This window comes from Roseibium aestuarii (assembly GCF_008477545.1).
Classification (GTDB): domain Bacteria; phylum Pseudomonadota; class Alphaproteobacteria; order Rhizobiales; family Stappiaceae; genus Roseibium; species Roseibium aestuarii.
This window is the reverse complement of sequence record NZ_VORA01000001.1, coordinates 1,087,022-1,142,886: the sequence shown is the minus strand read 5'-3', so window position 1 is coordinate 1,142,886 and position 55,865 is coordinate 1,087,022. Positions and strand designations below refer to the sequence as shown.

The following is a 55,865-nucleotide window of genomic DNA, read 5'->3' as shown; positions in this document are numbered from 1 at the left end:
TGAGGCGTGTAGAAATCCCCCTGGAACTGGCCGAAATCGCTCTCGATGCCCCAGACGGCGAGAACCACATGCCGGTCGACACTATAGCGCTTTTCCACGCTGCGCAGGGTGCGGTCGTGCTCCTTGAGCAGGCGCTTTCCATCCTCGATCCGCTCCGGATCCACCAGAAAGGCCATGTAATCCCAGATCGGGGTCTCATATTCGGGCTGACTGCCGGAAAAGCGGATCACCTTTTCATCGAAGGTCGCCCCGTCGAGCATGCGTCCGGCCACATCGGCGCTGACACCGGCCTCGATCGCCTGTTTCTTCAGGCCGCTGACGCAGGCCCCGATGGAGGCGGCCTCAACCGGCGCGGCTGCCAGCAGCAGGCCGCCCGCAAGGGTCGCGCGTTTCGAAAGGGGTCCGGGGATCCAGGTAAACATGTCTGTCTGCCGCTCCAGCGTGATTCGGGCCCATCGTGGCGCGAGATGATGGGGGAATCATGACATGGGTGCGCCGCACCCGGCAAACGGCGGGCGTGCCGGAAGCTGGTCGGGCTGCTGGTGCCGTCGCGCAGGAGCAGCCCAAAGCGGCACATGCTCCCTACAGCTGTGATGCCCCGACCTCTCCCGAGCACCCAGAACCAGAGGCATGAACCCGAGAAGACTGGGTTCTCGGCACAGGGCCGAGAATGACGGGGCGAAGGCGCACGTCGCCGAACACAACCGCCGAGCAGGGTCACGGCATAGAGTCCATGGTCGAGCCTTGGAATGACCGAGCCCCCCAAACGGCAAGAGGCGGGTTGCCCCGCCTCCGAACTTCATTGCCGTGATCAAGTCATCCGTCAATCAGCTTGCGCCGCAGCCAGCCGGAGAACTGGTCCATGAGGATCACCACGGCGATGGTCAGCAGGATGATGTAGAGGGTGTTTTCCCAATCCTGACGGGTGCGGATCGTCTCCAGCAGCTTCAGACCGATGCCCCCGGCCCCGAGCGCGCCGATGACCGTGGCGGAACGGGTGTTCGATTCCAGGAAATAGAGCACCTGGGAAATGAAGAGCGGCAGGATCTGCGGGAAGACGCCGAAGCGGTATTTCTGCACGGGCGAGGCGCCGGTGGCCTGAATGCCTTCCACCTGCTTGCGATCGGCGTTCTCGATGGCCTCGGAGAAGAGCTTGCCGAAGGCGCCGGTGTCGGTGAAGACGATGGCGAAGATCCCCGAGAGCGGGCCGAGGCCGAAGGCGCGGATGAAGATCAGCGACCAGATCAGCGTGTCGATACCGCGCAGGAAATCGAAGCCACGTCGCAGGCCGAAGCGGGCAAGGCCGGAAGCATTGATGTTGCGGGCGGCGGCAAAGGCGAGCGGCAGGGCCAGAATGCCGGCCAGCAGGGTGCCCACCACCGCCATGATCACGGTCTGAAGCAGGGCGTAGGCGACCTCGCCGTGCTGCCAGTCCTCGTTGTTCCAGAATTCCGAGGCGATCAGGGACAGGTTTGACCGGGCCGGATCGATCCGCTCACCGGAGGCGGCAAGGGACACGATCTCGGAGATGGACTTGCCGGCCAGCGGCGAGGAGAAATCGAAGAAGAAGTTCTCCCAGCCGATAAAGTAGCGGTGGATCTCGATCTTGCTCTTGGTGATCCAGATGCGCGCAAAGGCAGAGGGCCGCATGTCGACCTGGATCTCGGAGGCCCGGATCCAGTCCGGCACCGGCTCGCCGGCCGGCACGTTGCGAAGGGTCGGCACTTCCCCCTTGGCATAGTGGATCACCCAGGGCAGATCCCGGCCCGGTTCGAAATAGGAGACCGTGTCGGCGGTCACGTCCACCCATCCGGCAGCCCCCAGCTCGATGCGATCGGGGCCAGGGCCCTGCTGGACCCAGTCGGGCAGCGGGTCATATTGAGCGAAGCGGGCGCCTTCCAGATTGGCGGTGAAGCGGTCATCGGTCAGGCGGCGCACCACGTGGATCTTGTGGGCGAAGCTGTCGAGGAAGAAGAGCTGCACCATGTCGCCCCGGAAACCGCGCATCACGCCCGGCAGGTCGAAGGTGATGAAGCAGGTGGCCAGATAGGCCAGCAGCGCGACGAAGGCCCCGAGCGGAATGAGGCGCGCGGAGAGCGGGCGGTCGATCACCCCGGGATGGCGGGCGGAAAGGGCATCGATCCGGGACGCGGTCAGGCTGGTCATGATCGGTTCCTGGCTTAGAGGACGCCGGTCCGGCCGATCAGGGCGCGGCGGGCAAAGGCGGACAGATAATCGATGAGGGTGATGGCCGTGACGAGCAGCACGATGATCGCCGTGATGTCGGCGCCATAGTTCCAGTCGACCACCTTCTTGAGCTCGGCCCCGAGCCCCCCTGCCCCGACGAAGCCGAGGATGGCGGAGGCGCGGACGTTGATCTCGAGACGCAGCAGTCCGTAGGAAAGGTAATTGGGCAGAACCTGCGGCAGGACGGCGAAGCGCATCCGCTGCAGCCAGCTGGCGCCCACGGAGGCGAGGCCCTCCACCGGCTTCATGTCCGCGTTTTCGTTGGTCTCGGAGAAGAGCTTGCCCAGCGCACCGATGGTGTGGAAGGCCACCGCGATCACGGCGGCAACCGGCGTCGGGCCCAGCGCCAGGACAAGAACCAGAGCGAGCACCAGTTCCGGGAAGGCGCGGCAGACATCCAGCGCGCGGCGCATGATGAAGACCACCGGCCGATTGTCCATCAGGTTGCGGCTGGCGAGGAAGCTGAAGGAGCCGCCGATCACGAAGCCGATGATCGTGGACAGGATCGCGATGTTGATGGTTTCCAGCAGGTAGGGGAAATAGGTGGCCAGCAGGCCGAACCAGCCCCAGCCGGCGGCCCAGGTGTCCTCGATCAGATCGCGGGGATAATCCAGGAAGCTCGACAGGCCGCCCCAGAAACTGCCGGAGTTGGCCTCTTCGGCCACCGTCAGACCGCCCACGATGGCGAGGACGGCGCAGAGGATCAGCAGAAGCGTGTAAAGGGTCCGACGGCCGGACAGCCGGTCATAGGCCGCCCCGATCTCGGCCAGATGAGGGTGAGCGGAGAGGTCGGTCTGGGCGCGCACGGCGGATCTTTCAGCTGGGCACCGGGCGGACGATCCGCCAGAGGCCGGTCAGGACAGACGAAAAGGGGCGCGAGCCGCGCCCCTTTCCAGAGAGAGAAGATCAGTTCTTCTTGGCTTCGATCGTCGCGCGGCGGGCGTCGAAGATCGGCTCGTAGAAGGACGGCTGGACTTCGACGTAGCGGTTGATCTCGCCGGCAGCGACCTTGTACATGCACTCCGGATCGTCCTGGTTGAAGGACAGGAGCGACGCCTTGAGCTTGTCCTTCACGCCCTGCGGCAGGGAGGAACGCACCACGGTCGGGCCGTTCGGGATCAGCGGGGACTTCCAGATCTCGCGGACCTGGGACATGTCGAGCATGCCCTTGTCGACCATCTTGCGCAGGTTGCCCGAGGAATAGCCCTCTTCCCATTCGCCCACGCCCGAAGCCCAGGTCACGCCGGCATCGACGTCGTGGTTCAGGACGGCCAGAACGTTCTGCTCATGGCCACCGGAGAAGACAGTCTTGGCGAAATAGGCGTCCGGATCGATGCCCTGCTTCTTGAAGGACACGTAGGGGATCAGGTAGCCGGAGGTGGAGTTCGGGTCGGCGTAGCCCAGGACCTTGCCCTTCATCTCATCGAGGTTGTCGATGTTGCTGTCTGCCAGGGTGATCAGAACGGAGTGATAGCCGGTGGAGCCGTCGGTCTGTTCGGTGGTTGCCAGCGGCTCGACCAGGTTTTCGTCTTCCAGGTAGAGAGCGGCATAGCCGGAAGCGCCGAGTTCGGCATAGTCCAGGTTGCCGCCCTTCAGACCTTCGATCGTGCCGGCATAGTCAGCAGCCGGGAAGAGCTTGACCGGAACGCCAAGCAGGGCTTCGTAGCGCTTGACCAGGCACTCGTTGGAGCGCAGACGGTCGGCTTCGTTTTCGCCGCCGAGGATGCCGATGCGGAATTCGGTGATGGTTTCTTCGGCCGAGGCATGGGTGGCGTTCAGGGCGATCATGCTGACGGCAGCGAGGGCCGCGAACTTGGCAAGGGTCTTCATCGGTCTACTCCGATTTCAGGATAGGGATGACGGTTCTGGCGTTACGATCCTCAGACCGCAGACGATGCCACCGGCGTCATCGCACCGGCGGAATACAGGGGACGGGGCGCCGGCCGCTCGATGGCGGTGGAGGTGGCTGCCTCGTTGAAACTTTCATCGGCGCCGTAGATCTCGCGTGCCACGTCGGTGGTCAGCGCCTCCGGGGCACCATCGAAGACGATGCGGCCGTCGCGCATGCCGATCACCCGGTCGCAATAGGCGCGGGCGGTGTCGAGGGTGTGCAGGTTGCACAGGACGGTCTTGCCGTCGCGCTCGTGGATCTCGCGCAGCGCATCCATGACGATCTGGGCATTCATCGGATCCAGCGAGGCGATCGGCTCGTCGGCCAGCACCAGCTTGGGGTCCTGCATGAGCGCCCGGGCAATGGCCACGCGCTGCTGCTGGCCACCGGAGAGCGCCTCGGCGCGCTTGGTGGCCTCGGATGCAATGCCGAGCCGGTCGAGGGCGAGCAGCGCCATGGCACGCTCTTCCCGGGAAAAGACCTTGAGCAGGGACGGCACGGTGGAATGCATGTTCAGGCGGCCGAGCATGACGTTGGTCAGCACGTCGAGGCGCAGCACCAGATTGAACTGCTGGAAGACCATGGCGCAGTCGCGCTGCCAGCGGCGCATGCGGTCGCCCTTGAGCGCCAGGACGTCCTGCCCCTCGATGACGATGCGTCCGGAGGTCGCCGGCGTCAGGCGGTTGATCATGCGCAGCAGGGTGGACTTGCCCGCACCGGAGCGACCGATGACACCGACCATCTGGGGCCGGTCGAGAGAGAAGCTCACCTGATCCACGGCACGCCGTTCGCCAAATGCCTTGGTCACGTTTTCAAAGTGGATCACCGGACAGCCCCGTCTGTTCGCGTTGTCTGTGCAGCGACAAGAGCCACGCGAACATTACAGAGGCATGACAGAAACCGGTGCGGTTCTTGAAGTTTTCATGACATGCCGCATAAGAAGAGATGACGCGCGGCGCGATCTTAGCCCTATAACTTTCCCGGCAAATCTTTAAACCGTGATTTTACATCTCCCTCCTCGTGACAAGACCTGACAGACGCCGGCCGGGAATTGCCGTTTCGCCCGCAGCCCTGCGGGGTCCGCAATCCGGCGGGGGGCATGCAGTGGATCGTGGATGAGCGGGGACAGGCCGCCCCGTCGCGGGCAGATGCGGCGACAGGGCGTCAAGCATCTCCTGACCAACGCCAGACCTTGCGTCCTGCGCCTTTTTTTTGCACTGACGTTAAGTCAACGGAAACCGCACCCCTGTTTTCCTGCCGTCAGTACTGATGCTTATTCCTGTCTCGATTGGGGGATCACGATGAAGACCTTGCTGCGTGTCACCATGGCCGCGCTGTTCCTGGGAATGACCGGAGCAGCCCTCGCCGCCCCGGGTGGCCAGTTCTATGACCCAAACACCCGCCAGTGGATCCAGTATGGTCCGACCTACGGCAACCCGAGCGGCAAGTCCCCGGTGCGCCGGGAAACGGTCCGTTACAGCGGGCCGCACGCACCGGGCACGATCATCGTCAACACCAAGGAGCGGCGTCTCTACCACGTGCTGCCCGGCGGCAAGGCGATGAAATATGGCATTGGCGTTGGCCGGGAGGGCTTCCAGTGGGCCGGCACCCACCGCATCACCCGCAAGGCGGAATGGCCGGGCTGGACCCCTCCGCCGCAGATGCGGGCCCGCGAGAAGGCCAAGGGCCGGATCCTGCCCGCCCACATGAAGGGCGGCCCGAACAATCCGCTGGGCGCGCGGGCCATGTATATCGGCTCGACCATCTATCGCATTCACGGCACCAACCAGCCCTGGACCATCGGCGACGCGGTCTCGTCAGGTTGCATTCGCCTGGCCAATGACGACGTGATCCACCTCTACAATTCCGTGCAGGTGGGCTCGAAGGTCATCGTGCAGCGCTGAGGCGGATCGAGCTACCGGTTCGTTCTTGCCGGTGAGCTGCGCCCAAAGACCCTCGGCTCACCGGCCCCGGATCTTCGGCTTGCAGCCTTCGTCGGGGAGGACCAAAGGCGATGGATTGTCTGAAGGCCTGACCGTCGTCATTCCCGGCCTTGTGCCGGGACTCCAGTCCGTTGGAGGACGGCCCGGCAGACTGATGCTCGGGACAGGCCCGAGCATGACCGTCGAGGGGGCATCGCGCATCCAGCCCGCGCCTATTGGGCACTACCGCGCGGCCATCATTTCGCTGAGGCGTTCCCTCTCTGTCGTCATCCCGGCCAAGCGGAGGGCGAGCCTGGATCGGTGAGCCAAGAGACCATCGAACAGGTGAAAGGCCGGCCTTTGACGCTGCGCTCCCCTGCTGACCTCTGATCTGCCTTGAGGTAGACTGAGAGACATGAGGGACAGCCACATGCCTTTTCATCGCGTTTTGCCCGGCACGCCATCCAGACCCTTCCGCCGCACCGCCCTTCGGTCAGCGGTGAGCCTCGCCCTTTCGCTGGCGGCGGCGATGGCGGCTCCCTCATTGAGCCTTGCTGCATCAGGTGCTGCCAAGGGGCCGGTCGTTCCGCAGGACGGCCCGGTGCGAAGCGGATACGCGCTGTCGAAGCTCCATTGTGCCCGGTGCCACATCATCCATCCGGACGACCGCTTTACCGGCCACGCCTCGACCCCGTCCTTCATGATCATGATCGATGCGCTGGAGGACTGGCCCGAGCGCTTCGACACGTTCATGGGGCGCAATCCGCATCCGGCCCACCTGCGCCTTGACGGCAGCGATGCCCGACCGGACAACCTGCCGGCGACCATCGTCGAGGTCATCCTGACGCAGCAGGAGATCGAGGACATTCTCGCCTATGTGGATTATCTGGCCAAGGAGCAGGGACGGCCGCGCCCGGACTGACCGGCCTTGCCGCCCCCCTTCCCCTCGGATGCGCGCCCGCAACAAGATGTGGACTGCGTCAATCTGGCAGGTCTCATCGCAGCGCCTTGTGGGATATGCCACGCACCCGACTGAGACAGCAGCAAGGTGTGGAGTTCCGCAATGAACGGGGTCGATTGGTTCCCTCTGGTCTTTTTCCCCCTGAAATTCATCGTGCTGGGAGTAGGCATGTTCTACTCCATCAAGTGGCACTATGATCAGGACAAGAAGAAGGAAGCCGAAGAGCAGGCGCAGCGGGAGCTGCAGCAGGCCTCGGCGGCCGAACACGCTCTGGCCGAGGCGAAGACCTCCTGAGCTTCAGGCCACTTTTCCGAGACGCGAGGCCTTGAGCCTCAGCGCTCGCGCTTCAGGCCCTTTTCCTCCAGTTCGCGCAGATAGACACCCCAGTGGGCGTCCGGATTGCGGCCGAGCTCGAGGAAATAGGCCCAGCTGAAGATGCCGGAATTGTGCATGTCGTCGAAGTGGATGCGCACGGCGTAGTTGCCCACCGGCTCGATCTTCATGATGCCCACGTCGCGCTTGCCGGGCACGGTCTTCTTCTGGGAAGGGGAATGGCCCTGCACTTCGGCAGAGGGCGAGCAGACCCGCAGGTATTCCGCCGACAGCTCATGGGTCTCGCCGGTGTCGAACCCGATGGTCAGGGTCTTGCGGTCGCTCGACACACGCAGTTCGGTCGGCCAGGCCTTCTGTTCGTCGCTCACCGCGGCATCCTTCCTGATGGCGGCAGGGTGCTGCCGCCCACGTCTTTGATCGGGAGCCGAACGATAGTGGCTCAAGATCAAAGATCAAGGTGGCAGGGGCTGCTCGTCAGGTGCCCATCAACAGGCAACCCTCACAGGCCAGCCCGCAGGGCACCCGGCAGGGCAGCCGGCAGGGCGTCGCCTGGATCTCAGGCGGCCGCCTCCCCTTCCCGCTCCTCGCGGCGGGACTTGACCGCATCATAGCCGTCGAGCGCCTTCTGCCGCGCGGTTGCATGGTCGACGATCGGCTTCGGATAGTCCTTGCCCAGCACCACGCCGGCCTTTTTCAGCACGGACTCCGGCGCGTCGAACGGGGCGTTGAGATACTGATCCGGCACCTTGCTCAGTTCCGGCACCCAGCGGCGCACATAGACCCCGTCGGGATCGAACTTCTGGCCCTGGGTGATGGGATTGAAGATGCGGAAATAGGGCGCAGCATCCGCTCCGCTGCCGGTCACCCACTGCCAGCTAGCGGAATTGTTGGCCAGATCCGCATCCACCAGCGTGTCGCGGAACCATTCCTCCCCGTGATGCCAGTGAATGCGCAGATGCTTGACCAGGAAACTGGCGACGATCATCCGCACCCGGTTGTGCATGTAGCCGGTGGCCCAGAGCTCGCGCATCCCCGCATCGACGATGGGATACCCGGTGCGGCCCCGCTGCCAGGCTGTCAGATTGGCCTCGCTGAAGGCCCAGGGGTAGGCGTTGAAATCCTCGCGCCAGTTGCTCTCCGGCAGTTTCGGGAAATGGTAGAGCAGGTGATAGGAGAATTCGCGCCAGGCCAGCTCGCTCAGGAACTTCTCCCCGTCCTTGCCATGATCGCCTTCGCGCACCGCATGCCAGATCTGGCGGGGCGAGATCTCGCCGAAGTGAAGATGGGGAGACAGGCGCGAGACGTTGGGCAGATCCGGCCGGTTGCGCTTGTCGCCGTAACCGGCCATCCCCTCCTCGAGAAAGGCGCTGAGGCGGGCATGGGCTCCGGCCTCGCCCGGGATCCAGATATCCTCCCAGCCCTCGGCCCAGTTGGGCGACACGGGCAGGAGACCCAGGTCCTCCAGGGTTTCGCCACCGTCGAAATCGGCAAGCCGGATCGTCTCGGGACGCGCAAGCGGCGCATCAAAGGTCAGGCCCTGAACGGCGCGCCAGAAGGGCGAATAGACCTTGAAGGAGCCTCCGGCCTTGGTCTCGATCTCGAAGGGCTCCACCAGAAGGTTGGCCTTGAAACTGCGGGCATCCAGGCCCTCGCTCTTCAGCTCGGCCTTGATGTCGCTGTCGCGCTCGATGGCACGGGGTTCATAGGCCCGGTTCCAGTAGACGCCGGTTGCGCCCACCCGTCGCGCCAGATCCGGGATCACGTGCCGGGCATCACCGCGCAGCAGAACGAGGCCCCCGAGATCCTTTTCAAGCGCCTTCAAGGCGTGATGAAGCCACCAGCGGCTTGCGCCGCCCATGGGATGGGTTTCGCCGGTCGCCGCAGGGTCTTCCAACACGAAGACGGGCAGGATCGCGCCCTTTTCGACGGCCGCAACAAGGGCCGGATTGTCGCTGAGGCGAAGGTCATTGCGGAACCAGACGAGGGTGGTCATGGGGCGTGGGGCCTCTTGTCATTCGGTCTTCTGCCTCCATCTACGGGGGACGGACGGGGAAAGATCACCCAGGCGGGGCCATCTGGGCCCGCAGCTCAGGCGTGGTCCGAGCTTTTCCCGGACGGCGAAACCGTTTGCCGTGCAAATGGCTTGAAGGCGTGGAACCCGCGCCTTTATACTCTTGAAAAAGCGGTGCGGGCGAGTAGGTTCCCAAGGGTCAGGAGACCTTTGAAGGGCCTGCCGGCCCGGACCCGGACGAGAATTCCGGCGAGAGCCCGGGATCAGGGCCCGAAAGCGCGGGGCAGTCTGCGCCACGGGACGAGGGAGAAAAACATGACGAACTCTTTGATCGGGAGTTCCCTCGAGACGGCGACCACCGCCGGCGCGTCTCCGCGTGCCGAGATGATCGATCCGTTCGGTCGCGCGGTCTCGTATCTGCGCGTCTCCGTCACGGACCGCTGCGACTTCCGCTGTGTCTATTGCATGGCCGAGAACATGACCTTCCTTCCGAAGCGCGAGATCCTCTCGCTGGAAGAGCTGGATCGCCTGTGTTCGGCCTTCATCGAGAAGGGCGTGCGCAAGCTGCGGCTGACCGGCGGCGAACCGCTGGTGCGCAAGGACATCATGACCCTGTTCCGCTCGCTCTCGCGTCATCTGGACAGCGGTGCGCTCGAGGAACTGACCGTCACCACCAATGGCTCCCAGCTTGCCAAGCTGGCGCAGGAGCTGGCCGATTGCGGCGTGCGCCGGATCAACGTCTCCCTCGACACACTGGATGCGGACCGGTTCCAGGCCGTCACCCGCTGGGGCAACCTGCAGAAGGTGATGGACGGCATCGCGGCAGCCAAGACTGCCGGCCTCTCGATCAAGATCAACATGGTGGCGCTGAAGGACTTCAACGAGCACGAGATCGTGCCGATGATGGAATGGGCGCACGGCGAGGGCCATGACCTGACCCTGATCGAGACCATGCCGCTCGGCGAGATCGACGGCGACCGGACCGATCAGTACCTGCCCCTGTCGCGGGTCCGAGCCTCGCTCATGGACCGGTTCACCCTGACCGACATTCCCTATAAGACCGGCGGCCCGGCCCGTTATGTCACGGTGGAGGAAACCGGCGGACGGCTCGGCTTCATCACGCCGCTGACCCACAATTTCTGTGAAAGCTGCAACCGGGTGCGCGTCACCTGCACGGGCCAGCTCTACATGTGCCTCGGTCAGGAAGACATGGCCGACCTGCGGGCGCCCTTGCGCGCCTCGGAAGGCAACGAGCTGCTTTCCGCCGCCATCGACGAAGCCATCGGCCGCAAGCCCAAGGGCCACGACTTCGTCATCGACCGGCAGACCCGGGCTCCCGCGGTCTCCCGCCACATGAGCGTGACCGGCGGCTGACATGGCGGACACTCCGTCCGGATCGTCCTCCGTCCCCCTCTGGCCGCGGCTTGCCGCCGTGGCCATCGCGCTTGCCTGTCTGGCGCTGATGGGGTGGATCGGGCGGGACGACGTGCCCTTCCTCAAGTCCTTGAGGGCGCAGGTGACGGGCGAAAGCCCCGCCCCTGCGGCCACCGGCAATCCGGAGCTGGATGCCTGTCTGGCCAAGCGCCTCGGCGATGTGGAGCAGATGAAGCTCGACGGCGTGATCGCCCCGGCGCAGGAAGAGCTGTTCCGCTCGCGGGCCGTGTCCTTCTGCGAGACCCAGTTCCCCCGCGACCGCTAACCATCTCGCCAGACACTTTCGCCAGACACTCTCGCCTTTTTTGCGCGGCCGCCCCTCTCGGGGGCGGTCTTGATCCCTTGTCTTGCCGGGAAGACCAGGATCAGGCCGGGTCCTGGCCGAACTGCATGCGGCGGCGCAGGCCGACGCGGGGCATGCGCTCCTCTTGCTCCTGCTCGTCCGGATCGGCGGATGGTTCGGCAAGGTTCCTGGAGGCTTGCACCGAGGCGGCGTCCGCAGGGAGCGTCCTGTCACCCTCCCCCCCAGATACGGATGCGGATGCCTCAGCGGTGTCGTCTTCGGCGGCAGCGGCCAGCGCATTTTCCCGTGACGCCTTGACCGCCGCAGAGCCGGAGAGACCGGGCACGCCGGGCACTTCCTCGGGTTCCGCATTCACGCCGGCGCGCAGGCGGGCCAGACGGGCGCTTTCTTCCTCCATGCGCCGCGCAATCTCGTCGGCCTTGTCCGCATAGCCCTTGCCCACGGCCCAGGCGGACTTGAACCCGTCGGCAAAGGTCTGGGCATTGCGGTAGTCGTCGTCATAGTCGTTCAGGCCGTCGAGCACGGCGAAGACCGGGTTGGACCGCCACATGCGGCTGAGGGCGGCATTCTTCAGGGCCTTGGGCACGCCACGCTTCAGGAAGGCGGTGATGTCGGACTGGCTCGTCAGGCTCTCCAGATCGATGGCCTCGGCCGCCACCCGGTTGGCGCGCGCTTCCTCGTCCTCGATCTCCTCCGTCAGGCCCTCGGGGTTCGTCGCGTCTGCAGGCCCATTCGTGCCGTGATCCGAATCCCTTGCGGCCATCGGCTGCGACGCTGATTCAGGGGGCTCACCGGAAATCTCATCCGCGGCATCCTCGATCTCGCGCGTGTCGTCCGACTGGCGCTTGCGCCGGGACCAGCGGGCGAGGAAGCCCTCATCGGCATTGCGCGTGCCGTCTCCCCGATTCATGATTTGCGGCCCTGGGGAGAGAAGATCGGATCCTTGCCGAACTTCTGCTCCTCTTCCCGTTTGAAGGTCACGCGCTTGCGCTTCTTGAACTGTTCGGGTTCGGGCATTTCCTGCATGTAGCCGGCCATCCACGCCCGGATGGCCTCGGGCATGGGCAGGCGCTCGATGAGCCCCTCGGCACAATCGAGGAAGCCCTGGGCCTCGAAGGGATCCACCGTCACACCCCGGAACCGGTAGGGCACGGTCTCGCCGATCAGGTCGTCGAGCATCACCCACACGGCCGGGTGACCGGTCAGGATATTGTGGTCATAGGCCTCACCCATACGCCGGTGCAGGGTGATGAACACGGGCCCGTAGCAGAAGCGGCGGACACCGTCATCGGCCTCGCCCGGCGCGGTGGTCGGCAGCTCCTGCCATCCGTCCATCGCCGGAGGGTCGAGGATCAGGTCGACAACCTGCCAGGAGTGGTCGACCCACTTGTTCTGGCTGGGCCTGCGTTCCAGAACGATTCCAACCGGATAGCTGACTTCGCGAAGCACGATGCGTCTCCTTTTTTCTGGCGCGATCTTACGGAATCGCATCCGCCGGTGGAAGACCCCCTTCCCCAACGACGTGCAGGGCTTGAAATGGCCCTTCCTTCCGCTAATGTTGACCCAACTTGGAATAATTACAAACTGACAGGAAACGTCCCCATCTTCCACACTCCCCTTGCGGCGGAAGATGCGACCGGAAAGATCACAGAGGCCAGCCCATATGCCAGTTCCTCACGATGCGCGCATCCTGCTTTGCTCGTGCTTCAAGTCCATGGAGCTTGGAGGGGCGGCCGCCGCGCTCTCCGGCCAGCTTGCCGCGCCCCTGTGCTCTCAGCTCTGCCGGGACGAGGTCGGCACTTATGAAGCCGCCCTTGGCGAAGGCATGCCGCTGATCGTTGCCTGCACCCAGGAAGCGCCGCTCTTCTCCGAGATCGCGGAAGACATGGAGCGCCCCGAGCTCGTCTCCTTCGTCAACATCCGCGAACGTGCCGGCTGGACCGCCGACCGGGGCGACATCGCTCCGAAGGTTCAGGCCCTGATCGCCGAAAGCCTGCAGGCCGCGCGGTCCACTCCGGCACGCGTGCAGGAAGTGGTTTCCGACGGCATGTGCCTGGTCTATGGCCGGGGTCAGGAAGCACTGGATGCGGCGTTGGCGCTGGAAGAGCATCTGTCCGTCACGCTGGTGCTCAGCGACTGGGCGGACGTGCTGCTGCCCTCCATCCTGCCGATCCCCGTCTTCTGCGGCCGGCTGCGCAGCCTCGGCGGCTCGCTTGGCAGCTTCGAGGTGGTGCTGGACCGCTATGCTCCGATGCTGCCTTCCTCCCGCCGCCAGCCGGACTTCGGCCTGACCCGGGACGGTGCGCGGGCGACCTGTTCTGTCGTGGTGGACCTCTCCGGCGACCCGGCCCCGCTGACCGGACCGGACCGGCGTGACGGCTATGTGCGCGCCGACCCGGGCGCGCCGGCCGCCGTTCTGGAGGCTGTCCGCAAGGCCTCCGACCTGACCGGCACCTTCGAAAAGCCGATTTACGTCAGCTATCAGGCCGATATCTGCGCCCATTCCCATGCGGGCAAGACCGGCTGCAGCAAGTGTCTCGACGCCTGTCCGGCGGGCGCCATCACCTCCACCGGCGAGAAGATCGCGGTGGATGCGGGCATCTGCGGCGGCTGCGGCAATTGCGCGGCGACCTGCCCGACCGGTGCGATCAGCTATCGCTATCCGTCCCGCGCCGATCATCTGACGCGCATCGACGCCCTGCTCGGCACCTATTCTGGCGCTGGCGGCAGCGCGCCCGTGCTCCTCGTGCATGATGCGGGCCACGGCCTGCCGATCCTCACCGCACTTGCGCGCCTCGGCGATGGCCTTCCGGCCCATGTGCTGCCGCTGGCCGAACATGCGGTCACCGGCTTTGGCCACGAGGCCATGCTGAGCGCGCTGGTGGGCGGTGCGCGGGCCATCGTCTTCCTGGCCGATCCGCGCAAGCAGGACGAATTCGCGACGCTGGAGGCCGAAATGACGCTGGCTGCGGCCCTCGCCGGTGGTCTGGGCTTCGACATGGCCAACCGGCTGCGTCTGGTGGCCAGCGACGATCCGGATGCGCTTGCCGCAAGCCTCGGAATGCCAGTGCCCTCCGCCCTGCTCTCCCGCCCGACGCCGCTTGCGCCGGTGGGCAGCAAGCGCGACATCGTGCGTCTGGCCCTGTCGCGCCTGCAGCAGGAAGCCCCGGCTCCGACAGAGACCATTGCCCTGCCGGCGGGGGCTCCCTATGGCCGCATCCACATCGAGGCTTCCGGTTGCACCCTGTGCCTGTCCTGCGTGTCGGCCTGCCCGGCCGGAGCGCTGAGCGACAATCCGGACCGGCCCGAGGTCAGCTTCACAGAGACCGCCTGCGTCCAGTGCGGGCTCTGCCAGTCGACCTGCCCGGAACGGGTGATCACCCTGGAGCCGCGCTATTCGCTCTCGCCTGCCGCCTTGCGCCAGACGGTGCTGCATTCCGAGGAGCCCGCGATCTGCGTCTCCTGCGGCACGGCCTTCGGCACCGCCTCGACGATCGCGCGCATCAAGGAAAAGCTGGCCGGTCGCCATTCCATGTTCCGCTCCGAGGCCCAGGCTTCGCTGATCGAGATGTGCGATGACTGCCGCATCCAGACCCAGGCGAACATGGGCAGCTTCTCGGGCCAACCGGTCTCCGGCGGCTTCGGGGATCCGGCCGCGACCGGTCATGCGCCGCGCCCGCGCATCCGCACCACCGACGACTACCTTCAGGCCGATCGTCAGGGCCTCAGCCTCGAGGATTTCCTGAAGGAACACTGAGGACGGCGGATCGGATCCCGGTCACTCGCCCCACCGGGTCACTCGCCCCTGTGAACCCCTTGAGGGCTCCTCAGGGGCGGGTGCGTTCCAGACGGCGCGCCTGCGCCACGCCGGCAAGGGCGAGAGCCACGCAGGCGCCCATGACGATCACCATGGGCCAGGCGGTATCGGCGAAGCGGTCGGTGGAGATGAGATGGGCCACCAGCGCCGAGGAGAAGGCGCCCAGCCCCATCTGCAGGCTTCCGGTCAGGCCGGAGGCCGCACCAGCCAGATCCGGGCGGACGCTGACCGCGCCGGAGATCGCGCTCGGCAGGCAGAGCCCATTGCCGATGCCCACGAAGAACATCGGCGCGAAGAGGAAGAGCGGCTGGTAGAGGTCGGCCGCGACAAAGCCGGTGAAGGCCACGATGCCGACAAGCGGCAGAGAGGCCCCGATCAACACCATGCGCGAGGGTCCGATGCGGCGAGCATAGCGCCCGGACAGGAAGTTTCCGGCGATGTAGCCGAAGGCCAGGGTCATGAAATAGAGCCCCATCACCTGCGGTGACATGGCAAGGCGCCCGGCGGCCAGGAAGGGCATGCCCCCCAGATAGGCGAAATAGGTCGACGAGGCGCACATGATCGTGACCCCATAGGCGACGAAGAGCGGCTCGCGCAGCAGGGAGACGAAGGAGCCCGCCAGCTGGCCGAGCTTCAGGCTTTCGCTGCGGGTAAAATGGGTCTCGTGCAGACGTAAGGCAGCCACCGCCAGCGTGGCAAGGCCAAGTACGAGCATCAGCCAGAAACTGCCCTGCCAGCCAACCAGATCCTGCAGAGTGCCGCCGATGAGCGGGGCGCACATGGGGCCGATGGCCATGCCCATCGTCACATAGCCCAGCATGCTGGCGGTGGTGTCCCGATCATAGAGGTCGCGCACGATGGCCCGCGACAGGACGAGGCCGGAACAGCCGCCCGCCGCCTGGATCATGCGCGCCGCAATCAGCCCCTCGATGGAGGTCACGAGAAGACAGGCGAGGCTTCCCGCGCAATAGAGCGCCATGCCGGCGAGCAGCACCGGACGCCGACCGTAGCGGTCGGACAGGGGACCAATGACGATCTGGGCGAGTGCCACGGCCACGAAATAGAGCGACATGGTGAGCTGCACCATGCCCGAGGTGGTGCCGAAGACCTCCGCCAGATGGCCCATAGAGGGCAGATACATGTTCATGGAGATCGGCGCGATGGCCGAGACGACGATGAGCATGAGAAGCGGCGGCGTCTTGCGCGCCCCGTCCTGACCTGCCGGATCTCCCCCGCCGGAGACCGGTGCCTTCACACCATCGAGGGAACGGGGAGCATGGGTCATGAGCAGAAATCCGGAGGCAAGGCCTGAGCAGGAGCGGGAATGGCTGCGGGAAACACGCGCGCAACCGGCAAGGAAGGGGCGGACCCTAGGCCCGGGGGCGCTCGTCCGCAAGGGAGGCATCGCCGGCAAGGGTGCCGCTGTCCGTCAGATCCACCGGACCGGGTGCCACCGCAGGGGCTGCGACCGCCGCAGCCTGCCGTCCCAGGCGTGCCACGCGGCGCTCGCGCAGGAACATGTAGACCCCTGTCGCAATGATGATGCCGGTGCCCAGGAGGGTCAGGCGATCGGGCACTTCGCCGAAGAGCAGGAAGCCCATGCCCATGGCCCAGAGCACGCTGGAATAGCGGAAGGGCGCGACGACGGAGATGTCACCGATGCGCACGGCCATGATCAGCAGAATGTAGCCCGCGACCAGAAGCCCGGCGCAGAGCGCCAGAAGGACCAGTTCGGAGAGGTCCGGGGTCTTCCATCCGCCCAGATCGGGGAAGACGTTGCTGACACTGATGACGCCGCCCAGCACCGCCACCGTAAAGATGGTCATGATGGAAATGCCGAAGGTGTGGACGTCGGGCGGAATGCGGCGGGTCACCAGATCGCGCGCGCCCATGAAGACCACGCTCGAGAGCGTCACCAGGGCCCAGCCGGAGAAGCCTTCCAGCCCTGGGCGGATGATCAGCATGACACCGGCGAGGCCGATGAGGATCGCCAGCCAGCGGCGCCACCCGACCGGCGCGCCGAGGAAGACGGCCGCCCCGGCGGTGACCACCAGAGGCAGGGCCTGAAGGATCGCGGCCGAATTGGCGACCGGCAGATGCAGCAGGGCGTAGAGGTAAAGGAAGGACGCGGTCGTCTCCAGGGCCGTGCGCAGCAGAACCGCGGGCTGGAAGAGCCGGTCCATGCGCCGGAAGACGCCGACCGCCTGACAGGCAACAAGCAGCAGCGCGAAGGCGAAGGCACCGCGCAGCGCCATGACCTGCCCCAGCGGCATGCCGATGCCGACCGCCTTCACCAGCGCATCATTGACCATGAAGACCGCATTGGCGGCCAGCATGGCGGCGATGGCGCGGCCATTGTCCCTTGCGTCCAAGGTCGTCACTCCGGAGATTGCGCGCGCAGGCGTGCGGCGCTCAGCTGGAACGGGCCAGGGGCAGGTTTGTCAGCAGGTTCTGCGGCTTCATGCGCAGGTGACGATCCGGCCCCATGGCCAGGCCGAGCCACACGGGCTTGCCGGCCAGATCGGATCTCTGGTCCCTTGCGTGCAGGAAGTCAAGGCGGAACAGGGACAGGATGCGCACGGCTTCCTCGTCGCTGGGCGTCTGGCCCTGATAGAGACCGTTGAGGAGGCGGGTCGCCTCCGCATCGAGACCGATGTGCCAGGACCAGCGCTCGTCGCGGATCTTCATCACCGGCTGGATGCGCACCTCCACCCCGGCGAAATGCAGCACCCAGGCCTCCAGAACCCGGGCAAAGGCATCCGGCCCCGGCTCGGTGAAGCGGAAGTCGAGCGCCGTGTCGAACCGGTCGGAACGCTCCCAGTAGATTGCGGCGTTCTCCTCGGTCAGCACGTCGAGGGAGACCTCCCGCATGGGCGTGCCGCTTTCGCGCAGCAGCGCACCCAGACCGCCAAGACCGCCGGTCTCGGACATGCGCTCGACGATTTCCGTGTCGGCGACGGTCACCCGACCGCCCTCCAGCGAAACGCTCTGCTCGCGGAAGAAGAGTTCGGCGGCCCGCAAACGCAGCGGCTCATGGGTCTTGCGCAGGATGTTGCGCAGGATCAGATGCACCATCTGGTCGATAAAGACCGGCGGAATGGCGATGGGCTGGCCCTGGAAGAGGCCGGCATAGGCGCCTTCCACCGTGCCGTGACGCAGCAGATGATCGCGGAAGCCCAGCACCACCCGGTAATTGTCGACGGCATCCGGATCAGCCATGGCGGCAAGTTCCGCCTCGGTGACCGGGCGCTCCGGGTCGGCCATCAGCGCCTCGAACAAGGCGATCTCGGCCGGGCAGCTTTCCTCGACCGGATGGATCTCGGGCCGGGTCAGGTAGGCGCGAACGAGATCCGGCGTCACCTTCAGCCATCCGGATCCGTCGCGCTCCACCAGGTGATAGCCCGCGGATTTCCAGAAGTCTCTCATTCCCCCTCCTCGACCACGTCCCAGATGCGGGCGTGGGCCTCCTTGTCGGCGGGAACGACCACCTGGATGCGTTCCCGAAGCTCACCGTTCTCGCCCACTTCGCGCGCCAGCGCCAGCAGCGTGTTGAGCGGCAGGTCTGCCGCCAGATCCTGTGCTGCGGTCATTTCCTCGCGCGCCGCCTCGCGGGCGACCATGTCATTGGGCGCGCCGCAGGCCCGGACGAAATGCTGGCCGAGAGCCTCCACGGCCGCCTCCAGCTCGTCGGTCCGCGCCTCGCCGACGCTGACCAGCGTGGAATATCCGAAGGAGACACATCCGAGGAAGCCGCTGACGAAGGCCTGTCGGGCCTTGCCCTTCAGCTCGCCGGGATCCCCGAAGGCGCCGCTGGCAAAGACCGTGGTGCCAGGCACCGCCCATTCATCGGGCTGGGCGACCGCGGCAAAGACGTGGGTGTCGGACGCGTCCAGCCGGATCACGCGCAGGGCCTTGGGCATGTCAGGCAACCTCATGAGGGCCAGTGGAAGGGGCGACTGCCGGCCAGGCCGCAGCAGCGTCTTCCCGCGTCAGGGCCACGTCGAGGGCGACCATACGCGTGCCCTCAGCCGTCTCGACGATCAGGTTGCCCCCGTCATCAAGTCCGAGCATGGTGCCTTCCACTACGCCATCTTCGGTCTCGAAGCGGACCGGCTTGCGATAGAGATCACAGCGGAACAGCCAGGCGTCCATCAGGGCGCGCAGCCCCTCCCCTTCCCAGCGGTTCAGCCAGGTCAGGAAATGGCGGGACAGGCTTTCCAGCAGAGGTGCGGTTTCCAGATCCACAGCCCCTTCGTCCCAGAGCGAGGTGATCTCCGGCCGCAGGCCCGGATCGGTGTCCTCGGCGGACCTGACGCTTTCCGGCTTCAGCGCGAGGGATTGACCCAGCACCAGCCACTCGGGCGCACCATCACCGTCAAGGGTCTCGCTCATGGCAAGCCGCACCTTGCCCACCCGTCCCCGGTTGGCAAAGAGGCCGAGCGGCCAGTCCCAGGTGATCGCCAGCTCCGGTGGCGCGATGGCGCCCAGGGCGTCAGCGGCGGCCACCATGGCCACGAAGATCATGTGGCGGGCCTGCTGCGGCCCAACTTCGGGAGCGAGCACCAGGGCGTAATCCAGCCGGTCGTCGCGCACGGACCAGAAGAGATCCCCGGCCTCGGTCGCGTCCATCCGCAGCGCCTCGAGCGCACTGGCGAAGGGGTCCTGCGGCGGGACAACGGGCCGGGAGGTCAGAAGCGGCGGAAGGGACAGGTCGGTCATGTGGATCTTGCTTGCGGAGGACTGGTCCAGGGGCGGGGGCGGGGGCGGGTGCGAGCGGGTCGTGTCTGCATCGGGGCATGCGGGACCAGACGCCCGTCCATGCCCTCACGAACAGAGTCAAGTGCCTGGCAGCCTGATTCAATCAGACTGCACAAGCCTTTGAGATTGCTCGATCAATGGGTCTCGCCCGGGCGCTCGCCCATGCCCGGATCCAGACGCACGGCAGACGGGTTATGGCTCTGATAGGTGGACACGGAGGAATAGTCGAGTTCCTGGGTGAGCACGACCCAGGCGCCGACACCGATCACGACCATAGCGGCAAGGCTGGAAAGGAATGCAGTCATTTCACTGTGTCTCCGGTGGTGTCTTGCGACGCTGCCGAACCGCCTGAGGTCGGGCGCGTCGCCTTTTCAAGGAATGTCACAAGCGCCAGCCGGTCGTCCGGTGAGCGCATGCGCTGGATGGGCATCTTCGTGCCCGGGGTCACGACATCCGGTCCATGTTCGAAGAGCTGCGAAATGCTCTCGCGGGACCAGACGATATCACTTTTCAGCAGGGCGTCCGAATAGGGATAGCCCGGAAGGGATCCGGCCTTGCGGCCGAAGACCCCGTAAAGGGTCGGTCCCGCGCGGTTGCCGTCATCCGGTGTGAGCGTATGACAGACCGAGCACTTGCGGGCGAATTGCAGCGCGCCCGGATCGTCCGCATCCGCCACCTGGAAGCGACGGGGATAGGTCACCTCCAGCGGCTCGAACGGCTTGCGCGGGGTGATCTGCCAGCGGTGGATGGTGTCGTCCAGGCCGACATAATAGAGCGCCGTTCCCTCCGGGTCGAAGCTCAGGCCCCAGACCGGACCATAAGGGGTCTCGAAGGTCTCGATCAGGGTCTGGGTCGCCCGGTCATGCACGTGGATGAGCCCGTCGCCCCCGCCGCTGGCGAGCCGACGCCCGTCCGGCGAGACGGCAAGGGCCAGAACCGGGCGGCTGTGGGGTGTCAGGCGACCGAGATCGAAGCCGCTCTCGCCGTCGATCAGCCCGACCGTTCCGTCCGCTCCGCCGAACAGGAGACTGCGCCCGTCGTCCAGACGCTTCAGGGTGTTGATCCCCCAGCCCAGGGAGAAGAGCTGTCGTTCCAGCGCAGCCGTCACCCGGTCGAAGCGCCGGATGGCTCCATCGGTGGACGCGGTCCATACCTTGTCGCCCTCGGGCGAGAAGGCCAGGGCATTGACGTTGTTGCGGTGACCTGAAAGCGTGGCCTCCAGACGGGGTTCGGGACCGGTCAGATCGTAGATCCGGGCCTCGTTCTCCCAGCTCGCGACGCCGATGTGGGCGCCGTCGTCGGAGACTTCGAGGGAGAGAACCTTCTCCCCCTTGCCCGGAAAGCGGTGGAGCGGCGTGCCCGAACCGAGATCCCAGATGATCAGGTCGCTGTCGTCGGACACGGTGGCGGCACGGTTGCCGGGGAGGAAGCGGGCATCATTCACCGCCGCCTCATGGCCGATCAGCACCTGCGGCTCGGCGAGAGACGCCCCCTCTGCCGGCGCGGTCCACACCCGGGCTGAATAATCGAAGGACGTTGAGATCATGCGCTGTCCGTCCGGGGACATCTGCACGGACTTCACCGGGCCGCCGTGGCCAGCAAGGACGTCGGGCCAGGAAACGGCCGTGTCGGGGTGCCTTGCCGTTTCGGCCCCTGCACCTGTTGCGAAGGCGACCGCGACCAGCGCAGCCGGGATCAGGCCAGCCGCCAGGGACCGGCGGAAGCGCCCCGTCGATCTCCGGCTGTCGGACAGACTGACCCTGTGCATCGGATCTGGCTCCGTGGCGTGTCGCGGGAACGACGGCGGTCCGGCGAACCGAACCGCCGCGGTCTCATTCGGCCGGCTGCGCGGCCGTGCTGCGGCGGCCCGCCTCGCGTTCCTGCACTTCGTCGACCCAGAGCGAATGGTGTTCCTTCGCCCAGTTCAGATCCACCTCGCCGGAGCCCATGGCATCGAAGGCGCCTTCCATGCCGATGGAGCCGATGTAGATGTGGGCCAGGATCACGCAGACCATGAAGATGGCCATGATCGTGTGCCAGAGCTGGTTGATCTGCTGTTCCTGCAACACGCTCAGGGACGTCGGCAGGTCGGTGCCGAAGAGCCAGTTCACGTGAGAGAACGTGTCGGAGAAGAAGTGGGTGGTGAAGGGGAAGAGCAGCGCCCAGCCGGAAAGCGAGAGCGAGAGGCCGCCCAGGATCACCGACCAGAAGATCAGCTTCTGACCCGCGTTGAACTTCTTCGCGGGCGGATGCAGCTTCTTGGAGAAGAGCCCGCCGGCCTGCAGCAGCCACTTGCCGTCGGTACGGTCCGGCAGGTTGTGGCGCACCCACATGACGAAGATCATCACCAGGCCTGCCATGAAGGCGAAAGCCAGATAATTGTGCAGATACTTGCCGACCTGTGTGAGGAAGCCGAAGGCCTCGTCCCCGATCACTGGGCGCAGGGCATAGCGGCCATAGAGCACGTTCAGCCCGGTCAGGCCCAGGATCACGAAGGAGATCGCGGTCATCCAGTGGCCGAAGCGCTCGATCCAGGCGAAGCGGGTGATGGTGGCGGCGGACCGGCCATGCTCGATGCGGATGCGTCCGCGCAGGGCATAGAACAGGCAAAGCACCACGATGGTGCCCAGGATCGCCCAGCTGGCATAGAGCGACAGAGGGCCATTGCGGAAGGAGCGCCAGGCCTCGCCCTCGGACTGGACCAGCGTGCCGGCCTTCTTGTCCGGGATGGACACGAAACCCTGGGTGCCGGAGCGCACCGCGCGCCAGTAGTCGGCATCAGACGTGTCGCCCAGGGTGTTGCCCGGAACCAGACCGTCAACCGGGGTTTCCGAGGTCACTTCGTCGCCGGTGCGCACCGCCTGCTGGGCGGAGGCCGCGCCGGTGAAGGCCAGCAGCGAGAGGACAAGGGTCACGAGCAGGAGTGGTGCCGCAAGCGCGGCCCCCAGCCGGTCGAATGCCCCTCTGAAATCCTTGCGGGTGTGGGTCGCCATCATTGGTTTCGTCTCCCGATCGCCCCGTCCCGTCCGGCGGGGCGCTAGTTGAAGCTCAGTTCTGCTGAAGGCTGCCGCGCTGGCGCAGCTGGCGGAGGGTGTCCTCGTTCAGCTGGTTGTCGTGCTGCCCGGCATATCCGCCCTTCTCGAGCTTGATCTGGCGGTGTTCCTCACTCTCGCGGCATGCGGAAAGCCCGGCCAGCAGGCCGGCGAGGATCACGATGGTCTTGAAGGTGCGGCCGTTTACGTGGCTCGTCATCTGGTGTCTTCTCCTGGCCGAAGCCTGGTCCTGGCCGAAGCCTGGTTGCGAGGGGTCGCGGCCATCCGGCCTGCTCGGTGCAGACCCTTGCCAAGGCGACCTTGCGCCAATGCTGGAAACGGAGACCTCCCGTCTGGGAAGCCTCCGTTTCCTCTAATCGCGGAAGATGGGGCCAACCGCGAGTTTGTCGATGCCGTCGCTCAGAGACCGCCGGCCTTCTGCTCATAGGCGGTGCCCCAGCCCCAGGCGCCGGATCCGAAGCCGCGGGCGACAACGCGCTCGCGGTAGATCGCGGAGACCACATCGCCGTCACCGGCGAGCAGGGCCTTGGTGGAGCACATTTCGGCGCAGAGCGGCAGCTTGCCTTCGGCCAGACGGTTGCGACCGTACTTCTGGAACTCGGCTGCGGAATTGTCCGCTTCCGGGCCACCGGCGCAGAAGGTGCACTTGTCCATCTTGCCACGGGAACCGAAGTTGCCGGCCTGCGGATACTGCGGCGCGCCGAAGGGGCAGGCATAGAAGCAGTAGCCGCAGCCGATGCACAGGTCCTTGGAGTGCAGGACCACGCCTTCGTCGGTCTGGTAGAAGCAATCCACCGGGCAGACGGCCATGCAGGGCGCGTCGGAGCAGTGCATGCAGGCCACCGAGATGGACCGCTCGCCGGGCTTGCCGTCGTTGATCGTCACGACGCGACGGCGGTTGATGCCCCACGGCACTTCGTGCTCGTTCTTGCAGGCGGTAACGCAGGCGTTGCACTCGATGCAGCGTTCGGCGTCACAGAGGAATTTCATACGTGCCATTGTTGTTCTCCTCCCTTACGCCCGTTCGACCCGGCAAAGGGTTGCCTTGGTTTCCTGCATCTGGGTGACGCTGTCGTAGCCATAGGTCTGTGCAGTGTTGGTGCTTTCACCCAGGACATAGGGATCGGCGCCGGAGGGATATTTCCCGCGCAGGTCCTCGCCCTGATAGAAGCCGCCGAAGTGGAAGGGCATGAAGGTCACGCCGCGTCCGACGCGCTCGGTGACCATGGCCATGACCTTCACCTTGCCGCCTTCCGGACCGTGCACCCAGACCATCTCGCCGTCCCGGATGCCAAGGTCGTTGGCGTCCCCGGTGTTGATCTCGATGAACATGTCCTGCTGCAGCTCGGCCAGCCACGGGTTGGAGCGCGTCTCGTCCCCGCCACCCTCGTATTCGACCAGACGGCCGGAGGTGAGGATCATCGGGAAGTCCTTGGAGAAGTCGTTGTCCTGGATGGACTTGTAGGCCGTCGGCACACGCCAGAAGGTCTTGTCCTCGTAGGTCGCATACTTCTCCAGCAGGTCACGCCGGTTGGTGTAGAGCGGCTCGCGGTGCAGCGGGATCGGATCCGGGAAGGTCCAGACGACCGCACGGGCCTTGGCGTTGCCGTAGGGCGCGCAGCCATGCTTGATCGCCACGCGCTGGATGCCGCCCGACAGGTCGGTCTTCCAGTTCACGCCGCCGATCTTCTCTGCCCAATCGGACGGATAGGGACCGGTCTGGGACTGTTCGCCCACCTCTTCCTTGTCGTTGCGGACATAGCCCGCGACCTTCTCGATGGAGGCGCGCTCTTCCTTGGTCAGATCCTTGTCCCAGCCGAGCTTTTCCAGCATGGCCATGGTGAATTCCGGATAGCCGTCCTCGATCTCCGAGCCGACCGGCCAGGAGCCTTCGGCCAGAAGGTTCTCGCCGTTGCGCTCCACGCCGTAGCGGGCGCGGAAGCCCATGCCGCCTTCGGCGACCGGCAGGGAGGTGTCATAGAGGTTGGCAGAGCCCGGATGCTTCATTTCCGGAGTGCCCCAGCACGGCCACGGCATGCCGTAGAAGTCGCCGTCGCACGGGCCGCCATTCGCCCGCAGGGTGGTGCGGTCGAAGGTGTGCTGGTTTTCCATGTGAAGCTTCATGCGCTCCGGCGACTGGCCGGTGTAGCCGATGGTCCACATGCCGCGGTTGAACTCGCGGGTGATGTCCTCGATCAGCGGCTCTTCGCCATTGACCTGGATGTGCTTGAACATGTCGCCGTCGAAGCCGAACTTCTTGGCGAACTTGTACATGATCGTGTGGTCCGGCAGGCTCTCGAAGAGCGGCTCGACCACCTTCTCGCGCCACTGCAGGGAGCGGTTGGACGCCGTCACCGAGCCGTAGGTCTCGAACTGGGTCGAGGCCGGGAGCAGGTAGACGCCGTCCTTGCGGTCGGAGAGCACTGCGGAGACGGTCGGATAGGGATCGATGACCACCAGGGTATCGAGCTTCTCCATCGCCACCTTCATGTCCGGCAGACGGGTCTGGGAGTTCGGGGCATGACCCCAGAACACCATGACCTTGGTGTTGTGCGGCTGCTGCAGCTTGTCTTCGTCTTCCAGAACGCCGTCGATCCATCGGGACACCGGAATGCCCGACTCGTTGATCATCGGCACGTCCTTGCCGTCCTTGCCCTTCATGACCGAGAAGCGCTCGCGGATCGACTTGACGTCCACGTCCCAGACGCGGGCCCAGTGAGCCCAGGAGCCGTCGGTCAGGCCGTAGTAGCCCGGCAGGGTGTCGGCCAGCACGCCCAGATCGGTCGCGCCCTGAACGTTGTCATGGCCGCGGAAGATGTTGGTGCCGCCACCGGCCTTGCCCATGTTGCCAAGGGCCAGCTGCAGGATGCAGTAGGCGCGGGTGTTGTTGTTGCCGTTGGTGTGCTGGGTGCCGCCCATGCACCAGATCACGGTGCCCGGACGGTTGTTGACCAGGGTGCGAGCCACGCGCTTGAGCTGGGAGCCCGGAACGCCGGTGACGTTCTCGACCTCTTCCGGCGTCCACTTGGCCACTTCGCCGCGGATCTGATCCATGCCCCAGACACGCTGGCGGATGAATTCCTTGTCTTCCCAGCCGTTCTCGAAGATGTGCCACAGAATGCCCCAGACGAGGGCAACGTCCGTGCCCGGACGGAAGCGGACATATTCGGTGGCATGCGCCGCGGTGCGCGTGAAGCGCGGATCGCAGACGATCAGCGGGGCATTGTTTTCTTCCTTGGCCTTGAGCAGGTGCATCAGGGAGACCGGATGGGCCTCGGCCGGATTGCCGCCGATCAGGAAGATCGCCTTGGAGTTATGGATGTCGTTGTAGGAGTTGGTCATCGCGCCATAGCCCCAGGTGTTGGCAACACCTGCGACCGTGGTGGAGTGACAGATACGGGCCTGGTGGTCGATGTTGTTCGTGCCGAAGAAGGCAGCGAACTTGCGCAGCAGATAGGCCTGTTCGTTGGAGTGCTTGGCGGAGCCGAGCCAGTAGACGGAGTCCGGACCGAATTCGTCGCGGACCTGCATCATCTTGTCGCCGAGCTCATCGATGGCGGTGTCCCAGGAGATGCGCTCCCACTTTCCGCCGACGAGCTTCATCGGGTACTTGAGGCGACGCTCGCCATGGGCATGCTCGCGCACGGACGCGCCCTTGGCGCAATGGGAACCCAAGTTGAACGGGCTGTCGAAGCCCGGCTCCTGGCCCACCCAGACGCCGTCCTGCACTTCCGCCAGAACGGTACAACCGACCGAGCAGTGGGTGCAGACGGACTTCTTGATTTCCACCTTGCCGGCACCGGCTGCGCCTGCAGCCTCGGCCTTCTTCACCATGGCGCCACCCGACAGGGCCGTCACGGCGGCAACACCACCGGCAGCCAGACCGGAGCGACGCAGGAACGTACGCCGGTCCATGGTGGCCATGGTGGCGCCCGACAGCACCGCAGCAAGGCGGCCCTGGGTCGGACGGGCCATGCGGCTCGACTTTTTCCTCAGCATTTCCTTGGTCTCCCTCTCGCGGAACCGAACCGGATCCGAACGGCCGTCACTCCGGCGTTCCTCCTGGGCTCGGCCCCTGGCGACGTGATCCAGCCTTCTCGCATCCGCTGGTCCGCCACCGTCTCTCTCATTCCTGTCCGAACCGGCTCAGCGCCCTCTCATCAGCGCCCTGCCCTTCCGGACCGTCTATTCCGTTCGTCAGAAGCGGGCGGTCTCGTAGACCTTCCTGACGTGATCGGTTTCCCGATAGCCGGCCGCCGTCTCGGACGGGGTCTCGGCGGCAACCGCTTCACCGGCCACCAAGGTGGCGCCGCTGGCCAGGGTGCCCAGGCCGGCGAGCTTCAGAAAGTCCCGACGCCCGGCACCTTCGCCCGCCTGGCTCTTGCTCTTCTTGTCCGTCATCGCTGTCTCCTGCGTTGATCAGAGGGGGACCGGCCCTTGCAGCCGGCGTCCCGGTTCAGGCCTCGCGGCCGGTCATGTCGAATGCTTCGGTCTCGATGGCTGTCAGGACACCACCCAGGGCGCCGAGAGCCGCATAGAAGGGGCTGGTCGTCTGTGCGGCCAGATCCTTGAAGAAGTGGGGAGCCCAGGACGCGATGTGCCGGGTGAAGAAGGTCCGCTGAGTGCAGAGATCCGTCGGGCCGAAAGACCCGTCGATCAGGCCTTCCATCGACTGGAAGAGCGCGGCGATATGATCCTCCGGCTCCTTCACGTCGTCGGCGCGCGCGATTCCCAGCGAGGCCATGTGGACGCGCAGGTCCGCCAGCGGCTTCTCGTTGAGGAACCCGGTCAGATAGAAGCTGGCGTAGGGGACGAGCTCGCCCCGGCCCAAACCGATGAACAGCGCGTTGAACTGATCCCGCAGGGCATTCACATCAGCCTCGCGGGCGGCAGCCGCCAGCTGGCCCAGACCCTGACCGAATTCGGTCTCGTCTGCGGCCAGACGCCGGATGACATCGAGATCGGCCGACGTGGGCGGCGCCTGCAGAAGGCGCGCCACGAAGCCGTAGATGGCGGCGCGATCAGCCTCTTCCGGCGCCAATTCGCGCGTCTGTGACGACACTTGCGTCATGAAACAATACTCCCTCAACCTCGGACTTTGGCCCTGATCCCTGTCCATCGCAAATGAAACGTGTTTCGCGCCGCACAAGACACTGCGCGACACAGCATTCTCTCCGAAATGACCAGATTTTCGTAAGAAACACATGAAAAAGCATGTATAGACACGTAAGTTTCAGGCCGCTTTCATATTTTCGGATTCGTGAAATCAGGCCAAAATGCCCATGATTGCAAGCGCATCGGCCCGTTTGGGACGCTCAAGCCCCGGGTTTTGGCGCCAAACCGCTCGAGCTTCCCTGAGGAGATGTCGCGAGTGACCGGTTTTTCATCGCCTTTTTGTGCATCGCACACAAATCCCGGACCAAATCACCTTTTCTCCCAGTGCGAAAATGACCGGACGCAAGGGCGCTTCGGGGCAGGATCACGCAACGGAGCCTCGTCACGCAAAAGGGCCGGATCCCGCTGGATCCGGCCCTTCGCCTGAAAACGTGCCGCCGTGGTAGGTGCGGCGGAGGCTCGACCCTCAGTCGAAGACGATGGAGGGTGCCGCCTTGGCGGTGTCGGTCGCATACCGATCGACTTCGGCCATCACCTTCGTCGCGATGTCGCGGTAGATGCGGGCGTGATCACTGTCGGGGGCAGAGACCACCACCGGCGTACCATTGTCCGAATTCTCGCGGATGGCCATGTCGAGGGGCACCTCGCCGAGGAAGGGCACGCCCAGCTTCTCGGCCTCCTTGCGCGCGCCGCCGTGACCGAAGATGTCGTGGCGCCCACCGCAATCCGGGCAGAGGAAGTAGCTCATGTTCTCGACGATCCCGAGGACCGGCACATCCACGCGGCGGAACATGTTGAGACCCTTGCGCGCGTCGATCAGCGCCAGATCCTGCGGGGTGGAGACGATCACCGCGCCGGCCAGCGGCACCTGCTGGGCCATGGTCAGCTGGGCATCGCCGGTTCCCGGAGGCATGTCGACCACCAGCACGTCCAGTTCGCCCCAGGCCACTTCGCGCAGCATCTGGGTGAGTGCGGAGATGACCATGGGCCCGCGCCAGATCATCGGCGTCTCTTCCTCGACCATAAAGCCCATGGACATGACCTTGATGCCATAGCCTTCCAGCGGCTTGAGGATGCGGCCGGAGACCGGCTCGGGACGGCCATTGACCTGGAAGAGGCGCGGGATCGACGGGCCGTAGATATCCGCGTCCAGAACGCCGACCTTCAGCCCGTTGGCCTGCAGGCCCAGCGCCAGATTGGTGGTGGTGGTGGACTTGCCCACCCCACCCTTGCCGGAGGCCACGGCGATGATGTGCTTGACGCCGGGGACGCCCGGCTTGGCGGTTGCCGTTTCCTGGGCGCCGTGGCCGGCACGGCCCTGCATGGGCGGCGGCACGTTGCGCGCCTGAGCCGGGTTCGGGGCGGGGCGCACGGGGGCGGCCGGGATCGAGGCCGGGGCCGGGGCCGACGACTGGGCGCCGGGCAGCTTTTCCGCCGTCAGCGCGACCATGGCGGCCTCCACGCCCTCGACCTCGCGCACGACCTTTTCGGCCGCCTGGCGGAGCGGCTCCAGCTCGCGGGCCCTGTCCGCGGGCACAGTGATGGAAAAGGCCACGCGCCCGTCGGAGACGAAGATGTCCGACACCAGGCCCAGGGACACGAGATCCCCTTCCAGGTTCGGCCCCTTCACCTTGGCGAGCTGTTCCAGCACGGCCTTCTTGATCTGTTCACTCATCTGCTGATCACGTCCTGATCTGTTCGACCGGCCGCGCGGTCCCCTCGTTCCGCGTGCGATGGCTCGATCCTCTGTCGCGCCTAACGTAGTCACGTTGAACGGCGCGTCAATCGCCATGGGGACGGTCTTCGGCGTGGCTTGCAGCCGCAGGCCAAGCGGGAGCGGCCAAAAGCGCGCCACGCACCGGCAAGCAGCCCCGCCCGCCGCCTTCATCAGCGTGACAAGACCTGTGGGCAAGTTCGATGCAGGACGCCGGATCGGCCGAGTTCGTCTTGCGCTTGCATGAAAGCGCCATTGCCATCATCGTCAAGGTTCCCACCCTGCCGCCCCGGGCACATGTTCCTGTGTCCGGCCCCACCCGGAGTTGTCCCATGTCCCGTTCGATCCGTTTCCCGCTCTCGCGCCGCACGCTGCTGAAGGGGGCCGCCGCCGCAGGCTTCACCGCGGCACTGCATCCCTATTCGGTGCTGGCCAAGGAGGGCACGGCCCATCTGCGGCTGATGGAAACAACCGATCTTCACGTGCATGTCTTCCCTTACGACTATTACGCCGACAAGCCGACCGACACGGCCGGCCTGGCCCGCACGGCGTCGCTGATCAAGAAGATCCGCGATGAAGCCACCAATTCGGTGCTGGTGGACAATGGCGACTTTCTCCAGGGCAACCCGATGGGTGATTACATCGCCTATGAGCGCGGCATGAAGGGGGGCGACCTGCACCCTGTGATCAAGGGCATGAACGTGCTGGGCTTCGATGCCGGCACTCTGGGCAATCACGAGTTCAACTACGGCCTGGAGTTCCTGACCAAGGTGCTGGCCGGCGCCAATTTCCCCATCGTCTGCGCCAATCTCGCCGAGGGACAGCTCGCCGACAATCCGCGCGACGACACATTCCTGCTGCGCCCCTATGTGATCCTCGACAAGACGATCATGGACGGCTCCGGCAAGAGCTATCCGATCCGCATCGGCTTCATCGGCTTTGTGCCGCCACAGGTGATGAACTGGGACCGGGACCATCTGGCGGGCAACGTGTCGGCCCGCGGCATCGTGGAGACGGCCATGGCCCTCGTGCCGGAGATGAAGGAGCAGGGCTGCGACCTGATCATCGCTCTCTCCCATTCGGGCATCGACGCATCGGCACATGCGGAGGGCATGGAAAACGCCTCCCTGCATCTGGCAGCCGTGGAGGGCATCGACGCGGTCTTCACCGGTCACCAGCATCAGGTCTTCCCGGGTCCGGATTTCGAGGGCCTTGCCGGGGTCGACACGGCGAAGGGCACGCTCTTCGGCAAGCCTGCTGCCATGGGCGGCTTCTGGGGGTCGCATCTGGGCGTGATCGACCTGATGCTGGAGCGGGAAGACGACAGCTGGAAGATCGCCGGATTCACCACCGAAGCCCGGCCGATCTACGAGAAGGAAGGCCGCACCGTCACGGCGCTGGTGGAAAGCGTGGAGGAGGTGCTGGCCGCCGTGCAGGAGGACCACGAGGCGACGCTGGCCTATGTGCGCCGGCCAGTCGGCAAGACCTCGGCCCCGCTCCATTCCTATTTCGCGCTGGTGGCCGATGACCCCAGCGTCCAGATCGTCTCCAAGGCGCAGATCTGGTACATCGCGCAGATGATGAAGGGCACGGAATGGGAAGCCCTTCCGATCCTCTCCGCCGCAGCGCCCTTCAAGGCCGGTGGCCGTGGCGGCCCTGCCTATTACACGGATGTTCCCGTGGGCGACGTGGCCATCAAGAACGTGGCCGACCTCTATCTCTATCCGAACACGGTGCGGGCGGTGAAGATCACCGGCGCGACCGTGAAGGAGTGGCTCGAGCGCTCCGCCGGCATGTTCCTTCAGGTGGAGCCAGGGGCGAAGGATGCGGCCCTGATCAACCCCGAATTCCCCTCCTACAATTTCGATGTGATTGACGGAGTGACCTACCGGATCGACCTGAGCCAGCCGTCGAAATACGGCCCCAAGGGCGAGCTGATCAATCCGGACGCCAGCCGGATCGTGGATCTCGCCTTCCAGGGCGCGCCGATCGACCCGGCGCAGGAGTTCGTGGTGGCGACCAACAACTACCGCGCCGGCGGTGGCGGCAACTTCCCCGGGATCAATGACGAGGTGGTCATCTTCGTCGGCCCGGACACCAACCGGGACGTTCTGGTCCGCTATATCGTTGCGGAAGGCACGATCAACCCGTCTGCCGATGCGAACTGGAGCTTCAAGCCCATGGAAGGCACGACCGTGCTCTTCGACACGGGCCCGGGCGGCAAGGATCACGCGGCCAAGGTCGAAGGGGTGAAGATCGAACCGGCCGGCGACGGCGCCGAAGGCTTCGCCCGCTACCGCATCACGCTCTGAGGGGACGCCGCCCCTCACCCGTCACCGCGCGCCCTCTTCACCCCGGCGGAGAGGGCCCGGTGCAGGGTGCGGATTTCCCTGCGCTCCAGCCGCTCCCTCTCCGTGGCCATCCTCGGGCCTGGCCTGAGGAACCCGTTTTTACCCGCGTTGATGGCAAAGCATCGCTTTCTCAGCGGGCTACTGGATCCCCGCCTGCGCGGGGATGACGGTGATCGGCGGGCGAAGCCACTCACACTCCCCCTCACCTCTCCCGGACCGGGATCGGGTGAGGGGGCGCTTCCCTCGCGATCTTCGCTTGGCCGCGCCATGCCTGATCGCCTAGACTTGCCTGCGATTCTCCCGCCACGACCTTCCAAGGCGTTCCCATGTGCTGGCCTGATCCCTTCTGCAGTCGCGGAAAATACGTCACCCTTGTTCCCCTGTCCCAGGACCACGCGGCCGATCTGAAGGAAGCCGCGCTCGATGGCGACGTGCACAAGCTGTGGTACACGGCCGTCCCCTCCCCGGAAAACGTGCCGGCGGAGATCGACCGGCGGCTCGGGCTGCAGCGGGAGGGCAAGATGCTACCCTTCGCCATTCTGGGCAAGGCCAGCGGCAAGGCGGTCGGCATGACCACCTACATGAACATCGACGCGCTGAACCGGCGCGTGGAAATCGGCTCCACCTGGTATCGCAAGAAGGTCCAGCGCTCGCCGTTCAATACGGAATGCAAGCTCATGCTGCTGCGTCATGCCTTCGAGGAGCTTTCCTGCATTGCCGTGGAGTTCCGCACCCATTTCATGAACCAGCAGAGCCGGCGCGCCATCGAGCGACTGGGAGCGAAGCTCGACGGGGTGCTGCGGTCGCACCAGATGCTCGCCGACGGATCCCTGCGCGACACTGCGGTCTATTCCATCATTGCCTGCGAGTGGCCGGCGGTGCGCAACCATCTGGAATGGCAGCTGGAGAAGCCGCGTGGCTGACGGCCGCGCGCTCGCCTAAGCCCTGTCCCTGTTTCCTCTCCCCCGGGCACGGCCCGCGCCTGTCCCCCTTCGCTCTGCCCCTCCCATTCAAACGGTGCCTCATGATCGCCCGGTCGACCTCCCCCCTGCCCAGCGCCCAGAACCTGTCCACCGGCCTGCTCGTCGGACTGGTGGGCACCGGCAGTTCCTTTGCCGTGGTCGTCCAGGGCCTGCTGGCGGTGGGGGCAAGCGAGGCGCAGGCAGCCAGCGGCATGATGGCGCTGTGTCTCAGTCTCGGCCTGATGGCGATCGTCGCCTCGTGGATGACCCGCATGCCGATCAGCACCGCCTGGTCGACGCCGGGCGCTGCCCTTCTGGCGGCCAGCGGCGCGTTGGAGGGCGGGTTCAATGCGGCGGTCGGCGCCTTCATCCTCTCCTCCGCCCTGCTGCTGCTCGCCGGGCTGTTCAAGCCGCTCACCCGGCTGGTGGCGCGCATTCCTGCCGCACTCGCCAATGCCATGCTGGCCGGCATCCTGATGGGTCTGTGCCTTGCCCCGGTGAAGGCCATTCCGGACCATCCGGTCGAGGCACTGACCATCATCGCCGTCTGGGCCGTGACCTTGCGGGTGAAGCGCCTGCTGGCCGTGCCGCTGGCCGTCCTCGTGACCCTCGCCTTCATCGCCTTCGAGGCGGACGGATCGCGGCTGCAGGGGCTCACTCTCTTCACTCCGCCGGTGTTCGTGACGCCGGAGTTCACCTGGTCGGCCGCAGTCGGCCTCGCCCTGCCGCTCTTCATCGTCACCATGGCGTCCCAGAACATTCCGGGCATGGCGGTGCTCGCGGTCAACGGCTATCACCCGGACGGCGGTCGCCTGTTCTCGCTCTCCGGCCTGTTCAGCCTGCTGAGTGCCCCCTTCGGCGGCCACGCGGTGAACCTCGCCGCCATCACCGCCGCCATGGCCGCCGGCGAGGATGCGGACCCGGATCCGGCACTCCGCTACCGGGTCTGTCTGGTCACAGGGGTCTATTACCTGGTGTTCGGGGCGCTCGCCGGGGCGGCGACCGTGTTCATCACCCTGGTGCCGCCGGTGCTCATCCAGGCCGTGGCGGGGCTCGCCCTCATCGGTCCCCTGGCCAATGCCACCATGGCCGCGACCCGGGAGAATGACACGCGGGAGGCAGCCATCGTCACCTTCCTCGTCACCGTCTCGGGCGTGAGCTTCTTCCAGATCGGCGGCGCCTTCTGGGGCCTGATCGCGGGCGGGGCCTTCCTGGCACTCATGCGTTTTCGCCGGGCAGAACCGGCATAAGCCCCTTGCCCCGCCGGGAGAGCCCTCCTACTGTTTGAAGCCTGATGAGCCAAGACGTTCTCTCCTCCCCCTCCCGCCCCGCGGCGGATGCCGTCGGCCCGGAGGCCACGGACCCTTACCTGCTGCGCCCCGACCCCCTGAAGGACGGTCTGTCGACCACCGTCGAGGGACTGGATCAGGATGGCCGCCTCGTGGAAACGCGGGTCGTGACCGAGAAGGCGCTGACCCTCTATCTCAACTCCCAGGAAGTGGTCACCATGATGACGATCGGGGATCACCCCGATCTGCTGGCCGTCGGCTATCTGAAGAACCAGAACATGCTGGCGCCCGACGACGTGATCACCGGCATCGACTATGACGATGACCTGGAGGTTGTGGTCGTGCGCACGCAGCGCGAGACCAACTACGAGGAAAAGCTGAAGAAGAAGGTGCGCACCTCGGGCTGCGCCCAGGGAACTGTCTTCGGCGACATCATGGAAGGCTTCGACGAGATCGCCCTGCCCGCGACGGCGCGGCTCAAGACCTCGTGGCTCTATGGGCTGACGAAGACCATCAACACCACCCCGTCGCTCTATCTGGAAGCGGGCGCCATCCATGGCTGCGTGCTGTGCCAGGAGGACCGGCCGCTGGTCTATATGGAAGACGTCGGGCGGCACAATGCGGTCGACAAGATCGCCGGCTGGATGGCCATGAACGGGGTGTCGCCGGAAGACAAGATCTTCTACACCACCGGCCGCCTCACCTCGGAAATGGTGATCAAGACCGTGATGATGGGCATTCCGATCCTGGTCTCGCGCTCCGGCTTCACGGCCTGGGGCGTGGAGCTGGCCCGGCGCGCCGGACTGACGCTCGTGGGGCGCGCCCGGGGCAAGCGCTTCGTCGTGCTCTCCGGTCAGGACCGGATCGACTTCGATCTCTCTCCGGATCAAGCCGAGGCCGAGCCCGACCGGGCGGGCCGCAAGGGGAGCCGTGACGACGAATGACCGACACTCCTTCCTCTTCGCCCTCTTCCGCCTCCGGCAGCGAAGTTGCCTCGCCGATCCTCGCCTGCGTCCTGGCCGGCGGTCAGTCGCGGCGCATGGGCGGGGGCGACAAGACCCTTCTCGATCTGGGGGGGCGCTCCATGCTGGAGATCATCCTCGACCGGCTGCGCCCGCAGGCAGGGCAGATCGTCCTCAACGCCAATGGCGACCCGCAGCGGTTTTCCGCCTACGGCCTGCCGGTGATTGCCGATCCGGTGGAGGGCTTCAAGGGGCCGCTGGCCGGCATCCTCGCCGGTCTGCTTCACGCCCGTGACACGGCCCCACAGGTGACCCATGTGGTATCCATCGCCGGCGACACGCCCTTCTTCCCGGCCAACCTGATCGCACGGCTCACCGGACACCTGCCGACCGCCCGTCCGACCATCGCGCTCGCCTCGTCCAACCAGCGCCTGCATCCGGTGTTCGGCCTGTGGCCCGTGGCTCTGGCCGACGATCTTGCCGACTGGCTTGCGGCCGGCGAGAGCGGCAAGGTTCTGGCCTGGGTCGACCGGCACGACAGCATCGAGGTGGACTTCGCCGACGATCCCGCCAGCGGACTGGACCCGTTCTTCAACGCCAACCGGCCGGAAGACCTGGACCTCGCCCTCAAGGCCCTTGCGGAGACCCGCATCCCATGAGCCGCCCGCCCGTCTTCGGCGTGACCGGATGGAAGAACTCCGGCAAGACCCAGCTGGTCACGGCGCTGGTGCGCGAGCTGACCGGGCGCGGCTTCAGGATCGCCACGGTCAAGCACGCCCATCATGCCTTCGACGTGGACACGCCGGGCACCGACAGCTACCGCCACCGGGAGGCCGGGGCCACCGAAGTCGCGCTGGTGTCGGGACGCCGCTGGGCGCTGATGCACGAGCTGCGCGAGGAAGACGAGCCGCCGCTTGCCGACATCCTGTCGCGACTTTCGCCCTGCGATCTGGTGCTGATCGAGGGCTACAAGCGCGAGGATCATCCCAAGATCGAGGCGCGGCGGAAGGACGCCAGCAAGACCGCGCCGCTGAGCCCGGACGATCCGGCGATCCTGGCCATTGCCGCCGACCACCCTGTCATCGATACGGACTTGCCGGTCTTCGACCTGAACGACATATCCGCCATGGCCGATTTCATCTGCCGCACCACCGGCCTTTGAGCGCCCGATGAGCGAGAGCCTGATGAGCGACACCCCGACCCCGTCCCTTCTGAACGACTGCTTCCTGCATGACCGGGACAGGCTGCGCCACGACGAGGCGCTGGAAATCCTGCGGACGCGGATGTCGACGGTCACGGGCCTTGAGACCCTGCCGCTGGAGGCCTGTGCCGGGCGAATCCTGGCGCAGGAGATTGCCGCGCCGCGGGACGTTCCGCTTTTCGACAATGCCGCCGTGGACGGCTATGCCTTCCGCTTCTCCGATCATGATCCGGCTGGCGGCTTCTTCAGGCTTGGCGCGCGGGTCGCGGCCGGTCATCCGGTCGAGGGACCGCTTGCGCCCTGGTCGGCGGCGCGGATCTTCACCGGTGCCGTGATGCCCGAGGGGGCCGATACGGTGGCCATGCAGGAAGACTGCCGGGTGAGCGAAGAAGGGGGCGAGACCTTCGTGATCGTTCCCGCCGGTCTGCGGGCAGGGGCAAACCGCCGCCGGGCGGGTGAGGACCTGAAGGCGGGAACGCCGCTGATGGCGCCGGGCCAGCGCCTGCGCCCCCAGGATCTGGCAGCACTTGCCTCCATCGGTCAGGCGGAGGTTCAGGTTCATCAGCGCCTGAAGGTGGGGCTGTTCTCCACCGGCGACGAGCTGCGCCGTCCCGGGCGGGCGCTTGCCGCAGGCGGCGTCTATGACAGCAACTTCTTTCTTCTCAAGGCCCTGGCCGAAACCCTTCCCGTGGAGATTCATGATCTCGGCATCCTGCCGGACCGGCGCGCGGACGTTGAGGCGGCGCTTGCTGCCGCGGCACAGCGCTGCGACCTGCTGCTGACGACGGGAGGTGCCAGCCGGGGCGAGGAGGACCATGTGGGCGCCGCGCTCATGAGCCTCGGGCACCGGCACATGTGGCAGCTGGCCATCAAGCCCGGACGTCCGATGATGTTCGGCCAGATCGGCACCACCTTGCTGCTGGGCCTGCCCGGCAACCCGGTCGCGGCCATGGTGTGCTTCCTGCTCTACGGCCGCCCGGTGATCAACCAGCTTGCCGGCGGGGCCTTCCTCGCGCCCCAGCGCTTCGCCGTTCCTGCCGCCTTCTCGGTCAAGGGCAAGAAACCGGACCGGCGCGAGTTCTATCGTGGCACCCTTGTCACCGGTCCGGACGGCGAGACCCGCGTGACGAAATTCGAGCGGGACGGCTCCGGCCTGATCACCGGCCTCAGGGCCGCCGACGGGCTGATCGAGATTCCCGAAGAGGTGCGAAGTGTGGACGAAGGAAGCCTCGTGACCTTCCTGCCCTTTTCCGGCATGGGACTGGCAACGGCCTGACCGCACCCCGGCCCTGATCAGACCCGATCAGGCAATCCGATACCCTCGCCCCACGAAAAGGCGAGGATGCCCCTGCGTCGCCGCGACAGCCAGATCTGTCCGGGTTTTGCGGAGCGTCTGCGGACAGCTTCACATCCGGATTCAGGACCTTGGAAGATCTCCCCGTAAAATTTTGTTTTTTTATTGGGCATGCTTGAAATTCGTGCTCAAGTGCAGCGAAATCTACGCAAGGGGTGCCTGACAGTCTTCCCGGGCCGGCAGATGCCCCGAGACCAAAAAAGGGGAACACATAATGCGTATGAAGCGTATCGCCGCGGCGGCAGCCGTCATTCTCGGCACCCTGACCGGCGCCCAGGCCGGCGACTGGACCAAGATCCGCATCGGCACCGAAGGCGCCTATCCTCCGTTCAATACCCTGACCGCTGACGGCCAGCTGGTCGGCTTCGACATCGAGATCGCCAAGGCGCTCTGCGAGGAAATGAAGGCCGAGTGCGAATTCGTCGTGCAGGATTGGGATGGCATCATCCCGGCTCTTCTGGCGGGCAAGTTCGACGCCATCATCGCCTCCATGTCGATCACCGAAGAGCGCAAGCAGAAGGTCGACTTCACCGGCAAGTACTACAACACCGGCCCGGCCATCGCCGTCCCGAAGGACAGCAAGCTGACCGGCGTCACCGATGAAGACCTCAAGGGCGCGCTGCTGGGCGCACAGTCCTCCACCACCCACTCCAACTATGCCGAAGAGAAGTTCCCCTCGGCCGAGCTGAAGCTCTACCCGACCTCTGACGAATACAAGCTCGACGTGGCCGGCGGCCGTATCGATGCCGTCATCGACGACGTGGTGGTGCTGTCCGAGTGGCTGGCCTCCGACGACGGCGCCTGCTGCAAGCTGCTGGGCACCCTGACCCCGGATCCGAAGATCAACGGCGAAGGCGCCGGCATTGCGATCCGCAAGGAAGATCAGGACCTCAAGGAGAAGCTGAACGCTGCCATCCAGGCGATCCGCGCCAATGGAAAGTACGAGGAAATCAACAAGAAATTCTTTGATTTCGACGTTTACGGCGGCTAATCACCACCCCTGACGCGGCGCGGCCCGGGAGGCTTCATCCCCGGGCCGCGCCTCTTTCCCTGCAGGCTTCCCGGCCGCAGCGGAGTTCCTGTTCACCAGATCGACGAAAGCTGCGCCGACGGCATGAACGACATTCTGACGCTCCTTTCCTTCGGCGATTCCGGCTGGGCGGACGAAATCGCAAAGGGTGTGGTGGTGACCATCACCCTGGGTCTGGCGACCCTGCCCTTCGGTCTGGCCCTGGGCTTCCTGATCGCGCTGGCCAAGCGCTCGCCCCACCACAGCCTGCGGCTGGCCGCCAACATCTACACCACCCTGTTCCGCGGACTGCCCGAGCTTCTGACCCTGTTCCTCGTCTATTACGGGGTGCAGATCGGCCTGCAGTCGCTCACCCAGGCCCTCGGTCTGGATCTGGTCATCGAGGTGAATTCCTTTGCAGCGGGCATGGTCGCGCTGGCGATGGTGTTTTCCTCCTATGCGTCGGAGGCCTTCCTGTCAGCCTTCCAGGGCATCCCACAGGGACAATATGAGGGCGGCTATGCGCTTGGCCTGACCCGACGCCAGACCATGGGTCTGGTGATCGCGCCGCAGCTGCTGCGCCTGTCCCTGCCCGCTCTCGGCAACTTGTGGCTCATCCTGCTGAAGGACACCTCTCTGGTGTCGGTCATCGGGCTGGCGGATCTGGTGCGTCAGGCCGGCATGGCCGCGCGCATCACCAAGGAACCGTTCCTCTTCTTCGGCCTAGCGTTCCTGATCTACCTGGTGCTTTCGGTCATCTCCTCCGTCGGCCTCAGCCGGATCGATGCCTGGACCAAGCGCGGGGAGACGGCCCGATGAGCATCTCCGAGCATTTCATCGACGCCAAGGCGCCGCCTCCGATGCCCGCAGCCCCCTGGACCTCCGGGCGGATCATCGGGCATGTGCTTGTCGCCCTGTGGATCGTCGCCGGCTGCGCGCTGCTGTGGTATCTGGGCTCCAACATCACCGGCCCCTTCGTCCAGAAATACTGGCCGGAATATCTGGAAGGCTTCTGGGTCACGCTGCAGATCGTGGCCGTGTCGCTGGTGATCGGCGCGTTGCTGTCGGTGCCCGTCGCCATGGGCCGCATGTCCAGACGGAAGATCTTCGCCTGGCCGGCCTATGCCTATGTCTACATCTTTCGCGGCACGCCGCTGCTCGCCCAGACCTTCCTGATCTATTACGGCGCCGGATCCTTCCGCCCCGAGCTGCAGGACCTGAACCTGTGGTGGTTCTTCCGGGATGCCTGGTATTGCGTGATCTTCGCCTTCTCGCTCAACACCTCGGCCTATCAGGCGGAAATCCTGCGCGGCGCGATCGAGAGCGTGCCGAAGGGCCAGTGGGAAGGCGCACAGGCGCTCGGCCTGTCGCGTCCGGTGATCTTCTGGAAGATCATCCTGCCCCAGGCGCTGATGGTGTCGCTCCGGCCTTATGGCAACGAGATCATCCTGATGGTCAAGGGCTCCGCCATTGCCTCCATCGTCACGGTCTTCGACCTGATGGGCGAAACCCGCCGTGCCTTCTCGCGCTCCTTCGACTTCCAGGCCTATATCTGGGCCGCCGTCTTCTATCTGATCATCGTGGAGATGCTGCGTCAGGTCTGGGACCGGCTGGAAGCCCGGCTGACCCGCCACCTCAAGCGCTGACATCGCAGCCTTCAATTCCCCCGTTCCCGGAAAAACTATTTTCCCGGGAGCGGGCATGCGACTTCCGTTGACGGGTTGCTCCGCAGATCTGCTAAGAGAGGATCACCTTTCAGCTGCGGAACACTCGAATGACCAGCAATATCAACAAGCACGCCGATCTCTACGCCTCCCTCCACGCCGACAGCCTGCTCGCCCATGGCGGCGGCGGCCATGATGCGGTGACGGGCGCGGTGACCCCGGCGATCCCCACGGCCACCACCTTCGTGCGCGACGAAGCCTATGACCTGGTGTCGCCGACCCACCTCTATTCCCGCGACCACAACGACCTCTTCCGCAAGGTGGAGGGGCTGATCGCCACCCTGGAGCACGGCGCCGAAAGCCGGCTCTTTGCCTCAGGCATGGCCGCCATTGCCGCCATCACGCGCACCGTTCGTCCGGGCGAGACCATCCTGCTCCAATCCGGCATCTACTGGGGCACGACGGTGTTCTTCCGCCGCACCTGCGAGCGCAACAACATCGCCCTGATCGAGGTCGACGCGACCGATCTCGGCGCGCTGGCCGACCAGATCACCGCCACCCGACCAGCCATGGTCTTCATCGAGGTGCCGACCAACCCGTTCCTGAAGGTCGCCGACATCCGGGCGATCTCTGCCCTGACGAAGGCCGCCGGCGCGACGCTCTGCGTGGACGCGACCACCGTCACCCCGCTGATCATGAAGCCGCTGACACTCGGCGCCGATCTGGTGGTTCATTCGGCCACCAAGGCACTAAACGGCCATTCGGACCTTCTGGGCGGCGTCGTCACCACGGCGGATGCCACGTCTGCGGCCTGGGACTTCATCCGCGTCGAGCGGCAGGGGGCAGGCGCCGTCATGGGCTCCTTCGAAGCCTGGCTGCTGCTGCGGGGCCTGCGCACCCTGGCGCTTCGCGTGGAGCGCATGAATGCCAATGCGCAAGGGTTTGCCGAGCATTTCGCCCCCGACCCGAGGGTGGAGAGCGTGCTCTATCCGGGCCTGCCGACCGCAGAGGGGCATGATCTGGCCAAGGCCCAGATGACCAATGGCTTCGGCTCGCTGATGTCCATCGTGCTGAAGGGCGACCGGGCCGGCGCGCTCAAGGCCACCGGCGCGCTGAAGCTGTTCCAGCGGGCCACGTCGCTGGGCGGGGTCGAAAGCCTGGTGGAACACCGGGAAACCATCGAGGGGCCGAATTCGGGCATTCCCGGCACCCTGCTGCGCCTCTCCATCGGCATCGAGCATCTGCCGGACCTGATCGCCGACATGGATCAGGCGCTCGCCGCCATCTGATCGCGGCTCAGCGCCGGCCGCAGCGCTCCGTCGTCTCGGCGGCCTTCTCCTGCACCCAGCGGATGAAGGCCGCGAGCGGCGGTCGCGGCACGCCCGGCCGGCGCACCAGATGGTAGCCGCTCTCCGGCGGGCGCAGGTCGCTCGCCAGAACCCGCAGGCTGCCGGCCCGGATTAGCTCCTCCACGAAAATCCGCGCGGTGGCGGTGATCCCCGCCCCGCGCCGCACCCCGTCCAGCACCATGTAGCCGGGCAGATGGGTGATGTTGAGCCGGGCCCGCGGCACCACGCCCTGCCGCTCCAGCCAGCGCGCCAGCTCGTTGGTGCCCAGCTCCTGCAGCCAAGGGAAATCCTGCAGGGCTTCGGGTGCCACATCGCCCTCCTCCCCTACCAGGCTCGTTGCGCCGACCACCACGTAGTCGGTCAGGATCAGGGATTCGGACTGCAGGCCCGGCCAGGGTCCCTCGCCGAAGCGGATCGCCAGATCCACATCGCCGTGCTGCAGGTCAACGAGCTGCGGGGTCGGATTGAGCATCAGCTCGATGTCCGGGTGACGCTGCTTGAAATCCGAAATGCGCGGCATGAGCCAGCTCATGGCAAAGGCCGGGGTCAGGGTCACATGCAAGGGACGCTCGCTGGCATTGCGCGCGACCTCTGCCACCGCCCCGGCGATGCGGCCGAAGCCCTCACCCAGGCCGACGGCAAGCTGCTGACCTTCGGCGGTGAGCGCCAGGCCCCGCCCGGCGCGTTCGACCAGCGACACTCCGAGATGGGCCTCCAGCCCCCTCACCTGCTGGCTGACGGCCGCGTGGGTGACGTTCAGCACCCGTCCAGCCTCGGAAAAGCTCAGGCTCTCGGCCACGCAGGCAAAGGCGCGCAGGGCGGAGAGCGAGGGGAGGTCGCGCCAGTCCATCTGTTAGTTCACGTTACATCCGAAAAAGATTGCTGACTCGCGATTATCGCCAGATAGCGGCACATTCATCGCATCAAAACGCAGATGAAGGTGTAAGGCAATGTTTTACTTCTACGTTCGCGAGATGCTGCGGGCCAGCCGCTTCACCCGCTTTATCCGCCCCCTGCCCGACACGCGACCCCAGACGCCGTCGCAGGGGGATCTCGCCCGGGCGGAACGGGCGCGGCTCGATCACTGCCGCCGGTCTGCCGGAGGCCGGTTCAGCTTCTGGATCTAATCCGGGTCCCGACGCATCCGCCCTTGCCTGAGGATCACAGGAGCTGTTCCGTCCCGGACCTGACAGGCCGGGGCTCATGGGCTAAACATGTCCGAAAGTCAGGAGGATCTGCCGGGGAGGCAGACGGCACAGTTTCGGAGGATCAAGGTCATGGCAAAGGTTGCGTTCATCGGGCTCGGGGTGATGGGCTATCCCATGGCGGGGCATCTGAAGACCCGGGGCGGTCACGATGTCACCGTCTACAACCGGACCACGGCCAAGGCGGAAAAATGGGCCACGGAGTTCGGCGGCCAGTTCGCCGCGACCCCGGCGGAGGCCGCCCGGGACTGCGACTTCGTCTTCTGCTGCGTGGGCAATGACGACGACCTGCGGGCCGTGACCACCGGGCCGGACGGCGCCTTCTCCACCCTGAAGCCCGGCGCCATTGTCATCGACAACACCACCGCGTCGGCGGAAGTTGCCCGCGAGCTCCACGCCATCGCCCGGGACAAGGGCTGTGGCTTCATCGACGCGCCGGTCTCCGGCGGTCAGGCCGGGGCGGAAAACGGCGTGCTCACGGTCATGTGCGGCGGGGATGCGGAGGTCTTCGACAAGGCCCGCCCGGTGATCGAGGCCTTCGCCCGTTTCGTCGGGCTGATGGGCGAGAGCGGGGCCGGCCAGCTGACGAAAATGTGCAACCAGATCTGCATCGCCGGCGTGGTTCAGGGCCTGTCGGAAGCGGTCCACTTTGCCAAGCGCGCGGGGCTCGACGTGGAGACGGTGATCTCCGCCATCCGCGGCGGGGCGGCCCAGTCCTGGCAGATGGAAAACCGCTGGCAGACCATGGACAAGGGTGAATTCGGCTTCGGCTTCGCGGTCGACTGGATGCGCAAGGACCTCGGCATCTGCCTGCAGACCGCCAACCGCACCGGCGCCCGCCTGCCGCTCACCGCGCTCGTCGACCAGTTCTATGCCGACGTGCAGCAGATGGGCGGCGGCCGCTGGGACACGTCTTCCCTGCTCACCCGCCTGGAAAAGCCGAAGGACGCCTGAGGACCGGTTTCGGCGCGGCGAGGCCGGTGTTACGGGTCCGAGCCTCTCTGCCCGCGCCACGCTCTCCATCGCCCTCCTCGGGCCTGTCCCGAGGATCCAGGACCCTCAGGCGCGCCTTGTGACCACGCAAGCAGGTCTGGCGGATCCTGGATCCCTGCCTCGCAGGGATGACGAGAACGAGAGGAATGGTTTTGCGCCGAAGGCTGGATCCTCGGCACAGGGCCGAGGATGACAATCGAAGCTCTCCTGCCTCTCCATCGTCATTGCAGCACTTGATGCTGCAATCCATGCCGTGTCCTCTCGGCAGTGCGAGGTCTTGCCATGGAGGCGAGGTCACGGCATGGCATGACGGCGCAAGCGTTGGCGGGTGGCCCGGCCTCCCGCCTTACTCACCCTTGGGCTTTTCCGCCGGAACGTAGCCCAGCGGGAGCTGGGTGGTGTATTTGATCTGCTCCATGGCGAAGGTGGTCGAGACGTCGGAGATCTCGATCTTCGCGATCAGGCGCTTGTAGAAGGCATCATAGGCGCCGATGTCGGGCACGCAGACCCGCAACAGATAATCCACCTGGCCGGCCATGCGGTAGAACTCCACCACCTCGGGGAACTCGCGGATCACGTCGGCGAATTTCTTCAGCCAGTCTTCCGTGTGCTGCGAGGTGGTGATCGCCACGAAGGCGGTGACCTTCACGTTCACCTTGTCCGGATCAAGCAGGGCGACCCGCCCGGTGATCACCCCATCCTCTTCCATCTTCTGGATGCGGCGCCAGCAGGGGGTCGTCGACAGGCCGACGCGACGGCCGATCTCGGCAACGGGAATGGTGCAGTCCTCCTGGAGGATGGACAGGATGCGGCGGTCAATACGGTCGATCATGGGGACCCCAGCAGGACAGGAGACAGGAGGACAAGAAACGCGAGGCACCGCGCCTCACCCCGCCGCAATAGAAAATCATTGCGCGAGGCCTCCAGTTTCCATGCGCTCAAAGGACAGACAAGTCAAGTTCACCCGAAGAGCGAAACTATTTTCCAAACCGCCCGTCGAGGCGCGCTGCCATCACGATCCCGCGAGACGGGCGACTTCCGCCTGCAGCACCGGCAGCAGCTCCTCCTCGAACCAGGGATTGCGCTTCAGCCAGGCGTTGTTGCGCCAGGAGGGGTGCGGCAGGGGCAGCACGCGCGGATGCAGTGTCTCATCCTCCCAGTAATCCCGCCAGTGCACCACGGTTTCCGTGAGCGAGGCCTTGCGGCGCGGCCCCAGATGATAGGCCTGGGCATACTGGCCGATGATGACGATCAGCTCCAGCGCCGGCAGACGGGCAAAGAGCATGTCGTGCCAGGTGCGGCGGCATTCGGGGCGCGGCGGCAGATCCCCGCCCTTGGCATCAAGGCCGGGAAAGCAGAAGCCCATGGGCACGATGGCCAGCCGGTCGGCATCGTAGAAGATCTCCTCTCCGATCCCCAGCCACTGGCGCAGGCGATCGCCGGACGGGTCGGTGAAGGGGCGCCCGCTGCCGTGCACCCGAGTGCCCGGCGCCTGGCCGCACAGGCAGATGCGGGCCTTGGGCGAGACCTGCAGCACCGGCCGCGGCGCGTGGGGCAAGGGCTTGCCCCGGGGCACCTCGGCGCAGATCCGGCAGGCGCGAATGCGCTCGAGCAACGGGTCGAGCGGGAGGGAAAGCGCTTCATCCTGAGTGGTCACGAGTTCCGATCCTGATTCGAGACTGCGGCCCAAGTGCTTGATCCCTTTACAGATCGTTCACCATGAACCTGAGCCTGTTCTTAAGGAATTGTGAGAGAGAAAGGAGGAAGACACAAACGGCAAGTGACATTCTCCAAAGGGTTCCGACAGGCGCATGGCGACGACACCTCCCTCTGCGACAGGCGGCACGACGCAGAAAGCGTCGCAGGCACGCACGGTGGTGAACCGGGAAAGAGCCCGGCGCCGGCGGGAAATGGCGCGCACCCTGCGCACCGCCCGCAGCCACATCGGCCTGCGCGACCGGGACGCCACCACCTTCCAGCAGGAACGGCTGCATCTCTTCGCCGACACGCGGGTCTCCTCGGCCTTTGCCGTGCCTTTCCTGGCCGTGGTCATTGCCGCGATTTCCTCCCTGTGGATCCATCCGGCCATGGTCGCCGTGTGGTTCGTCATCACCTTCTGCATGCATGTGCTCACCGTGGCCACCTGCATGGCCTATGAGCGGGCGGGCACCGTGCGCCGGGCCAAGCGGCCCTGGCTGCGCCGCTTCGTGCTGGGCGACCTGCTCTATGGCTGCTCGTGGGCCGGATTCTTCCTGCTCCCTCTCAACGAGAGCGGCAATGACGGGTTCCTGGTGTTCCAGTTCGCCGCCATGCTGATCGTGGTGGCCATGAACACCATGCAGTCGGCCACCCTGCCCCGGGCGCTGCTGGCCAGCACCCTGCCGGTCTCCCTGATGCTGACGGCGACCTTCCTGCGCCATCCGGAGCCGATGCAGTTCACGCTGGCCGCCATGGCGCTCGGCAGTCAGGGCTTCTTCCTGATCCTGGGCAACCAGCTCCTGAAGAACGCCAACACCATGCTGGAATACCGGGCGGAGAAGGATCACCTGATCGCCGAGCTGGAAACCGCCAATGCCATGTCGGACGAATCGCGCCGGCGGGCGGAAGAGGCCAATCTGGCCAAGTCGCGCTTCCTGGCCACCATGAGCCACGAGCTGCGCACGCCGCTCAACGCCATCCTCGGCTTCTCGGAGATCATGAAGGACGAGGTTCTGGGCAAGATGCAGAACCCGACCTACAAGTCCTATGCGGCTGACATCCATGCATCCGGCGCCCACCTGCTCAATCTCATCAACGAGATCCTCGACCTGTCGCGGGTGGAGGCCGGGCGCTACGAGCTGCAGGAAGGGCTGGTGGATCCGGCTGCCCTGCTCGACGAGTGCATGGCGATGATGCAGATCCGCGCCAAGTCCAAGAACATCGAGCTCTTCGAGACGGCTCAGGGCAAGATCGGCCGGGTCTGGGCGGACGAGCGCGCCCTGCGCCAGGTGCTCCTGAACCTCATGTCCAATGCGCTGAAATTCACCCCCGTCAAGGGCCGGGTGGAGGTGCGCACCGAACGGACGGCCGAGGGCGGCCTGCGCTTCAGCGTCATCGACAACGGTCCCGGCATTCCGGACGAGGAGCTGCCGATCGTGCTGCAGGCCTTCGGCCAGGGCTCGGTCGCCATCCAGAGTGCCGAACCGGGGACGGGTCTGGGACTTTCCATCGTGCAGGCGCTGGTCGCCATGCACGGGGGCACGTTCAAGCTGAGCTCCAGGCTGCGCGAAGGCACCACCGCCAGCTTCACCCTGCCGGCCGCGCGGCTCAAGACCGACGCCCCCGCCTCCAGCGAGGTCACCGACCTCTGGGCCGAAATGGCCCGCCGCAGCGCCTGAGGCGGCCCGCAGCGCCGCTCCTGCATCCCGCCTCCGATCCAGCCTCTCCAAGTCCGGCAATGACGAACGTGAGGATGTGCGGGACAGGCAGGCAAACCTCTTCGGTCTCGACTCCTGGAGATGCTTCTCCCTGCGTCATCCTCGGCCCCGTGCCGAGGATCCAGCCTTCGGCACGGGAATTTGCGACACGCCTTACCCTCGTCATGCCTGCGCAGGCAGGGATCCTTTACGCGCGCTGCTCTGCTTCCGTGGGCACAAAGTGGCGCCGGGGATACTGGATCCTCGGGACAGGCCCGAGGATGACGACGGAGAGCTGAGAGGCAAGACCCCTCTGCCCCCGCCAGCCCTTCTTACGCCACGCCAGCGCTGACGCCGGGCATATTCCGCTCACGCCAAGCCTATCGCGCTTCCCCGGCATTCCCGCAAGGTGCGGCTCACGCTTCGTCGGCGCTCACGCCGGGCTTTGTCACGCTTCGCTGGCGCTGACGCCGGCCTGGGCGAAGGTGGCCATGCCGTTGTGGGTTTCGGCGGCGGCCTTGACCAGACCGGCGGCAAGGGCGGCACCAGTGCCTTCTCCCAGACGCATGCCCAGATCGAGAAGCGCTTCCTTGCCCATTGTTTCCAGAGCGCGGCGATGGCCCGCTTCGGCAGAGACATGGGCGAACTGGCAGTGGTCGAGACCGGCCGGATCCATGGCATAGACGACAGCCGCCGCCGCCGTGGTGACGAAACCGTCGACGAGAACCGGCACGCGCTGCAGGCGGGCGGCGATGATCAGACCGGCCATGGCGGCAATTTCACGGCCGCCCACACGGCGCAGAACCTCCAGCGGATCCTTCTCGCCGTTCAGGCGGGCAATCGCCTGGGTCACCGCCTCGCGCTTGCGGGCCAGACCCGCGTCATCGACACCGGTGCCGCGACCGACCCAGTCAGCTGCCTCGCCGCCGAAGAGACCGTTGAGAACGGCCGCCGCGATGGTGGTGTTGCCGATGCCCATCTCGCCCAGGCAGACCAGGTCGATGCCGCCGGCCAGCGCTTCCATGCCATAGGCCATGGTGGCGGCGCAGTTGGCCTCGTCCAGCGCGTCTTCCTCGGTGATCGAGGGGGTGGGAATGTCGACGGCCAAGTCGAAGACCTTGAGGCCGAGATCATTGGCGCGGCAGATCTGGTTGATAGCGGCCCCGCCTGCGGCGAAGTTTTCCACCATCTGCTGGTTCACCGCGCTGGGGAAGGCAGAGACGCCCTTGTCGGCGACGCCGTGGGCCGTGGCAAAGATCGCCACCAGCGGACGGGTCACCTTCGGGCTGGACTTGCCGGACCATGCGGCCAGCCACTCGGCCAGCTGCTCCAGCTTGCCCAGAGACCCGGCGGGCTTGGTGAGCTGGGCGTCGCGCAGGCGCACGGCCTGAAGGGCGTCCGTGTCCGGGCCGGGCATGGACTTCACCAGGTTGCGGATATCGTCGAACGGCAGGGCGGACTGGGAAAAGGACATGGAACCTGAAACTCCTGATGGGGCAGACCGGACCGGCCGGTCAGTGCCGCCTAGGGCCACGATGGCGAGGGCCCGCGGGAGATCATCGGGTCCTGGAGCGCACGTGGCCGCTCTTGGTTTGTCATTGGCGCCGATCTATAACGGGCACGTCAGAAAACACAAGGTCGGGGACCGGCAGCAAGACGATGGTAGAAGACGAGATGCCCGGCCGTCCCGCAGAGGATGCAAGCCTGTCGGCCGCCCGGGTTGTCGCCGATGCGGCCCTGTGCGTCCGCTTCTTTTCCCGACTGCCGCTGCCCCGGCTCAACCGGATGGATGATCCGGACCGGGCACCGGAGTTTTCCCGCTCCAGTCACGCAGCCCCCCTCGCCGGAATGGTGGTTGGCGCCCCCGCGGCGCTGCTCTTGCTGCTCCTCTCCTTCACCGCCCTGCCCCCGCTTGCAAGTGCCGCTCTCGTCGCAGGCCTCCTGGCGGCGATCACCGGAGCCCTGCACGAGGATGGGCTCGGCGACGTGGCCGACGGGTTCTTCGGCGGTGCCACGGTGGAGCGGCGGCTGGAGATCATGAAGGACAGCCGGGTCGGTGCCTTCGGCGCGCTGACACTCGCCGCCGCCTTCGTGCTGAAGACCGCGCTGATCGCCGGTCTCCTCACGCGCTTCGGCGCCGGGGCTGCGGCGGTGCTGCTGGCGGGCGAGGCCTTGAGCCGATGGGCGATGCTGACCCAGTGGCAAAGGCTGCCCAGCGCCCGGCCGGAAGGGCTTGGCACACGGTTCGGGCGGCCGGACGCGGGCCAGGTGCTGCTCGGCGGGGCATGGGCGCTGCTGGGCCTGATGGCGGCCCTCGGCGTCGCGCCTTTTTCCACCGTGATCCTCGGAGCGGCCTGCGCCATGGCCCTTGCCCATCTGACCAGTCGGCTGGCGCTGGCCAAGATCGGCGGTTTCACCGGCGACGTTCTGGGCGCGGTGCAACAGGTGTCCCAGATGGGGTTCCTGATCGGCCTGCAACTTCTGGCGCCGTAAGGCGTTGGACCGACGGCTGGTCCACGACCATCACCTTCGCCGATCCGCCTGCCCACAGAGCCACCCTTGCCTGCCCCTGTTCGTGTCGCTGCCGACCCGCTATCCTTGACGCTTCCTCTCAACGTCCGCGAGCCCGACCCGTTGTTGCGTAACCCCCAATTTCCTGCAGTTTTCCTCAACCTGCCGCATCACCTTGAGCGGTCAATGGGGCGGCTGCTCGCGGTTCTGCTGCTCGCCACCCTTGCCGCCTGTGCCACGCGGCCGGAAACCGGAGCGCTCGCCGTGATCGACACGCCGGCCACGGACGCCACCCGCCACGACCTTCTGGTGGTGTCGACCCGGGCCAAGTCGGAGGAACCCGACACCTATTTCGGTGCGGAGCGGGACAGCGAGGCCCATTACGCCGCCATCTCCCTCAGCGTTCCCAAGGACCACACCTCGGGCAGGATCGAATGGCCTGACAGTTTCCCCGGCGATCCGGAGACCTCCTTCACGGCGGTGAAGGCCGGGTATCTGGACGATGGCGCCGCCATGACCCGCGAGCTGAACGCCCGCCTGACGGATCTGCCGAAGGAGGACCGGGCGGTCTTCCTCTTTGTCCACGGCTACAACACGCTGTTTGCCGAAGGGGTCTATCGCTTCACCCAGGTGGTGCATGACAGCGGGTTCAAGGGCGTGCCCGTGTTCTTCAGCTGGGCCTCGCGCGGGGCCCTGACCGATTATCTCTTCGATCTCAACAGCGCGATGATCGCGCGTCAGGCCCTGCGCCAGACCCTGCTCGATCTCGCGAAGTCGAAGACCGATCACATCTTCATTCTCGCCCATTCCATGGGCAACCAGCTGCTGGTGGAAACCCTGCTGCTGATGACCCCGGCAGAACGACATCTGGTGAGCAAGAAGATCGAGCAGGTGGTGCTGGCCGCGCCGGACATCGACGTCGACCTGTTCAAGGCGCAGCTGCGCCAGATCGGAGATCCGGAAAAGCCCCTCGTCCTGCTGGTGTCGCGCGATGACCGGGCGCTGCAGCTCTCCAGCCTGCTGGCCGGCGGCAAGCAGCGGGTCGGCGCCTATGAGGATGCGGAGGAGCTCGCCAATCTGGGGGCCATCGTCGTCGATCTGTCCGAGATCGAGGGCGAGGACGGGACCAACCACGTGAAATTCGCCGAGATCGCCAGCTTCGGCCCCCAGTTGCAGGCGGTTCTGGGCCAGAAGGACTTCCGGGTCTTCGACCCCAACGAACCGACGGGCCTGTCGCGGGCCGGGCGCGACCTGACCGGCTTTGTCGGGGCGACCAGCCGGATCGCGATCACCCTTCCCGCCAACATCATCGGCGGCGGGCTGGCAACGCTGGGGCGGCGCTGAGCAGCCAGACTTGCGAGACCGCGCTAGCCTTCTCTCAGGTGATCGGGAGGGCGGCTTGCGACCATTGGACCGGCCGACAACGGGCCTGATGGTCTGGCGATGCACGGGCCGCTCCCCTATATCGGAAGACATGGAAACGCCCTGCACCAAGATCTGCCAGATCCATCCGGTCACCCGCCTCTGCCTCGGCTGCCTGCGCAGCCTGGACGAAATTGCCGGCTGGAGCTCCTATACGCCGGAGGTCCGCGCCCGCATCATGGCCGAGCTGCCCGCACGGCGCGCCACCGCGGGAGACCTCCGCTGATGGGCCAGCTGCGCGGCTTCGCTCTCGCCCTTGTCGTGCTTGCCATGCTAGGCGCCGGGCTCGGATATCTGGTCTGGCCGGGGCCGGAGACGACACCGCCGGACTTCGACCAGACGGGACCGCGGCTTGTGGCGCTGTCCGCGCTCGCCTTCGTCTTCATGGCAAGCCTGATCTTCGGCCGCCCGAAGGCCAGCGAGATCCTGCGCGGTACGCTCTTCTGGGGCGGGCTCTGCATTCTTCTCGTTGTCGGCTACACGTTCCGCCATGACATCGTGAACGGGGGATACCGGGTGCTGGGCGCCCTGTCGCCCGGGCTGGCGGTGACGCAGGACGACGGATCGATCCTCGTCGTGCGGGATCGCTCGGGCCACTTCCAGGTCGGCTCCACCGTCAACGGTCATCCGGTCGACATGCTCTTCGACACGGGCGCCAGCACCGTGGTGCTCACCTATCAGGATGCGGTCGAGGCGGGCTTTCACCCCGAAAGCCTGCAGTTCACCGTGCCCGTGCGCACGGCCAACGGTCAGGCCATGGTCGCGCCCGTGCGCATCGACCGGCTGACCATCGCCGACCTGCAGCTTTCGGACCTGCGCGCCTTTGTCGCCCGCGACGGGGCGCTGGAGACCAGCCTGCTCGGCATGCGGGCGCTGGACCGGCTGAAGAGCTGGCGCATCGAGGGGGACCGGCTGATCCTCATCCCCTCGCCGCTCAGCCGCTGACCGGAGCGTCTCAGTAGCCGGCGAGGCTGGCGAAGAAGCGCAGGGCCACCAGCAGCAGGAAGCAGCCGAAGAGCACCTCCATGCGCCGGCGCGGCAGAGCATGGGCGACCTTCACGCCGAAGGGCGCCATGAGCACCGTCACCGGAATGATCAGCGCCACCCCGAGCAGATTGACATAGCCGAGCGAAAAGGGCGGCAGATGCTCCGCCCCCCATCCGGCCCAGATCAGGCCGATGGTGCCGGGAATGGAAATCAGGATGCCGGTGCCCGAGGACGTGGCGACCGCCTGATGGATCGGGCGGCCATAAAGGGTCATGAAGGTGTTGTTCATCACCCCGCCGCCGATGCCCATGAGGGTGGAGAAGAAGCCGATCAGCGCCCCGCAGAGCGGGCGGATGGGGAAGCCCGGAATGTCGTCGGCGATCCTGGCGCCGCGCTTGTCGAAGAGCATGCGCAGGCCCAGAATGACGGCCAGCACCGCGAAGATGCCCTTGAGCCCGGCCCCCGACACGTGGGCGGCCAGAAGCGAGGCGATCACCACGCCGAGCGGCACCGGCACGATCCAGCTCTTCAGCAGCTCCAGATCCACCGCGCCGCGCCGCTTGTGGGCCATGAAGGAGCGCAGGGACGTGGGGATGATGATGCCGAGCGAGGTGGCCACAGACAAGTGCATGCGCACGCTCTCGTCCACCTGAAGCACGGTCAGGAACTGGTAGAGCACCGGCACCAGGACGGCCCCGCCGCCAATGCCGAAGAGACCGGCGAGAAAGCCTGCGATGGCGCCCGCGCCAATGAGCGCAAGGGCGAGCCAGACGGCATCCATGAGCTGGAAGCTGCCGGTGATGGTTCCGAAATCCATGGGTGTCCAGATGACCTGAGGTGGCAAGGTGCGGGGCAGGCTTGGCGGATCGAGCCTGGGCGGGGACCGCCGCCGGATCTTCACCGCCCGCCCTTGCTCGGGCGCCAGGCCTCAGGCCAAGGACTTGGGCCCAGGGCTTGGGCATCAAGGCTCTGGCGTCAGCGCTTGGGCATCAAGACTCAGGCGGCGTCGGATCCCGCGTCGGAGGAGATCAAATCCTCCTCAGAATGATCCTGCGGCGAGACGGAGGCAAGGGCTCTTTCCACGACTTCGGTACCCGCGCCCGGCTTGATCGCCTCCACCGTCAGGATGCGCCGCCAGCTGCGCGCACCGGGGCGGCCGTGGAAGAGGCCGAGCATGTGGCGGGTCATGTGGGGCAGCTTGACGCCCTCGCCGAGGCGCGCCTCGATATAGGGCAGATAGGCCTCGACGGCCTGCCAGGGCGAGACATCCTCACCCGTCTCGCCATAAAGGCGCCGGTCCACCTCGCCCATGATCTGCGGCGTGTGATAGGCCGCGCGGCCAAGCATGACACCGTCGAGGGCGGGCAGGAAGAACTCTGCCTCGTCCAGATCCGCGATGCCGCCGTTGATGCCGATGAAGCGGTCCGGAAGCCGCGCCTTGAGGCGGCGGACACGGTCATAGTCGAGCGGCGGAATGTCCCGGTTTTCCTTGGGGCTCAGCCCCTTCAGCCAGGCCTTGCGGGCATGGACCCACAGGGCATCGCTGCCGGCGGCGAAGACCGCGTCGGCCATGGCATCGAGCGCCGGTTCGGGATCCTGATCGTCGACGCCGATGCGGCATTTTACGGTCACGGGGATCGACACGGCGGCCTTCATGGCGGCCACGCACTCGGCCACAAGCTGGGGCTCCTGCATCAGGCAGGCGCCGAAGGAGCCGGACTGCACCCGGTCGGATGGACAGCCGACATTGATGTTGACCTCGTCATAGCCCCAGTCCTCGACGATCTTCGCCGACTGGGCCATTGCCGCCGGGTCCGATCCGCCAAGCTGGCAGGCAATGGGATGCTCGCAGTCGTCGAAGCCCAGGAGCTTTTCCCGGTCGCCGTGGATCACCGCCCCGGTCGTCACCATCTCCGTATAGAGCAGCGCACGGGTGCTCAGACGCCGATGAAAGGCGCGGCAATGGCGATCGGTCCAGTCCATCATGGGCGCCACGGCAAAGCGGGGCTGATGGTCGGTGTAGAGGCGGGGCTGTTTCGTCATGGGCGGGCTTTTAGCAGAGCAGGCACCAAAGGCAAAGTCCCCGGCCTTCGCGCCTGCCCTGTGGGCTACCCGGTGGCGGCAGGGGGCGCCCGCGTTGTGGCGACGAAGGCGAAGGCACCGGAGCGGGCGGCCCCCGTCAGGTCTGCCCCCTGATCCGCAATGGCCTGTGCGACCGCGACCGAGGCGGCCGCGAAGTCCCAGTTGTTCGTGGGTGCGGTGTCACCGATGCCATTGTCTCCGTCGCCTTTTGTGCGGCTTCCAGCGTCAACGACATCATCCAGAAGCGTCAGCAGGCGCAGGCGCTCCGGCCGCCAGGTGGTGAAGCCGTCGCCCCTGAGGGCTGCGGTGGTCATTCCCAGCGCCTCGCACAGGGCGACACGGGATTGTGCCTCAGCGTAATCGGTGAGGCGCGAACGCTCGATCACTGCGGCCAGATCCGGATCAACCACCCGACCCGCACGCAAGAGCGGCGACGGCGTGGTTGGTGTTGCCGCCGACGCCTTGCCCCAAGCCTCGGGCGGACAGTCCTTTCGCTCCGAACGGAGGGGAAGGTGCGGATTTGTTTCCATGGGATAGATGCGGCAGACCATGGGCCGGCGCTCATAGATCCGGCATCGGAAGCTCTCGTCCAGATTGCGGCAAAGCCCGGGATTCCAGGCGGCAAAGGTCGCCGCGACACGGATCCGGGTGCCGCCGCTCTTCGCGCGGCCGCAGCGGGCCAGCACGTGTTCGGCTTCTGCGCCGGGCAGCGCTGCCACCTGTTCGGGCAAAAGTGCCTCGATCAGGATGATGATCTCTCCGCCGTCACGGCACCAGTCCCGCGCCTCGGAAAGCGTCAGCGGCACATGGTGGCCGGTGCAGCAGCGACCGCAGCCCACACAGGCGAAATCGACCGTCGCGCCCTGCGGCTGTGTGGCCGGACGGGCCTGGCCTGCGGCACTGGCAGGAGTGTCAGACATGTTCGGACATCCGGTCTCGGAAAAGGGACAGTTCTCGTCCGATTATCGGCCGGACAGGCGGGCAGCAACCGGAAACATGAGGAACAGGCCTCCCCTTCCCCAGCGATCTCCCGCAGGCGGGTGCTCACCCGGCCGCGACAGCCCCACGGCCGCGCGCATTTCCGAGCGGACGGTTCGACGGACGGGCTCCCTTGCCAAAGGCCCTCGAAGCAGGTCAGATGGCGGCAATCATAAGGGAAACGTACCAAATGGCCTTGCCTGCCCACCAGACCGGCGACCGCGCGCCTGCGGGGATCCTCATCATGTGCCTTGGCGTCGTCTGCCTTTGCGCTAATGACGCGCTCGCCAAGGCGCTGGGAGAGACCTATCCGCCGGTGCAGATCCTCTTCATCCGCAACCTGATCGCCCTGCCCATTGCCGCGGCCATCGCGCTGGTCATGGGCGGGCCGCAGGCGCTGGTGTCCCGGTCGCCTATGGTACATCTGGGCCGAGGTCTCATCTGGATGGCTGCGGCCTATCTCTTCTTCACCGGCCTCACCCTGCTGGAGCTGGCGGAAGCCACGACCCTGATCTTTGCCGCACCGGCGATCATCTGTGCCCTGTCAGCCCTGGTGCTGAAGGAGCAGGTGGGCTGGCGGCGGTGGAGCGC

55 protein-coding genes (2 of these 55 running past the window's edge) are annotated in these 55,865 nt (G+C 66.0%); 25 read left to right on the top strand and 30 right to left on the bottom strand.

The window, feature by feature from the left end; all coding sequences use genetic code 11:
• From FR728_RS04940 to phnC, 5 genes are all read right to left on the bottom strand, one after another.
• Positions 1-422, bottom strand: the start of a protein-coding gene (locus FR728_RS04940) for a lytic murein transglycosylase (protein WP_149891495.1). Its footprint begins 781 nt before the window's first position; the window shows 422 of its 1,203 coding nt (coding positions 1-422); it begins with the start codon at positions 420-422; its stop codon lies off the left edge, out of view.
• Between the two features lie 394 nt (positions 423-816).
• Positions 817-2,166 (bottom strand): phosphonate ABC transporter, permease protein PhnE, encoded by a 1,350-nt coding sequence (gene phnE / locus FR728_RS04935; protein ID WP_149891494.1) that lies wholly within the window; start codon positions 2,164-2,166, stop codon positions 817-819.
• A gap of 14 nt (positions 2,167-2,180) precedes the next feature.
• Entirely contained in the window at positions 2,181-3,053 is an 873-nt protein-coding gene (gene phnE, locus FR728_RS04930) for a phosphonate ABC transporter, permease protein PhnE (protein WP_149891493.1), read from the bottom strand.
• Between the two features lie 100 nt (positions 3,054-3,153).
• Positions 3,154-4,077 (bottom strand): phosphonate ABC transporter substrate-binding protein, encoded by a 924-nt coding sequence (phnD, locus tag FR728_RS04925; protein ID WP_149891492.1) that lies wholly within the window; start codon positions 4,075-4,077, stop codon positions 3,154-3,156.
• Between the two features lie 50 nt (positions 4,078-4,127).
• On the bottom strand, positions 4,128-4,964 hold the full coding sequence (gene phnC, locus FR728_RS04920) for a phosphonate ABC transporter ATP-binding protein (protein ID WP_149891491.1): 837 nt from the start codon (positions 4,962-4,964) through the stop codon (positions 4,128-4,130).
• A 475-nt stretch (positions 4,965-5,439) separates the two neighbouring features.
• Between phnC and FR728_RS04915 the strand changes: the two genes are divergently transcribed.
• The 3 genes from FR728_RS04915 (at position 5,440) to FR728_RS04905 (ending at position 7,315) form a co-directional block, all read left to right on the top strand.
• A complete protein-coding gene (locus FR728_RS04915; RefSeq protein ID WP_149891490.1) occupies positions 5,440-6,042 on the top strand; it encodes a L,D-transpeptidase in 603 nt (200 codons plus the stop codon).
• Positions 6,043-6,661: 619 nt separating this feature from the next.
• A complete protein-coding gene (locus FR728_RS04910; RefSeq protein ID WP_149891489.1) occupies positions 6,662-6,982 on the top strand; it encodes a cytochrome c in 321 nt (106 codons plus the stop codon).
• A 141-nt stretch (positions 6,983-7,123) separates the two neighbouring features.
• Positions 7,124-7,315, top strand: coding sequence for a hypothetical protein (locus FR728_RS04905; protein ID WP_149891488.1), 192 nt, complete (start codon positions 7,124-7,126; stop codon positions 7,313-7,315).
• 38 nt (positions 7,316-7,353) lie between these two features.
• On the opposite strand, the gene FR728_RS04900 is transcribed toward FR728_RS04905, so the two are convergent.
• The gene (locus tag FR728_RS04900; protein WP_149891487.1) at positions 7,354-7,722 is read right to left on the bottom strand and encodes a gamma-butyrobetaine hydroxylase family protein; all 369 of its coding nucleotides are present in this window, start codon (positions 7,720-7,722) and stop codon (positions 7,354-7,356) included.
• Between the two features lie 188 nt (positions 7,723-7,910).
• Positions 7,911-9,347: a cryptochrome/photolyase family protein gene (locus FR728_RS04895; protein WP_149891486.1), complete on the bottom strand. Its 1,437-nt coding sequence runs from the start codon at positions 9,345-9,347 to the stop codon at positions 7,911-7,913.
• A 402-nt stretch (positions 9,348-9,749) separates the two neighbouring features.
• Here FR728_RS04895 and moaA point away from each other — a divergent pair, with 402 nt between their 5' ends.
• Together moaA and FR728_RS04885 are read left to right on the top strand one after the other, a co-directional pair.
• Positions 9,750-10,739 carry a GTP 3',8-cyclase MoaA gene (gene moaA, locus FR728_RS04890; protein WP_244304459.1) on the top strand — a complete coding sequence of 330 codons (990 nt, stop codon included), beginning with the start codon at positions 9,750-9,752 and terminating at the stop codon, positions 10,737-10,739.
• A 1-nt stretch (position 10,740) separates the two neighbouring features.
• A complete protein-coding gene (locus FR728_RS04885; RefSeq protein WP_149891484.1) occupies positions 10,741-11,064 on the top strand; it encodes a hypothetical protein in 324 nt (107 codons plus the stop codon).
• A gap of 100 nt (positions 11,065-11,164) precedes the next feature.
• On the opposite strand, the gene FR728_RS04880 is transcribed toward FR728_RS04885, so the two are convergent.
• Positions 11,165-12,013, bottom strand: coding sequence for a DUF3306 domain-containing protein (locus FR728_RS04880; RefSeq protein WP_149891483.1), 849 nt, complete (start codon positions 12,011-12,013; stop codon positions 11,165-11,167).
• Positions 12,010-12,552: a DUF3305 domain-containing protein gene (locus FR728_RS04875; RefSeq protein ID WP_188318797.1), complete on the bottom strand. Its 543-nt coding sequence runs from the start codon at positions 12,550-12,552 to the stop codon at positions 12,010-12,012. Before FR728_RS04875 ends, FR728_RS04880 begins: the two co-directional genes overlap by 4 nt.
• 214 nt (positions 12,553-12,766) lie before the next feature.
• Between FR728_RS04875 and FR728_RS04870 the strand changes: the two genes are divergently transcribed.
• Positions 12,767-14,860 carry a 4Fe-4S dicluster domain-containing protein gene (locus FR728_RS04870; RefSeq protein ID WP_149891481.1) on the top strand — a complete coding sequence of 698 codons (2,094 nt, stop codon included), beginning with the start codon at positions 12,767-12,769 and terminating at the stop codon, positions 14,858-14,860.
• A 70-nt stretch (positions 14,861-14,930) separates the two neighbouring features.
• On the opposite strand, the gene FR728_RS04865 is transcribed toward FR728_RS04870, so the two are convergent.
• The 14 genes from FR728_RS04865 to apbC all read right to left on the bottom strand — a co-directional run bounded on the left by FR728_RS04865 (position 14,931) and on the right by apbC (position 29,521).
• Positions 14,931-16,205: a multidrug effflux MFS transporter gene (locus FR728_RS04865; RefSeq protein WP_149891480.1), complete on the bottom strand. Its 1,275-nt coding sequence runs from the start codon at positions 16,203-16,205 to the stop codon at positions 14,931-14,933.
• Positions 16,206-16,290: 85 nt separating this feature from the next.
• Positions 16,291-17,301, bottom strand: coding sequence for a DMT family transporter (locus tag FR728_RS04860; protein ID WP_244304382.1), 1,011 nt, complete (start codon positions 17,299-17,301; stop codon positions 16,291-16,293).
• 31 nt (positions 17,302-17,332) lie between these two features.
• Positions 17,333-18,346 (bottom strand): DUF6352 family protein, encoded by a 1,014-nt coding sequence (locus tag FR728_RS04855; protein WP_149891478.1) that lies wholly within the window; start codon positions 18,344-18,346, stop codon positions 17,333-17,335.
• Positions 18,343-18,840 (bottom strand): DUF6505 family protein, encoded by a 498-nt coding sequence (locus FR728_RS04850; protein ID WP_149891477.1) that lies wholly within the window; start codon positions 18,838-18,840, stop codon positions 18,343-18,345. Before FR728_RS04850 ends, FR728_RS04855 begins: the two co-directional genes overlap by 4 nt.
• Position 18,841: 1 nt before the next feature.
• Positions 18,842-19,639, bottom strand: a complete 798-nt coding sequence (locus FR728_RS04845; RefSeq protein ID WP_149891476.1) for a biotin/lipoate--protein ligase family protein — start codon at positions 19,637-19,639, stop codon at positions 18,842-18,844.
• A gap of 173 nt (positions 19,640-19,812) precedes the next feature.
• Positions 19,813-19,983, bottom strand: a complete 171-nt coding sequence (locus FR728_RS19310) for a hypothetical protein (protein ID WP_188318796.1) — start codon at positions 19,981-19,983, stop codon at positions 19,813-19,815.
• A complete protein-coding gene (locus tag FR728_RS04840; RefSeq protein ID WP_149891475.1) occupies positions 19,980-21,446 on the bottom strand; it encodes a c-type cytochrome in 1,467 nt (488 codons plus the stop codon). The genes FR728_RS19310 and FR728_RS04840 overlap by 4 nt, the downstream gene beginning before the upstream one ends.
• 64 nt (positions 21,447-21,510) lie before the next feature.
• Positions 21,511-22,674: a formate dehydrogenase subunit gamma gene (locus FR728_RS04835; RefSeq protein WP_244304381.1), complete on the bottom strand. Its 1,164-nt coding sequence runs from the start codon at positions 22,672-22,674 to the stop codon at positions 21,511-21,513.
• A 52-nt stretch (positions 22,675-22,726) separates the two neighbouring features.
• Complete coding sequence (locus FR728_RS04830) at positions 22,727-22,930, bottom strand: hypothetical protein (RefSeq protein ID WP_149891474.1); 204 nt, start codon at positions 22,928-22,930, stop codon at positions 22,727-22,729.
• 200 nt (positions 22,931-23,130) lie between these two features.
• A complete protein-coding gene (gene fdh3B, locus FR728_RS04825) occupies positions 23,131-23,730 on the bottom strand; it encodes a formate dehydrogenase FDH3 subunit beta (protein ID WP_149891473.1) in 600 nt (199 codons plus the stop codon).
• 15 nt (positions 23,731-23,745) lie between these two features.
• Positions 23,746-26,730: a formate dehydrogenase subunit alpha gene (locus FR728_RS04820; protein ID WP_149891472.1), complete on the bottom strand. Its 2,985-nt coding sequence runs from the start codon at positions 26,728-26,730 to the stop codon at positions 23,746-23,748.
• Between the two features lie 198 nt (positions 26,731-26,928).
• On the bottom strand, positions 26,929-27,132 hold the full coding sequence (locus FR728_RS04815; protein WP_149891471.1) for a twin-arginine translocation signal domain-containing protein: 204 nt from the start codon (positions 27,130-27,132) through the stop codon (positions 26,929-26,931).
• Positions 27,133-27,187: 55 nt separating this feature from the next.
• Positions 27,188-27,802, bottom strand: coding sequence for a TorD/DmsD family molecular chaperone (locus FR728_RS04810; protein ID WP_149891470.1), 615 nt, complete (start codon positions 27,800-27,802; stop codon positions 27,188-27,190).
• Between the two features lie 510 nt (positions 27,803-28,312).
• Positions 28,313-29,521: an iron-sulfur cluster carrier protein ApbC gene (gene apbC / locus FR728_RS04805; protein WP_149891469.1), complete on the bottom strand. Its 1,209-nt coding sequence runs from the start codon at positions 29,519-29,521 to the stop codon at positions 28,313-28,315.
• Positions 29,522-29,892: 371 nt separating this feature from the next.
• Here apbC and FR728_RS04800 point away from each other — a divergent pair, with 371 nt between their 5' ends.
• The 11 genes from FR728_RS04800 (at position 29,893) to FR728_RS04750 (ending at position 41,641) form a co-directional block, all read left to right on the top strand.
• A complete protein-coding gene (locus FR728_RS04800) occupies positions 29,893-31,872 on the top strand; it encodes a bifunctional 2',3'-cyclic-nucleotide 2'-phosphodiesterase/3'-nucleotidase (RefSeq protein ID WP_188318795.1) in 1,980 nt (659 codons plus the stop codon).
• A gap of 365 nt (positions 31,873-32,237) precedes the next feature.
• Positions 32,238-32,834, top strand: a complete 597-nt coding sequence (locus FR728_RS04795; protein WP_149891468.1) for a GNAT family N-acetyltransferase — start codon at positions 32,238-32,240, stop codon at positions 32,832-32,834.
• Positions 32,835-32,935: 101 nt separating this feature from the next.
• On the top strand, positions 32,936-34,123 hold the full coding sequence (locus tag FR728_RS04790) for a benzoate/H(+) symporter BenE family transporter (RefSeq protein ID WP_149891467.1): 1,188 nt from the start codon (positions 32,936-32,938) through the stop codon (positions 34,121-34,123).
• Positions 34,124-34,167: 44 nt separating this feature from the next.
• Positions 34,168-35,106 carry a formate dehydrogenase accessory sulfurtransferase FdhD gene (gene fdhD, locus FR728_RS04785; RefSeq protein ID WP_149891466.1) on the top strand — a complete coding sequence of 313 codons (939 nt, stop codon included), beginning with the start codon at positions 34,168-34,170 and terminating at the stop codon, positions 35,104-35,106.
• A complete protein-coding gene (gene mobA, locus FR728_RS04780; RefSeq protein ID WP_149891465.1) occupies positions 35,103-35,783 on the top strand; it encodes a molybdenum cofactor guanylyltransferase MobA in 681 nt (226 codons plus the stop codon). Before fdhD ends, mobA begins: the two co-directional genes overlap by 4 nt.
• Positions 35,780-36,286, top strand: coding sequence for a molybdopterin-guanine dinucleotide biosynthesis protein B (mobB, locus tag FR728_RS04775; RefSeq protein ID WP_149891464.1), 507 nt, complete (start codon positions 35,780-35,782; stop codon positions 36,284-36,286). The genes mobA and mobB overlap by 4 nt, the downstream gene beginning before the upstream one ends.
• Positions 36,287-36,308: 22 nt before the next feature.
• Positions 36,309-37,601: a molybdopterin molybdotransferase MoeA gene (locus tag FR728_RS04770; protein ID WP_149891463.1), complete on the top strand. Its 1,293-nt coding sequence runs from the start codon at positions 36,309-36,311 to the stop codon at positions 37,599-37,601.
• 292 nt (positions 37,602-37,893) lie between these two features.
• Complete coding sequence (locus tag FR728_RS04765) at positions 37,894-38,670, top strand: ABC transporter substrate-binding protein (protein WP_149891462.1); 777 nt, start codon at positions 37,894-37,896, stop codon at positions 38,668-38,670.
• Positions 38,671-38,793: 123 nt separating this feature from the next.
• A complete protein-coding gene (locus FR728_RS04760; RefSeq protein ID WP_149891461.1) occupies positions 38,794-39,507 on the top strand; it encodes an ABC transporter permease in 714 nt (237 codons plus the stop codon).
• The gene (locus FR728_RS04755; RefSeq protein ID WP_149891460.1) at positions 39,504-40,334 is read left to right on the top strand and encodes an ABC transporter permease; all 831 of its coding nucleotides are present in this window, start codon (positions 39,504-39,506) and stop codon (positions 40,332-40,334) included. Before FR728_RS04760 ends, FR728_RS04755 begins: the two co-directional genes overlap by 4 nt.
• Positions 40,335-40,462: 128 nt before the next feature.
• On the top strand, positions 40,463-41,641 hold the full coding sequence (locus tag FR728_RS04750; protein ID WP_149891459.1) for a trans-sulfuration enzyme family protein: 1,179 nt from the start codon (positions 40,463-40,465) through the stop codon (positions 41,639-41,641).
• A gap of 7 nt (positions 41,642-41,648) precedes the next feature.
• On the opposite strand, the gene FR728_RS04745 is transcribed toward FR728_RS04750, so the two are convergent.
• Positions 41,649-42,551: a LysR family transcriptional regulator gene (locus FR728_RS04745; protein WP_149891458.1), complete on the bottom strand. Its 903-nt coding sequence runs from the start codon at positions 42,549-42,551 to the stop codon at positions 41,649-41,651.
• Positions 42,552-42,651: 100 nt separating this feature from the next.
• Between FR728_RS04745 and FR728_RS19305 the strand changes: the two genes are divergently transcribed.
• On the top strand, positions 42,652-42,828 hold the full coding sequence (locus FR728_RS19305) for a hypothetical protein (RefSeq protein WP_188318794.1): 177 nt from the start codon (positions 42,652-42,654) through the stop codon (positions 42,826-42,828).
• A gap of 150 nt (positions 42,829-42,978) precedes the next feature.
• Complete coding sequence (locus FR728_RS04740) at positions 42,979-43,860, top strand: NAD(P)-dependent oxidoreductase (protein ID WP_149891457.1); 882 nt, start codon at positions 42,979-42,981, stop codon at positions 43,858-43,860.
• Between the two features lie 385 nt (positions 43,861-44,245).
• Here FR728_RS04740 and FR728_RS04735 read toward each other — a convergent pair whose 3' ends face one another.
• Together FR728_RS04735 and FR728_RS04730 are read right to left on the bottom strand one after the other, a co-directional pair.
• Positions 44,246-44,728 (bottom strand): Lrp/AsnC family transcriptional regulator, encoded by a 483-nt coding sequence (locus FR728_RS04735; RefSeq protein ID WP_208998724.1) that lies wholly within the window; start codon positions 44,726-44,728, stop codon positions 44,246-44,248.
• A gap of 183 nt (positions 44,729-44,911) precedes the next feature.
• Positions 44,912-45,556 (bottom strand): uracil-DNA glycosylase family protein, encoded by a 645-nt coding sequence (locus tag FR728_RS04730; RefSeq protein WP_149891455.1) that lies wholly within the window; start codon positions 45,554-45,556, stop codon positions 44,912-44,914.
• A gap of 154 nt (positions 45,557-45,710) precedes the next feature.
• On the opposite strand from FR728_RS04730, the gene FR728_RS04725 reads away from it, so the two are divergent.
• Positions 45,711-47,276 carry an ATP-binding protein gene (locus tag FR728_RS04725; protein ID WP_149891454.1) on the top strand — a complete coding sequence of 522 codons (1,566 nt, stop codon included), beginning with the start codon at positions 45,711-45,713 and terminating at the stop codon, positions 47,274-47,276.
• A gap of 466 nt (positions 47,277-47,742) precedes the next feature.
• On the opposite strand, the gene cobT is transcribed toward FR728_RS04725, so the two are convergent.
• On the bottom strand, positions 47,743-48,768 hold the full coding sequence (gene cobT, locus FR728_RS04720) for a nicotinate-nucleotide--dimethylbenzimidazole phosphoribosyltransferase (RefSeq protein ID WP_149891453.1): 1,026 nt from the start codon (positions 48,766-48,768) through the stop codon (positions 47,743-47,745).
• A gap of 185 nt (positions 48,769-48,953) precedes the next feature.
• Between cobT and FR728_RS04715 the strand changes: the two genes are divergently transcribed.
• The 4 genes from FR728_RS04715 (at position 48,954) to FR728_RS04700 (ending at position 52,172) form a co-directional block, all read left to right on the top strand.
• Positions 48,954-49,787: an adenosylcobinamide-GDP ribazoletransferase gene (locus tag FR728_RS04715; protein ID WP_208998655.1), complete on the top strand. Its 834-nt coding sequence runs from the start codon at positions 48,954-48,956 to the stop codon at positions 49,785-49,787.
• Between the two features lie 204 nt (positions 49,788-49,991).
• Positions 49,992-51,149 (top strand): alpha/beta hydrolase, encoded by a 1,158-nt coding sequence (locus FR728_RS04710; RefSeq protein WP_149891452.1) that lies wholly within the window; start codon positions 49,992-49,994, stop codon positions 51,147-51,149.
• A gap of 130 nt (positions 51,150-51,279) precedes the next feature.
• On the top strand, positions 51,280-51,453 hold the full coding sequence (locus FR728_RS04705) for a DUF1289 domain-containing protein (protein ID WP_208998654.1): 174 nt from the start codon (positions 51,280-51,282) through the stop codon (positions 51,451-51,453).
• Positions 51,453-52,172, top strand: a complete 720-nt coding sequence (locus FR728_RS04700; protein WP_149891450.1) for a retropepsin-like aspartic protease family protein — start codon at positions 51,453-51,455, stop codon at positions 52,170-52,172. Before FR728_RS04705 ends, FR728_RS04700 begins: the two co-directional genes overlap by 1 nt.
• A 10-nt stretch (positions 52,173-52,182) precedes the next feature.
• Here the strand turns inward: FR728_RS04700 and FR728_RS04695 are convergent, their stop codons facing one another.
• The 3 genes from FR728_RS04695 to FR728_RS04685 form a co-directional block, all read right to left on the bottom strand.
• Positions 52,183-53,031 (bottom strand): sulfite exporter TauE/SafE family protein, encoded by an 849-nt coding sequence (locus tag FR728_RS04695; protein ID WP_244304380.1) that lies wholly within the window; start codon positions 53,029-53,031, stop codon positions 52,183-52,185.
• A gap of 179 nt (positions 53,032-53,210) precedes the next feature.
• Positions 53,211-54,257, bottom strand: a complete 1,047-nt coding sequence (dusA, locus tag FR728_RS04690; protein WP_149891449.1) for a tRNA dihydrouridine(20/20a) synthase DusA — start codon at positions 54,255-54,257, stop codon at positions 53,211-53,213.
• A 65-nt stretch (positions 54,258-54,322) separates the two neighbouring features.
• Positions 54,323-55,216, bottom strand: a complete 894-nt coding sequence (locus FR728_RS04685; protein WP_149891448.1) for a YkgJ family cysteine cluster protein — start codon at positions 55,214-55,216, stop codon at positions 54,323-54,325.
• A 248-nt stretch (positions 55,217-55,464) separates the two neighbouring features.
• Between FR728_RS04685 and FR728_RS04680 the strand changes: the two genes are divergently transcribed.
• Positions 55,465-55,865, top strand: the beginning of a protein-coding gene (locus FR728_RS04680) for a DMT family transporter (RefSeq protein WP_149891447.1). It continues 511 nt past the right edge of the window; 401 of the gene's 912 nt are visible here — the first part of the coding sequence; it begins with the start codon at positions 55,465-55,467; its stop codon lies beyond the right edge, outside the window.

What these genes read in the sequence shown, in the direction of transcription:
- phnE (WP_149891494.1), bottom strand. Translation starts at nt 2,166, where the DNA reads ATGACCAGCCTGACCGCGTCCCGGATCGATGCCCTTTCCGCCCGCCAT.
- phnD (WP_149891492.1), bottom strand. Translation starts at nt 4,077, where the DNA reads ATGAAGACCCTTGCCAAGTTCGCGGCCCTCGCTGCCGTCAGCATGATC.
- FR728_RS04915 (WP_149891490.1), top strand. Translation starts at nt 5,440, where the DNA reads ATGAAGACCTTGCTGCGTGTCACCATGGCCGCGCTGTTCCTGGGAATG.
- FR728_RS04905 (WP_149891488.1), top strand. Translation starts at nt 7,124, where the DNA reads ATGAACGGGGTCGATTGGTTCCCTCTGGTCTTTTTCCCCCTGAAATTC.
- FR728_RS04895 (WP_149891486.1), bottom strand. Translation starts at nt 9,347, where the DNA reads ATGACCACCCTCGTCTGGTTCCGCAATGACCTTCGCCTCAGCGACAAT.
- moaA (WP_244304459.1), top strand. Translation starts at nt 9,750, where the DNA reads ATGATCGATCCGTTCGGTCGCGCGGTCTCGTATCTGCGCGTCTCCGTC.
- FR728_RS04885 (WP_149891484.1), top strand. Translation starts at nt 10,741, where the DNA reads ATGGCGGACACTCCGTCCGGATCGTCCTCCGTCCCCCTCTGGCCGCGG.
- FR728_RS04880 (WP_149891483.1), bottom strand. Translation starts at nt 12,013, where the DNA reads ATGAATCGGGGAGACGGCACGCGCAATGCCGATGAGGGCTTCCTCGCC.
- FR728_RS04870 (WP_149891481.1), top strand. Translation starts at nt 12,767, where the DNA reads ATGCCAGTTCCTCACGATGCGCGCATCCTGCTTTGCTCGTGCTTCAAG.
- FR728_RS04865 (WP_149891480.1), bottom strand. Translation starts at nt 16,205, where the DNA reads ATGACCCATGCTCCCCGTTCCCTCGATGGTGTGAAGGCACCGGTCTCC.
- FR728_RS04855 (WP_149891478.1), bottom strand. Translation starts at nt 18,346, where the DNA reads ATGAGAGACTTCTGGAAATCCGCGGGCTATCACCTGGTGGAGCGCGAC.
- FR728_RS04850 (WP_149891477.1), bottom strand. Translation starts at nt 18,840, where the DNA reads ATGCCCAAGGCCCTGCGCGTGATCCGGCTGGACGCGTCCGACACCCAC.
- FR728_RS04845 (WP_149891476.1), bottom strand. Translation starts at nt 19,639, where the DNA reads ATGACCGACCTGTCCCTTCCGCCGCTTCTGACCTCCCGGCCCGTTGTC.
- FR728_RS19310 (WP_188318796.1), bottom strand. Translation starts at nt 19,983, where the DNA reads ATGACTGCATTCCTTTCCAGCCTTGCCGCTATGGTCGTGATCGGTGTC.
- FR728_RS04840 (WP_149891475.1), bottom strand. Translation starts at nt 21,446, where the DNA reads ATGCACAGGGTCAGTCTGTCCGACAGCCGGAGATCGACGGGGCGCTTC.
- FR728_RS04835 (WP_244304381.1), bottom strand. Translation starts at nt 22,674, where the DNA reads ATGATGGCGACCCACACCCGCAAGGATTTCAGAGGGGCATTCGACCGG.
- FR728_RS04830 (WP_149891474.1), bottom strand. Translation starts at nt 22,930, where the DNA reads ATGACGAGCCACGTAAACGGCCGCACCTTCAAGACCATCGTGATCCTC.
- fdh3B (WP_149891473.1), bottom strand. Translation starts at nt 23,730, where the DNA reads ATGGCACGTATGAAATTCCTCTGTGACGCCGAACGCTGCATCGAGTGC.
- FR728_RS04820 (WP_149891472.1), bottom strand. Translation starts at nt 26,730, where the DNA reads ATGCTGAGGAAAAAGTCGAGCCGCATGGCCCGTCCGACCCAGGGCCGC.
- FR728_RS04815 (WP_149891471.1), bottom strand. Translation starts at nt 27,132, where the DNA reads ATGACGGACAAGAAGAGCAAGAGCCAGGCGGGCGAAGGTGCCGGGCGT.
- FR728_RS04810 (WP_149891470.1), bottom strand. Translation starts at nt 27,802, where the DNA reads ATGACGCAAGTGTCGTCACAGACGCGCGAATTGGCGCCGGAAGAGGCT.
- apbC (WP_149891469.1), bottom strand. Translation starts at nt 29,521, where the DNA reads ATGAGTGAACAGATCAAGAAGGCCGTGCTGGAACAGCTCGCCAAGGTG.
- FR728_RS04800 (WP_188318795.1), top strand. Translation starts at nt 29,893, where the DNA reads ATGTCCCGTTCGATCCGTTTCCCGCTCTCGCGCCGCACGCTGCTGAAG.
- FR728_RS04795 (WP_149891468.1), top strand. Translation starts at nt 32,238, where the DNA reads ATGTGCTGGCCTGATCCCTTCTGCAGTCGCGGAAAATACGTCACCCTT.
- FR728_RS04790 (WP_149891467.1), top strand. Translation starts at nt 32,936, where the DNA reads ATGATCGCCCGGTCGACCTCCCCCCTGCCCAGCGCCCAGAACCTGTCC.
- fdhD (WP_149891466.1), top strand. Translation starts at nt 34,168, where the DNA reads ATGAGCCAAGACGTTCTCTCCTCCCCCTCCCGCCCCGCGGCGGATGCC.
- mobA (WP_149891465.1), top strand. Translation starts at nt 35,103, where the DNA reads ATGACCGACACTCCTTCCTCTTCGCCCTCTTCCGCCTCCGGCAGCGAA.
- mobB (WP_149891464.1), top strand. Translation starts at nt 35,780, where the DNA reads ATGAGCCGCCCGCCCGTCTTCGGCGTGACCGGATGGAAGAACTCCGGC.
- FR728_RS04770 (WP_149891463.1), top strand. Translation starts at nt 36,309, where the DNA reads ATGAGCGACACCCCGACCCCGTCCCTTCTGAACGACTGCTTCCTGCAT.
- FR728_RS04765 (WP_149891462.1), top strand. Translation starts at nt 37,894, where the DNA reads ATGCGTATGAAGCGTATCGCCGCGGCGGCAGCCGTCATTCTCGGCACC.
- FR728_RS04760 (WP_149891461.1), top strand. Translation starts at nt 38,794, where the DNA reads ATGAACGACATTCTGACGCTCCTTTCCTTCGGCGATTCCGGCTGGGCG.
- FR728_RS04755 (WP_149891460.1), top strand. Translation starts at nt 39,504, where the DNA reads ATGAGCATCTCCGAGCATTTCATCGACGCCAAGGCGCCGCCTCCGATG.
- FR728_RS04750 (WP_149891459.1), top strand. Translation starts at nt 40,463, where the DNA reads ATGACCAGCAATATCAACAAGCACGCCGATCTCTACGCCTCCCTCCAC.
- FR728_RS04745 (WP_149891458.1), bottom strand. Translation starts at nt 42,551, where the DNA reads ATGGACTGGCGCGACCTCCCCTCGCTCTCCGCCCTGCGCGCCTTTGCC.
- FR728_RS19305 (WP_188318794.1), top strand. Translation starts at nt 42,652, where the DNA reads ATGTTTTACTTCTACGTTCGCGAGATGCTGCGGGCCAGCCGCTTCACC.
- FR728_RS04740 (WP_149891457.1), top strand. Translation starts at nt 42,979, where the DNA reads ATGGCAAAGGTTGCGTTCATCGGGCTCGGGGTGATGGGCTATCCCATG.
- FR728_RS04725 (WP_149891454.1), top strand. Translation starts at nt 45,711, where the DNA reads ATGGCGACGACACCTCCCTCTGCGACAGGCGGCACGACGCAGAAAGCG.
- cobT (WP_149891453.1), bottom strand. Translation starts at nt 48,768, where the DNA reads ATGTCCTTTTCCCAGTCCGCCCTGCCGTTCGACGATATCCGCAACCTG.
- FR728_RS04715 (WP_208998655.1), top strand. Translation starts at nt 48,954, where the DNA reads ATGGTAGAAGACGAGATGCCCGGCCGTCCCGCAGAGGATGCAAGCCTG.
- FR728_RS04710 (WP_149891452.1), top strand. Translation starts at nt 49,992, where the DNA reads ATGGGGCGGCTGCTCGCGGTTCTGCTGCTCGCCACCCTTGCCGCCTGT.
- FR728_RS04705 (WP_208998654.1), top strand. Translation starts at nt 51,280, where the DNA reads ATGGAAACGCCCTGCACCAAGATCTGCCAGATCCATCCGGTCACCCGC.
- FR728_RS04700 (WP_149891450.1), top strand. Translation starts at nt 51,453, where the DNA reads ATGGGCCAGCTGCGCGGCTTCGCTCTCGCCCTTGTCGTGCTTGCCATG.
- FR728_RS04695 (WP_244304380.1), bottom strand. Translation starts at nt 53,031, where the DNA reads ATGGATTTCGGAACCATCACCGGCAGCTTCCAGCTCATGGATGCCGTC.
- dusA (WP_149891449.1), bottom strand. Translation starts at nt 54,257, where the DNA reads ATGACGAAACAGCCCCGCCTCTACACCGACCATCAGCCCCGCTTTGCC.
- FR728_RS04685 (WP_149891448.1), bottom strand. Translation starts at nt 55,216, where the DNA reads ATGTCTGACACTCCTGCCAGTGCCGCAGGCCAGGCCCGTCCGGCCACA.